Genomic DNA, 54,768 nt, shown 5'->3' with positions numbered 1-54,768 from the left:
CGCGGTCGCGGGCCGGCCGATGGTGCATGACCTGCGCGCGGTGCTGGACGCGGTCGGCTATGTGACCCGGTACGGAATCGAGTGGCGGGCCCTGCCCGTCGACTTCCCGCCGCATGAAGCGGTGTATGCGTTCTTCGTGCGCTGGTCGCGGCGTGGTCTGCCCGAACGGCTGGCCGGCCGGTTGCGCGGCCGGCTGCGTGTTCTGGCCGGACGGGACGAACTGCCGACCGCCGGGTGCATGGACTCCCAGACGGTCCGGGCGGCCGAGACCGTCGGCGCGGCGGCCTGCGGGTATGACGCGGGCAAGAAGGTGAAGGGGCAGAAACGGCACGTCGTGGTGGACACCCTCGGGCTGCTGTTGTGCGTGATGGTCACCGCCGCGTCGGTGCAAGACCGTGACGGCGCGCACCGGGTGCTGGCCCTGCTGCGCGAGAAGTTCTCCACTGTCGCTCTGGTCTGGGCCGACGGCGGCTATGCCGGTCGGCTGGTCACCTGGTCCGGGCAGGTCGTGGCCCTGGCCGTGTCGATCGTGCGGCGGAGCGACGATCTGAGCGGCTTCGTCGTCCTTCCCCGCAGGTGGGTGGTGGAGCGGACGTTCGCCTGGCTGGTCCGCTACCGCCGCCTGGTACGCGTCTATGAACGCAAGCCCGAACATCACGAACTACCACCCGCAGCAAGCCGCTGGAACGACCCGCCGCCGTTGCCGATGTTGTCCAGCCCCGATCGACGCGGCAAGGTGCTGCAACTCCTGGCCGCCCAGCCCTGGCGGGCCTGGAGAGGTCGCGAACTGGCCGCCATCCTCGGCATCGAGAACGTCAACAGCTTCCGCGTCCAGCTGTCCCAATGGTCCCACCAGGGCTACATCAACAAGATCGGACCAGCTCTCTACGGGCCCATGCCCAACGTGACTTAAGCCTTAGTCAGCAGGCTCTCAGACGGTCCGGGCGGCCGAGACCGTCGGCGCGGCGGCCTGCGGGTATGACGCGGGCAAGAAGATCAAGGGGCAGAAGCGGCACGTCGTGGTGGACACTCTCGGGCTGCTGTTGTGCGTGATCGTCACCGCCGCGTCAGTGCAAGACCGCGACGGCGCGCATCCGGTCCTGGCGCTGCTGCGCGAGAAGTTCTCCACCATCGCCCTGGTCTGGGCCGACGGCGGCTACGCGGGACGGCTGCAGGTCTGGGCCCGGCAGGTCCTCGGCCTGGCCGTCACGATCGTCAAGCGCAGCGACGACCTGCGCGGCTTCGTGGTGCTGCCCCGCAGGTGGGTGGTGGAAAGGACGTTTGCCTGGCTGATCCGCTACCGCCGCCTGGTGCGGATCTATGAACGCAAGCCCGACCATCACGAGGCCATGATCTGGTGGGCCACCGTGCACCAGATGACCCGCCGCCTGACACGCGAACTGGCAGGCCCGCCGTCCCCAAGCGGCTGGAGCGACCCGCCACCGCTTCCGGACTTGACCAGCCCCGACCGGCGCGGCAAGGTCCTGCAACTCCTGGCCGCTCAGCCGTGGCGAGCGTGGAGAGGAAGTGAACTGGCCGCCATCCTCGGCATCGAGAACATCAACAGCTTCCGCGTCCAGCTGTCCCAGTGGTCCCACCAGGGCTACATCAACAAGATCGGACCAGCTCTCTACGGGCCCATGCCCGCCAGCACTTAAGCCTTTGTCAGCAGGCTCTGAGCGGAGACCGGATCTTCTTGTCACTCATAGGGCCGAGACCCTACGGCTTGACGCTACGTGAGGGTAAAGCCATTTTCGGCGGCTGAGCAACGGCCGTGAATCCAACGAAGTTGATTCTGACCTGCGGCGATGTGCCGTTTTACTGGGGTCTCGGCGAGCGACGTGGTCGGCGACGGCGTCGACGCCGGGCCGGGCGTATCGCTCCAGGGAGCGGACGGAGGCGTGCCGGGAACGGGCGAGCAGGGCGGGGGTGTTTGTGCCGTCCTCGGCTTCATGGGTGAGGGCGCTGTGTCGGAGCTGGTGCAAAGTCCAGCCGCCGCGCATCGCGAGTTCCGCTGCGTCGGTGATGCCCGGATGGGCGAGTGGTCGGGTGAGCTGCTCGAAGAGCTCGGCGGCGCGGCGGCAGGACAGGTGGGCCCGGCCGGTGGCCGGGCAGATGTCCAGGGACGGGGTTCGGGCGAGTGCCCGGCGGTCGGTCAGGAAGACCGGGCCGCGGGTGCGGCCGGTGATGAGCCGGGGCAAGAGCTGGGCGGTGCCGGATTGCCAGTGCACCCATTCGGTCGCGCCGCCCTTGGCGATGACCCGGGCGCGTTTGTCGGCCAGGATGAGGTCCTCGAGGTTGAGGGTGAGAACCTCTTCGGCGCGTGCGCAGGTCTCGTACAGCAGCCGCCATAGGGTTCTGTCGCGGACGCTGGCCTTGACCATGAACAGCGCGGCGATCTGGGTGCGGGACAGCGCCCGGGTTCGGTCTGGTGGGGCCGGCCGCCGATCGATCCCGGCGATGGGGTTACCGCCCAGCCAGCCGCGGGCCTGCCACCACACGATCGCGGCCTTGAGGATCGACAGCTCCCGGTTGGCGGTGTCGGGGTCGACGAGCGCGGCCCGGGCGGCGAAGGCGTCGGCCAGGAGCAGTGCGACATTGGCTTCATCGAGTGCGGCGAATGGTGAATCGGGTGGCTGGGCGCCGCGGCGGGCTCGGCTGACGGGCGGCTGCTGGCCGCAGGCGAGCCATGCCCAGGTGGTCAGCGAGATCCGGTAGACGCGCTTGGAGGACTCTCCTCACTCCGGCGGAGACGAGGTATGCCTCTATCGCCGCGGTGTAGGTGCTGGGCCGGTCTCCGCGCAACGGTGTCCCCTCGGCCGCTGTCATTTCCATGTCCGCACCCGCTTTCGCCTGTCGCAGTAGATGCATACACCTCACCTCGCGGGCCGGGGCTTCGCCGTGCTGCTCAGGTACGGGTGGCCGAGTCGTCCTTGGCGCGGGGTGCGGCGGCCAGGGCGGCGACCAGGCATATCGCGGCTGCGGCGAGGGCGATGATCACGCCGGTTCGAGTGCCGGATGCGGTGAGCAGGAGCCAGCCGAAGGCGGCGGCGCCGAGCGAGCCACCGAGCTGCCGGGCGAAGGTGAGGGCGCCCATGGTGGAGCCGATCTGGTGGGGCTGGGCGCGTCCCTGGGCGATCAGAGTGTAGGCCTGCATGGACAGGCCCAGGGCACTGCCGGCCAGCGCCATGCCCACGATCGCCAGCGGGATGCTGACCAGGCGCGGCGCGTCGTGGAGGGCCGGGAGGACGGCCAGAGCGGTCATGCCAGCGATGCCCAGGGTGAGCGCGATGCGGCCCCAGCACCACATGGCGGGGTAGCGGCGGGCCAGGATGGAGAACGTGGTGGTGGCCGCTAGCTGGCCTGTGGTCAGCGCCAGCAGAAGCAGCCCCGTCGTCCCGCTTTCGGCGCCGGTCCCCTCCGTGATGGCCAGCGGGATGAAAGCGAACGTGCCGAACAGCGCGATGCCGGCCAGGGCGGTCGAGGCGATGCTGCGGGCCACCGCGCGATCGCGGAACAGGGCGGGCGGGATCAGTGGCTCGGCCGTGCGGCGCTCGGCCTTGACGAAGAGCAGTGCGCAGACGGCCACGACGGCGAGCACCGCCGCCGTGCCCCACAGGCTGCGGGCCAGTGACTGCACAGAGCCGAGCGCGACCACGCTGCCGCCGATGACGGTGATGAGGACGGCACCCCGCGTGTCGAACGAGCTGCGGCTACGGTCCTGTGGCCGGCCGGGCAACCCGCGCAGCGACAGCGCCGCGGCCGCGGCGCACAGCGGGAGATTGACCAGGAAGATCCAGCGCCAGCCGGGCCCGGCGGCCAGCAGACCGCCCAGCGGCGGTCCGGCCAGCGAGGAGAACGCGAAGACGCCGGTGAGATAGCCCTGGCGTCTGACCAGTTCCTCGCGGGTGAACATCTGCGCCAGGGCGCTGATCGCGGTGACCACCAGCCCGCCCCCGCCGATGCCCTGGACAGCCCTCGCAGCGATCAAGACGGGCATGGACTGTGCCAGCGCGCAGGCCAGTGAACCTACGGCGAAGACTACGAGAGTGCCGTTGAAGACGGCTCGCCGGCCCAGCAGGTCTCCCAGCTTTCCGTGGATGGGCGTGGAGACCGTGACGGTGAGCAGGTAGACGGCGGTGATCGCGGCGATGGCCCCGCCGGCTTCCAGGTCGGCCGAGATGGCGGGCAGCGCGGCGACCACGATGTTCGTGTCGAGCTGGGCCATCAGCATGCCCACGAGCAGGGCGGCGAAGGCGAGTTGTGTCGCTCGTGACAGCCCAGCGGTGACGGGGGGATTAGATGTGTGCATATCGCACACGCTAGACTGCTTGCGAAACGCACGCAAATCTGGAGGGCGTCCATGCTTCCCGAGCTCAAGAGACAGCACAGCCACGAGGTGGATGACCCGACGCGGGCCCATCTCGCTGGAGCGGGCCCCGCCCTCTTTCGACTGGTCCGCTTCTGGTCCCGCCGCTGGGTGACGGCCGCGGCCGTCGAACTCACTGGTGACATGGCCAAGGTGCAGGACATCCTCGTCCTGGAGGCGATCGACGCCGCCTCGGCGCGACTAGGAGAGGTCTCGGTCACCGACGTCGCCCACGAACTCGGCCTCGACCGCTCCGGCGCCAGCCGCATGATCAGCGAGGCCGTCAAGCACGGCTACGTCACCCGCGAAGCTTCCGAACAGGACGCCCGCCGCGCGATGCTGATGGTCACTCCCGCCGGAGCGGACATCCTGACCGGCGCGCACGCCTTCCAGGCAGAAGTCTTCGCCCGCCTCACGGCATCATGGCGCCCCGAAGACGCCGCCTGCCTCGCCGAGCACCTTCGCCGACTGGCTGCCGAAGTCGCGCCATAGGGGCCACGACGGCGCAAACCCACAGGGCCACTATCCAGGCCGGGGCACTCGGCCACCGTCATCCTGCGCCAGGAAGCCCAAGCGATACCCCGCCCCCGTGCGGTGTGACACAGAACTTGCATTATCTGTCACATAGACGGCCATCGGGCCGCATCCGCCCAGCTCGGCGTTCGCCGCAGCGACGGCGACTCGGCTCTACATCATGTGTCACATCGCCTGTCCGGAGGTCGCCGTGTCCGTCGTGGCCTTCCCCGCTCACCCGGCCCTCCCCACCGGCCGATCCGGCCGCCGGCCCGGCGACCGGATCGCCGATCGCGGCCGCCGTCGAGCGTTTCCTGGCGTCGGTGCAGGCGGCCACCACCCGCCGGCTACGCCGAGACCCTCGCCCGCTTGACCGCCGTGGCCGGCCTGGACCATCCGGTCGCCGCGCTGACGCCCGAGCAGTACGCCGCGGTGATGGAGCGCTGCATCAGTGGGTCTCGCAGGTAGGCCACCGAGCGGCAGGGCGGCCCTCGCCCTCCTGGGCGTGGTCCTGTTCGCCACCAACCGGCAGGCCACCGCCATCCACCGCAGCGTCCGGGACCGGGTCGCGGTCGCGTTCGGCGTCGGCTCTCACCCGTGCTGACCGCGATCGTGGGGCATTCGGAGAAGTTGGCCAACGACGCGCGCGAGCTCGGCAAGCTCGCCCACGAGCTGGAAAGCGAGGCCGCCAACCAGCCCGCCTGGTGGACGTCACTCCGCTCAGGCGCGCCCCCTGAGCAGCGCATCGCAGCCACCGCAGGCACCGTCGCTGAGGACTACCGCCAGCTCGGCGCCGAGATCCTGCAACTCCTGGCCGCCGCGGAACAGCAGTCATGACCCAGCCCAACATCGACACGCCAGGCAGCCTCGGCAACGTCTTCGGAGCCAGCGCCGCCAGTGGACTCGGCGGTCTCCTGCCCACCCGCCAGCAGCCGGGCAAGGACACCACTGCACCCGCCGCACCCGACTCCACTCCGGCCTCGCCGACGCGCGAGGACGCCAGTGTGGCACCCCATGTGGGCCGGACCCCAGGTTGATCTACCAGTGGGTGAGGTCGACCACGCGTGCGCAGTGCGGATCGTCGCCGGCCGGCCGGGTCCCATAAGGCCCGTCGATGAGCGAGGGCAGAGCGGTCAGCAACGCGGTGAGCGCACCCGACAGGCCCAGGTCCACGGCGGTCGCCCCAGGCCCGACCTTCGGGCTTTCCAGGTAGAGGTGCAGCCGATCCGAGGGCGACGTGGCCGTGCTCGGCTCGAACGAGTACGCCGACTGGGGCGCCCACCTGCTGCCCTGGGAAGACTGCCAGCCGAAACTGGCCGCCTTCTGCGGGGTGTGGGAGGCGGTGCACCTGATCGAAGGGCTGCTGGCCAACGACTCCGACATCCAGCCCTCCACCGTGCACGCCGACACCCAGGGCCAGAACTTCCCGGTCTTCGCCCTGGCCACGTTGTTCGGGTTCGACCTGATGCAGGTGGCGATCTCGATCAGCGAGGGCCGCCTGTCCTCGGCCACGTTGATGCGGCGCCTGCGGTCCGACTCCCGCAAGAACCGTATTTACAAGGCCTTCCGTGAGGTGGGCCGCAGCGTACGGACCGTCGCCCTGCTGCGGTATCTGGCCGACCCGGCGCTGCGGGCGCGCGTCACCGCGGCGACCAACAAGGTCGAGTCCTACAACGGATTTTCCAAGTGGCTCGGCTTCGGCGGGGTGCTGGCCGACAACGACCCCGAAGAGCAGGAGAAACTGATCAAGTTCAACACGCTGCTGGCCAACCTGGTCGTCTTCCACAACGCCCTGGACATCTCCGACATCGTGCGGCAGCTGGTTGCCGAGGGCTGGCAGATCACCGCCGACCAGCTCGGCCAGATCGCGCCCTACCTGCGGGCCCACATCAGCCGCTTCGGCGCGTACACCACCGACGAACTGCGCCATCGGCCGGATCCGTTCGACCCCCTGCTGAAAGAGGTCGACTTCACCGACGTCGAGCTGGCCGCGTGATCTCCGAGGCGCTGGCGGGGCGTCTGCGCGGAGCCGGTTCAGCAGTCCCGGTGGCGTGCGGTCATGATCGAGATGCTGACGCCAACGCCCGATGATGCCTTGGCGATGCTGCTGGCGGCGCTCTCCAGGTTCGGCATGGCCGGGAAGATGTCCGCCGAGCCGCATGCGGTGCGCGAGCTCATCCGGCCTCGTGCTCGTGAGGCCGGATGAGCCGGTGCTATTGAGCGGTCATCGTGATCTCGGCGGGCACATCTCGGCTTCCATTTCCTTGGTGAGGATGTTGATCGGGTTGCCCCAGTCGCCGTTGATGTTGGTGACGACCATGTGCTTGCCGTCTCGGGTGCCCATCGCATAGGTCCAGGAGCCGTGGATCCTGCCACCGTTGCCCCAGATCGTCACGCCGCAGGACAGCTTCTGGGAGAAGACGCCGAGCCCGTAGGCGGTGTTGTCGATCCACTGCACGCCCTTGGTGGAGATGGTGGTGAACATCTCCTTTTGCTGCGCGGGCGGCAGCAAACGGCCACTCAGCACTGCTCGATAGAAGCTGTGCAGGTCGCTCATGGTCGAGACGATGCTGCCGGCTGCCCCGGCCCAGGAGGCGTTCATGTCGGTGAGGTCGTAGGGAGTCGTGGTGTCCTCGCCGACCAGGAACTTGACGTAGTGCCGTGCGTGCGGCCTGCGCAGCTCAGGCTCTTCGCCCGGCAGGTACGTTTTCCTCAGGCCGAGCGGGCGGATGATGCGCTGGGTGATCTCTTCGGCGTAGGACCTGCCAGTGACCTTCTCGATGATCATCCCGGCGAGCGTGTAGTTGGTGTTGGAGTAGCCCCAGCCCTTGCCCGGCGCGAAGAAGGGCGGGTTGGCCATGGCCACCTTCACCAGCTGCTCGGGACGGTAGCTGTCGAAGCGGCCCTTGAGGAAGGCGGTGCTCCACTGTTTGCTCGCCAGGCCCTCATCCGAGGTGTAGGGGAAGATGCCGCTGGTCTGGTTGAGCAGCTGCCTGATAGTGATCTTGCTGCCGTCATGGCCGTTGCCCTTCACCACGCCGGGCAGCCACTTGTCCACGGTGTCGTCCAGGCTGAGCCGGCCCTCGGCCGCCAGCTTCAACACCACGACTGCGACGAACGTCTTGGTGGTACTGCCGGCCCGGAAGTATTCCTGCTGTCGGCGCTTGCGGCCGGTGTCGGTGTCGGCCACGCCTGCCGTACCGAACCACGACCCGCGGCCATCACGGACGTCAGCCATGGCGCCCGGCATGCCGTCAGCCACGGCTTGGTCGAGTACCTGCTGGACTTCGGCGTGGTCGTCGGCCACCGCCGCCGACGCGTTCGCGGTCACGGCGACTGCGGCGACGAGCAGACAGGCGGCGGTGCGGAGGGTCTTGGTCATGGGTAGATCGCCTTCCTTCAAGTGGAGTGTTCGCGCAAGGGGAATACGTGAGTCAGCCGGTGACACGGTGGAGCAGGATGTCGCCCTGGGCGACGTGGGCGTGGAGCTCGACGGTGTTGCCGTCGGACACCTCGGAGTCGTCGCCCAGGTTGTCGTGGACCCTGCCGAGCGCGGTCCTGGCGTCCAGCAGTACGGCGGTGCCGTTCGGGATCCCGACGTTGATCGTCCCGGCGCCGACGTCCAGATCGGCGCGCCCGCGCGCCATCGCGCCGACCTTGACGGCGCCTTGCTCGACGGTCACGCGCAGGCCGTCTTCTGCCCGGTCCACCGTGACGTTCCCGGCGCCGTTGCCGATCACGGTGGCGCCGATGCTCTCGCCGACCTTGATCTGGCCGTGGGCGGTGGTGAGGGCAGCCGGGCCCCCGGACATGGCCACGGTGATGTCGCCGTCGTCGGTGCTCAGGCGCGACTCGCCGGTGCGGGCGAGGTGGATGTGGCCACGGGAGACGTGGGCCCGTACCTCGCCCAGGCGCCCCTGGCCGTTCAGGTGCCCGTCGCGGAGGCTGATGTCGAGCGCCGAGCCGTTGGGCAGTTCGACCGTCACTGCGACGCGTCCGGGAAGGGATCGGATACTCGAGCGGTCCTTGACCGTCAGGCGGCCGCCTGCGAAGGTGACGCGGGCGCGTTCGGCGGCTGCGACGTCGGTGGCGTCGGCCGGATCGGCCGGCCGTACCTCGACGGTGGTGTCGGTGCGCTGGGTCGCGCTGATGCGGATGTCGGACGCGGTGAATGACAAGGCGGCGACGATCGGCTCCGGTGTGTCAAAGGTATCCATTGGTGGTTCACTTTCAGCGCGGGTCGGTGGCGGACGGCGTGCTTACGCACCGATGGAAACGCCGAACTCCGCTTCGATGACTTTGAACATGGGGTCCCAGGACTTCCACTCGGTGTTGGTGTGCACGGCGACGGTGTGCCGGCCATCGGGAGTGCCGACCGCGAAGAAATAGGAGCCCCAGACGCTGCCGCCGACGCCGCGCAGCGTCCGGCCGCCGGTCGCCTGCTCGTCGAACTCGAACATGCCCAGGCCGTAGCGGGCGTACGGCATCCAGTAGCCGCCCTCGGTGGAGACCGTGGCCCACATCTGCCGGTGCTGTGCGGGCGGCAGCAGGCTGCCGGTGGTCATCGCGTTGAAGAAGCGGATCATGTCCGTCGTAGTGGAGACGACGTTGCCGGCCGCGTAGCCCAGGGAGGAGTTGAGCTCGGTGACGTCCAGAGGCGGCAGGCCGGGCTCCTCCATCAGCGATTCCCAGTTCTCCGGGGTGACCGCAGCCGGGTCGGCGCCGTCCTTGAGGAACTGCTGGGAGTAACCTCGCGGGTGCGGACTGGGGTAACCGGTCTCGGTGGTGGGGCGCACGCGGGTGTGGGTCAGGCCGAGCGGCTGGACGACCCGGCGGTCGACCTCGTCGGCGTAGCTGTTGCCGGTGATCTTCTCGATGATCGCGCCGGCGATGTAGAAGCCGCCGTTGGCGTACTCGAAGCGTTCGCCGGGCGCACCGACCGGCGGCCGGGACACCGCCACCCGCAGCAGTTCCTCGGTGCTGAAGGTGTCGAAGCGATGCCGGTCGAACCCGGAGCGGGTGGCATAACGGTGGCTGACCTCCGGGGCCAGGCCGGTGGCGAACAGGCCGCTGGTGTTGCTGAGCAGGTGCCTGATGGTGATCTTGTCGCCGTCGTAGCCGTTGACGTCCAGCACGCCGGGCAGGTGGGCGTTGACCGTGTCGTCGAGGCTGAGGCTGGCCTCGGCCTCCAGGGCCAGAAGCGTCGCGGACGTGAAAGCCTTGCCGCTGCTGCCGGCGTGAAAGTACTCGCCCGGCACGCGCGGGGAGCCGGTTTTGATGTCGGCCACGCCAGCGGTGCCGAACCAGGTGCGGTCGCCGTCCTTGACCTCGGCGACTATGCCGGGAATGCCGACCTCGGCCACCGACCAGTCGAGCACCTGCTGCACGTTCTCGTGGACTGCCATTGCACTGCCTTTCGGACGTTTCTTCCGTACGTCCTCCACGGTGTCCACCGGCGCTTACATGCGTCTTAGAACGCTCTTTTAGCCGGGATGGCGCCACTTTCAAACGGCACGTGCGCGTCTTTGTGCTCATAGCCTTTGTGCATGCGGATGGAGTTGCTGGGACCGGTCCGGGCCTGTGCCGACGATGGCGCGCCGATCGAGGTCGGCGGCGTCATGCTCCGCTACGACGCCCGGGCCGAGACCTACATCGCCAAGGTCACCGAGTTCGGCGACGCGCCGCCGGCGGACGCCCGCCCGCTAATGCTCGGGGCCACCGATTTCGACAACCTCCAGGTGCGTGCGGGTCGCCTCGGCGATGCCGAGATCTTGTACGACAACCCCGAGGTCGACTTCAGCCCGTCCAACTTCTGGGCCGAGGACCGCTCGTGGGTCATCTGCACCGACTACGACCTGTGGGCCACCAAGGTGGCCGGGCCCGCCTCGCTTATCGACGCACTGCTGAAAGACTCCGAGATCGAGGCGGTACGGCTGCCCTGGGCACCTTGACCGGGGGGCCGTTAAGAATCGCCGCACCAGGGTGAGGTAACCGAAAGGTTCGAGGCGGTGGTGTTCCGTTGGGAGATCGCTCACCGGGCACTTTCGCGGGTAGCCGCCGGCGATGTTGCGCCCCAGGTCGGCATGTCCCATAAGACCCGCCCGATGAAGTGCCCGGTGAGCGGGGGGCAAACGCTACAGTGACGCCCATGACTGGCCTCATGATCGGCTACGCCCGGGTGTCCACCGATGAGCAGGACCTCACCGCGCAAGTGGACGCCCTCGCAGAGCTCGGCGTCGGTGGCGACCGGGTCTACGTCGACAAGGGATTGACCGGCACCAATCGCGCCCGGCCAGGGCTGGCGCAGGCCCTGGCGGCGTGCCGAGCCGGTGATGAGCTGGTCGTGACGAAACTGGATCGGTTGGCCCGGTCGGTCGCCGACGCCCATGACATCGCCAGGGAACTGACCGCCCGCGAGGTGAAGCTCAACCTGGGCGGGTCGATCCATGATCCGACCGACCCGATCGGCAAGCTGTTGTTCAGCGTGTTGGCGATGGTCGCGGAGTTCGAGGCGGACCTGGCCCGGATGCGGACCCGCGAGGGCATGAAGATCGCCAAGGCCAAGGGGCGCCTGCGCGGCAAGAAGCCGAAGCTGAAGGCACGGCAGGAGGCGCATCTGGTGGCGCTGCACAAGGCGGGCGAGCACACCAGCGCCGAGCTGGCCGAGCTGTTCGGAGTGGCCCGTTCGACGGTGTATCGGGCAGTTGAGCGGGCGGCGGGGAACAAGGGGGTGGCCGGAATACGGGAGAAGGGAAAGCTATAACAGCTGCCGGAGGCCAGCCGTCGTCCTGAGAATGCGTCGACCCCCGAGGTCTTACCCTCCGGCGCAGACCGCCGGCTGGTAGAAGATGCTCCGTCAGCTGCGTCAGCCGGACGCTGCGGCCTTGTCCGCCCGCTCTGCGGGCACCAACTGCACCGTGACCACGGTGCCGTACACCCGTGCGGCCTCAAACAGGGTATTGACGACGCTGCTGACGTGCTCGGCATGCGAGGCGCTCAACCGTGCGCGCCCTGCCGCTGCGGCTGGATCCCAGTTCATCAGCGGTCTGATCACCGCCGCTTGGCGATCGAACTCCACTGGCTTCAGGTCGCGGTTGGAACAAGCGGCCACGACCACACTGAAGGTGTCCATGACGCTGTTCTACGTCGTCACACACGGCCGGACCACCCAACCAGTGCATCCTGGTCGGTAAGGACGCTCTGTGGCGACCTCTTTGCGCCGTGCTCCGGCTATCCCCACAAGCGGACGTCAGGGGCTGGCTGGGGGCGGTCGTCTGGCCCCGCCCTCGGGTGCGACCTGTTTAGCTCCTTCGCTCGGCCGGCTTTCCTGAGCGGCCAGATGACGAATATGACGGTCGGAGTTGAGCATGCGACCCTTGGACCGTGCACGTCACGCCGCATGTCGAACCACATCCGCCAATGATCAGGCGAATCCGGCCGGGGCACTGGCTGGCGCTGGATCGGCTCGCCGCGATCGGCTACGCCTTCTCGGCCTTCCTGCTGCTGGCCAACGAGGTCCGTGGGGCCGAGAGGTTCACGGTCGTCCCCCTGGGTGTCGTCGTGACGGCGCTGCCGATCGCGCTGCGCCGTCAGCGGCCGGTCGTCGCGTTCGGGATCGCCTTGGCCGGACTGGTCGCGGCGGAGCTGGTCGAGCCCAGGACGATCATCTTGGGGATACTGTCCGTGGCCTACGCCCTGTACGCGGTGGCGGCCCTCTGCCGCCCGCGCACCGCCTTCGTCGCACTCGGGATGGCGCTGACCGCCGCCGCGGCGACCGGGATTCCCGGCTACCCGCGCATAGGTGGTGCCCCGGTGATCTCCGTGCTGCTGTTCACCACCGTCTGGACCGTCGGCTACGCCGTGGGCATGCATCGCCGCCACCTCGGGGAGTTGCTGCGCAATCAGGCCAGGCTGGCCAAGCAGAGCGTGACCGACGAGCGGATGCGCATCGCCCGTGAACTGCACGACGTCGTCGCGCACGGCATGAGCGTGGTCACCGTACAGGCGGGATTCGGCGCCCTGGTGATCGACGACGACCCGCAGGAGGCGCGGGCCGCGCTCACGGCCATCGAGACCACGGGACGCCAGAGCCTGGCCGAGATGCGGCGGCTGCTGGGTGTGCTCCGCGAGGAGGAGCGCAGCGAAGGACCCGAGCTGGCGCCCGCCTCCGGGCTGGCCGATCTCGACCCGCTCGTGGAGCAGACCGCCAGGGCGGGGGTGCGGGTGGAGCTCACCGTCACCGGGGAGCCGCGCGCGCTGCCCCCCGGAATCGACCTGTCGGCGTACCGGATCGTGCAGGAGGCGCTGACCAACGTGGTGAAGCACGCCGCCACCGGCTCCGCCAGGGTGGCCCTGTGCTACGACCCGGACGAGCTGTCCATCGAGGTCGCCGACGACGGCCTCGGCTGCCGGAAGGCCGACGGGCCGTCCCTCGGACACGGCCTGATCGGCATGCGTGAGCGCGCGCACCTGTGCGGCGGCACCTTCCACGCGACGCCCCTGCCCGAAGGCGGTTTCCGTGTCACTGCCACCCTCCCCACCCCCTCCACGGAGCACCCTGCATGAACCTCGCCCAGACCTCCGCCCTCGCCGTACCCGAGCGCGCGGCATGACCGTCCGCGTGGTGGTCGCCGACGACCAGACCCTCGTACGGGCAGGGTTGTGCGGCATCGTGAACACGGCCCGGGACCTGACCGTCGTCGGCGCGGCCGGCACCGGGCTGGAGGCCGTCAAGGTGGTCCGCGCGCAGGCGCCGGATGTCGTGCTCATGGACATCCGGATGCCCGGCATGGACGGCCTGGAGGCCACCCGCCTGATCACCTCGTCCGGTGAAACGAAAGTGCTCATCCTCACCACGTTCGACCTGGACGACTATGTGTACGCGGCGCTGCGCGGCGGGGCCAGCGGGTTCCTGCTCAAGGACACCCCCGCCAGGGACCTGCTGACGGCGATCAGGGTCGTCTCGGCGGGCGACGCGCTGCTCTCCCCCAGCGTGACGCGGCGGTTGATCAGGGAGTTCGCCGGATGGGACCGGCCTGAGCAGTTGGAGGGCATCACCACACGCGAGCGGGAGGTGCTCACGTTGGTCGCCGAGGGCCTGTCCAACGGCGAGATCGCCGAGCGGCTGCACATCGGGCCGGGTACGGCCAAGACCCATGTCAGGCACCTGCTGACCAAGCTGAACGCCCGCGACCGCGTGCACCTGGTGATCATCGCCTACCGCAGCGGGCTGGTCTCCGTCCGCTGAACCCGATATCAGCCGGAAGGTGTAGCCCGAAGGCGCGAAATGAGCCCGGGGGTAGACGATCTCGGCCGGAGCAGGTCATTAGCTTCGGAGCACTCCCACTTCCAAAGATCTGAAGGAGTGCGTTTTGATCTCCCCTCGAGTGGTGTGCACCGCCGCCCTGCTGGCCGTCGCGTCGCTGGCCATACCGACCGCCGTTCAGGCCAAGACCCAGACCAGAACACAGGCTCAGGCACCGGGCCAGGCACAGGCGCCGCGCCAGGCCGCTCCCCCGCCCCAGCTGACCCTGCCGGCGCCGACCGGGCCCTCCCCTCTCGGCACGGTGTCCTTGCATCTGGTCGACCGTGCAAGGAAGGACCCTTTCGCGGGCGCCGGCCGCGACCGCGAGCTGATGATCAGCCTGACCTACCCGGCCAGGAAGGTCGCCGCGTACCCGGTCGCGCCCTGGCTGCCGCCCAAGGCCGCGGCCGAGTACCTGCGCCAGGAGGGCCTGCCTCCGGGGGCCATCCTGCTGCCGAAGACCCACGGGCACGAGGGCGCCCCTGTCGACCGGCGCGGAGGGCGGATGCCCGTGGTGCTGTACTCCCCGGGCAACGACTCCTTCCGCTCGGCCAACACTACGGTGGTCGAGGAACTGGCCAGCCGGGGATACGTGGTGGCCACGATCGACCACACCTATGACGGCCTGGTGGAGTTCCCCGACGGCCGGGTGGTGCCCCCGGCTCAGGACGGCGGCAAGACCGGCAAAGTGATCTACGAGCAGCGCATCACCGACACCCGCTTCGTCCTGGACCAGTTGGCGGTGCTCAACCGCGGCGGCAACCCCGACGCCGAGCACCGCAAGCTCCCCACGGGGCTGCGCGGTCTGCTCGACCTGAACCGGGTTGGCATGTTCGGCTACTCGGCCGGCGGGCCGACGGTCGCGTCGGCCATGTTCGAGGACCGGCGGATCAAGGCGGGGCTCGCCATGGACGGCCCGGTGGCGGGCCCGGTCGTCACCGCCGGGCTGGACCGGCCGTACATGCTGATGACCGCCACCAAGGCCGTCCGCACCCGCATACTCGACCTGGCCACGTTCTGGTCGAACCTGAAGGGCTGGAAGCTCAACATCACGACCGAAGGGGTCGAGCACGTCTCCTACGGCGATCTGGAGATGATCGCCCCGCAGGTGGCGCCACTGCTGAAGTGGACGCCCGCCCAGCTCGCCGAACAGATCGGCACGCTCGCCCCCGCGCGCGGCGAGGCCGTCCAGCGGGCCTACCCGCTGGCCTTCTTCGACCGGCACCTGCGTGGCAGGGGCCACCTGCTGGACGGCCCGTCGCCGAGGTTCCCCGAGGTCGCCTTCATTCCCTAGTCAAGTAGCTCCAGTTCGTCGTCTTCGTCGTCGTGGGCGGCGTTGAGGGCCAGAGCTGCGCGCAGCCAGCCCAGCTCGTCGGGGTAGAGCGCCACGGTGGTCCAGCGCCGGGCCGCGGCTCCCTCGGGCAGGTCGTCGTCGCCCTCGTAGGCGCCAGGCAGTTTCACCGCGATCCAGACCTCCTCACCGAGGAGTTTCGCGGCCTCGCGCAGCCGTACCACGGTGGGGTCGGTGGTGAGGCTGTGGGCGGGGTCGAGGTCGTCGAGGTCGACGCCGTAGTCACTGTCCATGTCCGGGGTTGAGGAACCTGCGGACAGCCATTGGCGGTACCCATCAGTAACTTAACTGGTGGCCTCAGCAGGGTCGTCGTGTGGTCCGGGGATCCTGTTCGGCCTCGTTGTAGTCCTGGGGAAACTGACGGCGGGAGTTCAGCGAGCGCCACGGTGGGTTCGTCGTCGAGGGCGGCGGTGACGGAAGGCCGTTTCCAGGTCGCTTGCGCCGACGACGCCGAGGTGTCCGCGCAGGAGCTCGCTCGGTACTCTGACGACCTGCTCAAGGCCGGCTATCGCGTCGAGCCCGACTCTGACGTTGATGACGTGCTGCTGGTGCGGGAGGCCGGCTGATTCGCATGCGCGCCAGCTGGTGGAGTGGAGGTCAGCGGGGGCGGCGACGCTGGATGGGGTCGGCTTCGGCGGTGATGCGGGCGGAGGTCTCTCCGCCGAGTCGCACGTAGTGGCCGAGGCTGGCCAGGTGCTGGTAGCGGCTCTTGGCTTGCAGCTCGGGCGTGCTGCGCCCTGCCTGGGCGAGATGTTGTAGCGCCGAGTGCCGTTGGTGGGGTCCATGTCGCCGTCCGCCGGCACTTTGGGGCCGGAGGTGGGAGCGCGCCGGTCGGCCAGGAACACCGGCCCGCTCGTGCGGCCGGCCAGCAGTCGGGGCAGCAGCCGGGCCGTGGGGGTGGCCCAGTGCACGTACTCGATCGCGCCGCCCTTGGAGGTGACGCGGGCACGGCGGAACTCGGGGTCGAGGTCTTCGATGTTCAGGGTGAGGATCTCCTCGGCGCGGGCGGCCGTCTCATACAGCAGCCGCCAGAGCACGCGCTTGCGCAGGGCGTGCGGATCGTCGGTGAACAGCGTCTCCAGTCGGGCACGAGGGATGGAGCGGTCGCCGCGGCGGGCGCTCTTGCGGCGCTCCAGCCGCCGGGCCGGGTTGGTGGCGAGGATCTCCTGGCGCTGGGCCCAGGTGGTGAAGGACGTGAGCGCGGAGAGATGCCGGTTCCACGTCGCGGCCGTGGCCGCCGTCCAACGCTCCATCGCCGCGGCGTAGTGCTCGGGCTGGAGGGCGGCGGCCGGGAACTGGACGCCGGTGACGGCGAGCAGGCGCCTGAGAGTCTCGGCGTAGCCGGCGCGGGTCGTGGCCGCGGTGATGGAGTCGAGGAAGCGGTCGACCGCTGTCGCGGTCGTCGGGCCGACCGGGGCTGGGTCGGGCTGGCCGAGAAACGCGACGACGGACAAGCCGGCACCTCCTACACCGACGTACACATAACGTTACCGAGTCGCACCCGGCGCGGCGGATGCCGAGCTGGGCGGACACGATCAGCAACTAGTCTCTGTGACAGATGATTCATATTCTGTGTCACACAGCGATGTCACGCGCCGGGCCGTATCAGGCCGCTCTCGTAGGCCAGGATGACCAACTGGACCCTGTCGCGCACGTTCAGCTTGGCGATGGCCCTGGTGATGTGGGTCTTGGCAGTGAGCGGACTGATGACGAGGCGCTCGGCGATCTCGTTGTTGGAGAGTCCGAGCGCCACAAGCTTGACCGTCTCCAGTTCCCGGGAGGTGAGGGCGGCCAGCCGCTGCCCAGCGCTGGGCGTGAGGTCCTGCCGGTGGGCGAACTGCTCGATGACGCGCCGCGTCACGCCCGGCGATAGGAGCGCATCTCCGCCGGCGACGGCGGCGACCGCCCGGCGAAGTTCGGCGGGTTCGACCTCTTTGGTGAGGAAGCCGCTGGCTCCGGCGCGTAGGGCGGCGAAGACGTGTTCGTCGGTGTCGAACGTGGTGAGGATGATGACGCGACAGCCCAGAGTGGTCGGGTTGGTGACGATGCGGCGTGTGGCGGTGATCCCATCGGTGCCCGGCATGCGGATGTCCATGAGGATCACATCAGGGTGGGTGCTCGCGGCCAGCCGTACGGCTTCGTCGCCGTCCTGGGCTTCGCCGACGACCGCGATGTCCCGGGAGCGGGCCAGCAGGCTGCGGAAGCCGGCTCGTACGAGTGCCTGGTCGTCGGCGAGGAGCACCTTGATCGTCATGCCGTCGAGCCTGCCACAGGGATGTCGGCCCGCACGGCGAAGCCGCCGCCGGGGACAGGTCCTGCGGTGAGCGTGCCCCCGAGTGCGCTCACCCGCTCGCGCATGCCGGCCAGACCATGGCCTTCAGCGACATCGGCGCCGCCTGGGACGCTGCGGCCGTTGTCTGTGATCTCGACGGTGATGGAGCGAGGCTGGTAGACGATCGTCACCTCGGTCTTGCTCGCCCCCGCGTGCTTGAGCGTGTTGGCGAGGGACTCCTGTACGACGCGGTAAATGGCGATGGCGGGAATGGCGGGGACGGCCGCGCGGTCGCCGTGCTCGTCGAGGGTCACCTCGAGTCCGGCCGTGCGGGCGTCGGCGATGAGAGTGTCCAAGGAGGCCAGATCCGCCTGGGGTGCAGTGTCGCCGGGATTGTCACGCAAGATCGTGATGAGGGAGCGGAGGTCGGTCATCGCCCGGTACCTGACGTCCTTCGCCAGGCGTAGCGCGGCGGCGGCCGCTGCCGGGTCCTCCTCCAGAGCGTCGGCGGCGACATTGAGCTGCACGCCGACGACGGCCAGCGTGTGGGCGATGACGTCGTGAACCTCGTGCGAGACGCGCAGCCGTTCTTCGGCAGCGTGCGCACGGCTGTCGGTTTCGCGCAGCCGCTCGCGCCAGCGCATCACGGCGGCGTAGGTGAGGCCCGCGGCGATGAGGATCGCCAGGAGCAGTCCTTCCCCCGCGACGTGGATCAGGTAGAGGGTCGGGTTCCTGTCCAGGATCCAGCGGGCGTCGACCGCGGAGTAGAGCAGTTGGGCCAGGCCGATGGCGGTCACCCAGCGCACGCGTGGTGTGGTGGCGGCGGTGAAGTAGGCGACCGCGGCCAGCCAGATCCAACCGGCGGGAGACCAATGTCCGGTGAGGTGATAGACGAAGATCCCGCCGATCGACAGCAGCAGCACGGTCATCGGCCAGCGGTGTCTGACCAGCAGGAGCGCTCCGAGAAGCAGACCGAGAGGGATCGGGCCCTGCCACGGGTTATGCACCCCGGTGGCGAGGGCTACGGCGACGAAGAAGACCAGAGTGAGGGCAGCGAGCGTAATATCGGTGATCCGGGCAAAGTGTCGGACATGAGCGGGTTCGCGTCGTGGGGACGGCTCGGCCATGCGCAGGCCCTTTCTCGAGGGGCGACGGGTGTAACGCCGGGCCGGGGCGTACCGGACGGCGTCGCCCAGGTGGTCACATGGGCGAGGCCGTCGGCATGTTCGGCTTCCGTAGTCGCGTGGACCGGCGGGCTCAAGGACTGCGGAAGCTCTGGATCTGTTTACCAGCCCGGGTGGGCAGGTTCGGATCAGACGTGGGTGACCAGAAGGGTCACGCCTGCCTCGCCGCCACAGTCGACGAGAACAGGACCGACGCCGTTGCCGATCTTGGGCGCGAGGGCCGCCTTGGCCACGAATCCCTTCGGGTTGTCCTCAACGATGCGGATGTTCTGTAGCACCGGGTGCTCCCTGTCGAGCCCGGCAAGCACGGCCTTGAGCCCTTTGCCGCCGCCGCAGTGACCGGTGATCGTCACCTCCTGGCCTCGCTTGGTGGTGGGATTGGGGCTGACCTGAACCACCGCCCTGGCGCCCTTCGGCGGCTTCGGCGCGGCCATCGCAGCGGTGGCCTCGCTGGCCGTGCCGGCCTGGGCACCAGCTGGCGCGCCGGCCAATCCCAGCAAACCGGCCGTCAGGCTCAGCCCGGCGATCGCAGTGGTCACTTTCTTGCTCATGGCGATTCCTCCAGTTGTCATCCGGCTATCTCGACGAGAAACGCTAGGCCGGGGCGCAGCGGGAGCGCGTCGTCCGTTGAACGTCACTTGACCTTGCACCGTTCGCTGTACGCATTACACCGAAGGGAGTAGGCATCAGGCCTCTACCAACTGCATGAGGCCGAGACTGTCAGGGCTTCATGACCGAGGATCCGCTCGCGGTCCAGCGCCAGCCCAATATCCTGATCGGCATCGACGACGGGCGCGTGTCCTCGCACTCGGGAATTGGCCCTCCTGTCTCGGCGGGTCACGTCACCGTCACATCCGCGGTCGCCGGGCGCAGCGGTCTCCAGCCACCGCCGTCCAGCTTGGCCAGCTCCGCCTCCACGTCCACGGTGATCACGCCGAAGAAGTTGACGTTCTCGCTGTGCGCCGGGGAGATGTGGGCCAGCACTCGGTGATGAGGTCTTCGTTCCGGCGGGTGCTCAGCAGGGGGCCGGCGTGCGGGTAGCGCTTGACCGTGTCCGTGGGCGTCTCGTCCCGGATCAGGGTGATCTTGCCGAGGTCGCGGATGCGCGGGGAGAGCAGCTTGCCCACCAGGTCGAACAGGGCAAAGTTGATTAAGGTGACACCGTGGGTATCGGTCGCGTGTTCGAACAGCGGTAGGTCGGTGGCATTGCCCAGGAAGTCGTCCAGCACGAAGTGTGCCTCGCGGGCGTTCGGCACGATGATTTTCGTGCCGAAGGTGGAGTGCTGGTCGGACACGTGCGTGTAGGAAGACAGCACCTGGCCGCTCCGGAGGCCAAACCGCAGAGCCTCGCGCCGTTGCGCGCGGCGCGACTGCGTGGCCATTGCAGAATTGAGGTCGGTACTCAGGTGGAAGCCGCAGTGAAGTGTCCTGACATGTCGCGCGCTGCACGTCTTACCGCCCATAGTGCCGTCTCCACATCCCTGGCCTTATGCAGTGACCGCGCCCTGAGCGAACTCGTGGACACGGCTGTGCCGCTCGGATCCGGCATCGGCGGGAAGTCGGCACTGCTGGAGATCGCCCGAACGCCGGTCTTCGTGAAGCGGTTGCCTCTCACCGATCTGGAGAGGCAACCGGAGCATGTCCGGTCCACGGCGAATCTGTTCGATCTGCCTGCCTTCTGTCATTACGGCGTCGGCGCCATCGGCGGGCCGGGCTGGGGGTCTGGAGGGAGCTCGCCGTGCACACCATGACGACGAACTGGGTGCTCGCGGCCGAACATGAGGGCTTCCCCCTGATGTACCACTGGCGGGTGCTGCCGGACTCGACGCCCCTGCCCGAAGAACTGGCCGACATCGACCGGGCAGTCGCCTACTGGGGCGGCGGATCGCAGATACGCCGCCGGATCCAGGCTTTTCAGCAGTCCTCGGCGAGCGTCGCGCTCTTCCTGGAGTACATCCCGCAGAACCTGCACCAGTGGCTGAGCGCCGAGGTCGAAGCAGGCGACCAAGCCACCAACCGAGCCTGCGCCATGGTGGAGAGGGAACTGGCAGCCAGCATCTCGTTCATGAACAACCGCGGGCTCCTGCACTTCGACGCGCACTTCGAGAACATCCTGACCGATGGCCAGCGCCTCTACTTCGCCGACTACGGCCTGGCGATCTCCTCCAGGTTCAAGCTGTCGCAGGACGAGGCCAACTTCTTCGGCCGGCATCAGACCTACGACCGCTGCTATTCGGCCAAGTATCGGGTGGACTGGCTGGTCACCGCTCTGTACGGACTGCAGCGAGGGGACGCGGAGGGCCGCTACAAGCGGATACGTGCCTATGCGGAGGGCGAGCGCCCCACAGGAATCCCGGAGGAGGCCGCGGCGATCATTGCCCGCCACGCGCCGATCGCCGCTGTGATGTCCGACTTCTACCGCACGTTCCAGCGCCAAAGCAGGCAGGCCCCATACCCGCTGGAAAAGATTCGCCAACTTGGCGGGTGATTGACGCGTTACAAGTGAGGATCTTTCATCCGTAAGCGCGCCTTGATCCTTCTCAGCGCCAACGGCTGTCCGCCGGTTCCTCGACCCCCATGTCGTGGGCGCACACCAGTCCGGCGGTGCACACCACCGCCAGCGCCGGGCGCTGCTGAGCCGGGGTGCGGGTGCCCTCCAGCAGGTTGGCGTAGGCCTCGAACGCGGTTTGGGGGTGCATGGCCAGCACTTCGCCCAGGGCCCACCAGTCCAGCCCGGCGGCCAGCGCGTCACACACGACACTGTGTTGCAGGTGGCCGCCCTCAGCGCGTAGGCGGGCGGCTGCGGTGGCGGCCCGGGTGAAGTCGCCGGCCCTGGCCGCTGCCACAGCGGCGGCCAGGGCGCCGGTGAAGGAGGTGCCGTGCTGCTCGCGGAACGCTTCGGTGTAGACGCCGGTGTGGGGGCGGGTCATCGTGGCTGTCCCTCGTCGGTCGTGGTGGGCGGACGTTCGGGGTCATCATCGCTGCCTACGGCCGGTGGCGTGCTCGCGCCGAGCGCCAGCCGGTTGTTCATGTTCAACCGCACCTCACCGTAGGGGGCGATGTTGCTCCAAAACGGCCGTCTTCTAGACGGCCAGCATGGAGCGCGGTGAGGACGATGGCGCGTGCGACCACTTCAACGCGCTGACCGACGCTGAATGGGCCGGACTCCAGTCATCAGCGAACCGGACGGCAGTCCACAACCGGGACCCGGTGTACGTATGCGAACTGGAGCCCCAGCATCCAGGCCCGCACATGGCCCTGGCACAGGTCTGGGCCGGCGGCGACGACGTCTGGCTCTGCTGGGACCGCGCCCTGCGCAAGCTGGTCACCCTGCCGCACTGCCCCGCCGAGACCGGCCCCGTTGACGAGCCGGACGAATGCCTGCTGTTCGCTGACCACCCCGGAGCGCACACCTTCGAGCGAGCCGTCGCCATCGAGGGAATCCGTCGGGAGGCATCTCCCGAGATCCTGGCCAGGATGGAGGCCCTGCTGCAGGGCGCCGAGACGCCGTGACTCCGGCTGGACGCGCGCGGCGATCTTCCTCGTCCGCGGTCGGATTTGTGGAACCCCCTGCCTGAGCGGGTCTAGGGCATGTCTCAAAGTCCGCCTCCGGGAGGGCATGGCGGGAGTCTCTAGTGTGACTGTGCATGGGAATCAGCGTGATGGTGTGGACCTTCTCCGGCGACGTGGAGGGCCAATCGCTGCACCCGGCGATCAACGCGCTTTGTGACCGCGCCTTGGGCCTGGGGCTACCGATGCTCGGCTACGTCGATCCCTACGACGACACCATTTTCAACCGGTCGCAGATGCGGAAAGTAGTGCCTGAGCTGCAACAGCTTGTGGGTCCAGCGCCTGAGGATGAACGGCAGGCGGCCGAAGAGATCATTGATCTCTGTCAGTTGATCGAACGCAAGCCTCATAGATATCTACTCTTCAACGGAGACTAACCACCCGACTTCGAGACACGTCCTAGGCCCTAGAGACCTGGTCAATGCGCATTTTCGGCTCCAAGGCAGCCTCTAGATCTAGAGGGGCCGGCCTCTAGATCTAGAACTTCAGCCTGGAGTGCCGCATCGCGCCGGTGCCGCCCGTGTCGCAGGACGCCCCCGGCTGACGCACTGGCTCCGCGGTCCCCATGGCCTCGCATGGGGCCTGGCTGGAGTCAGACGGTGCTGGCCAGCCAGCCGATGGTCTCGCGGGCGTGGAGTCCGTCGCTCTTGACGGCGCCGGCGAGCACCTCGTTGAGGCGGATCCGGAAACCTTGCGGGGTCACGTCGGCGATCCTGAGGCCGGGGGTCTCTGGGCCGTTGAAGGTTTGCACGAACGGGATGACGATCACGCGTGACCCGGCGGGGAACGGGGTCGGGAACGTCACGTGGGTGAAGGTGGAGGTGTCGCCGCCGGTCGTGGCCACGGGGTGGGTCGACTCCAGGTCGAGGATGCCGGTCTGGATCATGCTCATGCAGAGGCTCCTTCTCGGGGTGAGAGATGAGGCGGCGGGTTGCGCGCCATGTGATCAAATCCCGACGCCTGCCACTGAACGTACACAACCAAGTACACGCAGTGATATAGCGTGGTAGTGAGTGCTGCCTGCCACCGCTATCTGCCGCGCCTTCCAGGGTCGTGCGGAGCGTTCATCTAACGACCGTTTGCCGAACGCGCGCCGGAAGCCCCGCCGGACGGGGGTCGTCGGGCGCCGTGTCCGGTTCAGGCGTTCATTTTGCCGTTCATTTTCCGCCGGAACCTGTTACTTTTCAGATTCTTCGCGCACGACGTTTGATGAACGGAAGGCGGCCCCCATGGCGCTCATCGGCCTGGTCCGAGTCAGCACCGACAAGCAGAAGACCCAACGCCAGCACGACGCCCTCGACCCGATCTGCCTGAAGGTGTTCGAGGAGAAGATCAGCGGCAAGCTCGCCACCGACGACCGGCCCGCACTGCTGGAGGCGCTCTCCTACCTGCGCGACGGGGACATGCTGACCGTCCAGGAGGTCGACCGGCTCGGCCGCAACCTCCTGGAAGGGCTCATCGTCCTCAACGACTTGTTCCAGCGCGGCGTCGCGGTCAAGGTGCTGGAGGGCATCGCGGCCGGCGAGCACACCGAGCGCTCCCTGATCCTCGACCTGGCCCTGGCCCTGTCGGAGGACCGGCGCCGCGACATCGTCCGCAAGACCAAGAACGGCCTGGAGGCGGCCCGCCGCCGCGGCCGGGTCGGCGGCCGCCCCCGGGTGGTCGACGACGACAAGCGCGCCGCGATTCTCGCCCGCCGCGAGCGCGGGGAGTCCATCCGTGCCATCGCCGCCGGCGTGAAGGTCTCCGTCGGCGTCGTCCACAAGACCCTCACGGACGCCAAGGACGCGTAGGCCGCTCCGGGGCGGCATGGGCCTGACCAGCCGGACACCCCACGAGACGCCAGGCCGAGGAAGGGCCTCGGCCCGCGGACAGCAGAGGAGGCCCGCAGGTGGACAGTGAGAGAACATGGATCGCGTCGCCGTGGCGCTGCTGCGCAAGCTCAAGCCCGAGATCCAGACCGAGTTCCTGAACAGCGACGAGTTCCAGCAGCTTCCGGACGTGGACCGTCAGTGCCTGTACGAGCTCGACGCCGCGCTGTCGGAAGCCGAACGCCAGCGGTCCCGTCAGCGCTGACCAACCCCCGCCGCGGCGCTGCGGGGCGAGCCGCTGATGGCCCCGCTCGACCAGCCGGGCGTCGGCCCCCACCTGGCGCCGTGTGGCCCGCTGCTCCTGGACGGCCGTCAGATCCCGCCGTCGCCCGCCCCCGAGCTGGGCGAGCACACCGACGAGGTGCTGGCTGACCTGCTGTCCCTGTCGCCGCCGGAGCTGGCGTCCCTGCGCGGACGGCGTCGTCGCCTGACCACGACTCTTCGGGAAGGCACTCAACCTCCGGGCGGGCTCGCGCGTTGGGGAGGGCGAAAGGGGACCTTCACTGATGACAGATGACGACGAGGCTGCCTTCGACGACTTCCTCGCCACGAGAAGCACCTCGTTGCTGCGTACCGCGATCCTGGTGTGCGGGGCGACGCGGCGCGACGCCGAGGACCTGGTCCAGCACGCGCTGGAGAAGGTCTACCGGAACTGGCCTCGGATCAGGCAGGACAACCCCGAGGCGTACGCGAGGAAGGTCGTCGTGAACGCGGCGATCAGCAGGGCGAGGCGGCGCAGGGTCGTCCAGGAGATCATGTTCGCCCGGCCGCCCGAGACCGCCGCCGACTCTCCCGACCTCGACCTGCGCGACACGCTCATCGGCGAGCTGCGCAGGCTGCCGCCCAGGATGCGCGCCGTGCTCGTCCTGCGCTACTGGGAGGACCAGTCCGAGCAGGCCACCGCGGCCCTGCTCGGCTGCTCGGTCGGAACGGTCAAGAGCCAGGCCGCGCGTGGGCTCGCCAGGATCCGCCAGAACATGGATGTCGCAAGGGAAGTGACGAGATGACGATCGAGGACGACCTCGCCGACGCCATGGCGGCGCACGTCGCCGAGGTTCAGGCCGGGCCCGGCCTGGGCAGCGCCGTACGCCGGGGGCACCGCGCCCGCGTGACGAGGCTCCGCGTGGCGGGGGCGGCGATCGTCACGGCGGCCGTGGCCGTGACCGTGCCGGTGATGCTGATTCCCGGCGAACCCGCCGGCATCGGCCAGAACCGCGTCGTGATGCGCAACGACGTGACCGTGCCCGACGTGACGGGCCGGCGTGCCACCGAGGCGGCGCAGGCGCTCCACGACGCCGGGCTGAAGGCCGCGCTCGACGGGATGCGGAGCGACAACGGCCTGGTGGGCACGCAGGAGCCGGCCGCCGGCAAGGTCGTCGCGTGGGGCAGTACGGTCACGCTCCACGTCCAGTTGCCGCCCGCGCCGACGCCGCAGGCCCTGGGGGACCTCGGCGACGGGCGGGAGTTCGGCGGCATCCGGCTCACTTATCTGCCGGACGGGCTCGAATGGGGCGAATGGTCGAAGGACGATGTGGTCGGTCCCGGCAAGAGCTACACCACCGGCTACCGGAAGCCGGGCCTCCAGCAGGGCGACTACGCAGTCCAGGTGATCGTGGCCCATGGCGCGTCCGCGGACGCGCTGTACGACTTCCGGCCGGAGCCGCAGGCCGAGACGGTGGACCTCGGCGGCAGGTCGGCGCGGCTGTCCAAGGACGGCGACTCGGGGGCCGCCGGCGGCCCGGTCACGCCCTCGGTCACCTGGAAGGTCCGCAAGGACTTGGCCGTCAAGGTGTTCATCGGCCCCGAGTACGCCAAGGAGATCGACGCCATGAGTGAGCTGAGGAAGATCGCGAAAGGCGTCCGCCTGGTCCGGTGACGCGCGGCGGCCGATCCTGGCCGCCCTGGTGATCGACGACGTCGAGTCGACCGCGTCTTCACGTAGGGCGGCTCACCTGTATCGGACCGCCGGATGGCGATAGGTCTGCTGGCGTCGGCCCGCTACCGCCACTGGCCGATTGGTTGCTGCTCAGGGGCCTTCACCTGCGAGGCAACAGTATGACGGCGGCGCACATCACGCCCGCGGCGGTGAAGAGCGACGTGCGCGTGTCGGTCCAGGTCGCCATGAGGCCACCGAGGAGGATGAACAGGGGCTGGATGACCGTCGTGGCGAACGCCCACAATGTGGCCACGCGAGCCATGAGACGATCAGGGGTCTGCAACTGCCGATAGCCGGCCATGGTGGAGTTCGCCGCACCGGCGAACAGCAGGACCATGCCGAACCCGAAGCCGCACATCAGCAGTCCGAGCGTGCCGGGGAACGCCGCTGGAATAAGGAAGTACCAGGGGCCGCGCAGCAGGCTGGCCCACCACAGCGCGCGCACGGCTCCCAGCCGGGCCACCAATTTCGGCGCGAGTCTGGCGCCGAAGAACCCGCCCAGCGATGGCACTCCCATCAGCAGCCCGTACTGCCAGGCGTCGAAGTGCAGGTCGCGCAGATAGAACACGGCACTCACCGAGGCTGCCATCGAACTGGCGCCGGCGAAGGCCACCCAGCTGATCAGAATCGGCCGGAGTGTCGGATGCCCCCAGGCGAATCGCCATCCGGCAAACAGCTCCGCACGCCACGACGAGTGCTCGTCACGCACGGGCGGAGCCGGCTCCGGAGTGCGCAGGGTCCTGACCGTTAAGGCGCTGACCAGGAAAGACAGGGCGTCGATGACCAGGGAGCCGACTGCGGTAAGAAAGCCGATGAGAGCGCCGCCCAGCGACGGACCGGCCGAGATGCCGAGCCAGCGCGTCGACTCCAGTCGGCTGTTGGCTTCGATCAGCTGTTGCGCTGAGACTAGCGCCTTGAGGTGGGCCTGTGCGGCGGCGGCGAACGCGATCTGGCACGCGGCGTTGACCACGGCGATCACACCCAGCTGCGCGAAGGTCAACAGGCCCAGGAACGCCGCGATCGGAACACTCGCCAGGCAGGCGAACCTGATGAGGTCAGCCGTGATCATGATCGGGCGTTTGCGCCTGAACTCGACGTGACCGCCAAGAGGGAACGCCAGCAGCGCGGTGGTGATCGCGGTCAGCGCCGATAGCAGCGCGACCTGGAACGTTGAGGCCCCGACAACGGTGACGGCGATAACGGGCAGGGCCACCATGCCGACGGCCGATCCGAGTTGGCTGATGGCCAGACCTGTCCAGAGCCGCCGGAAGTCCGTATGTCCTCGGACGCTGATTTGGGGGGAAGTCACTTTGCCTCATTATGCCGCGACGATCTGCTCTAACCTCAGAGCGCCTGCGGCACGGCACGGGGGTTCCTTCGCTACACCGAGGGGCCGGTACGGCGTCAAGCTGCAGGCGCCACGAAAACGCCAGTCGCCCCGCGGTCCCGGCCCCCCGCAGCGTGCTGTGAGCACCGGTCAACGTACCTTACGTGCCCGACAAGATCACATCGCTCTGACCTGCGAGAAGGCACCAATAACCCAAGATAACCATCGCTGCCCGAGGACGAGCGCCTGGTCCTCGACGGCCTGCGGGCGCTCGCGGCCGAAGGCGCGCCGCTGGCGGTCCGCATGGCCACGCCGGACCCGGAGGTGGTCGAGGCGCGGGCGCACGCCGCAGACAAGGGCGTTCGCCCGCAGTGGGACAGGTGGGCGTCGGCGCAGGCCGCTGTCGACGGCTACGTACTGCGCGAGACCCCGTACGGGCCGAACCGCTCCGGCTACACCCCGACCAGCCGGGCCCCCGGGTGCCGGTGCCGGTGCGCGCGGCCGACGGCACCGTGACCATGGTGGCCATGCCCGAGTGGGCGCGGCTGCACACCGACGGCCGGTGGATCTGGGCGCACACCGGCTGGCCCGTGGAGGCGCCCGGGGCGAGCGCGATCGTGAACTGCCGAACTGCGGCCAGGCCGACATCGACGCCTGGTATGCCGGCGCCTACACCGCCCGCCGGCGCACGCACGCCTTCTTGAGATGGGCCATGCGCGCCAAGCTCATGTCCCGGATGCCCCTTCCGCACCAGTCCACCACCAACCCCGCGCCCATCAGCCAGCACCAGCGCCTGGCCGTGCTCCGCCGCCTCCTCACCGACGAGGAGATCCCCCTGCTCACCCGGGTCGCGGCCACCTTGGTGCTGCTCTACTCCCAGCCACTGACCCGGATCTTGCGCCTGACCATTGACGACGTCCGCCATCACAACGGCCAGGTCAGCCTTTGCCTCGGCGATCCACCGACGCCACTGCCAGAGCCGTTCGCCGAGTTGCTACTTCGCCATCTTGACCAGCGTCTCAACCTGACCACGGCCACCAACCAGAACTCTCGCTGGCTCTTCCCCGGCCGCCGCGGCGGACAGCCCATGACGCCCGACGCCATCGAACGACGCCTTCGCGATCACCAGATCCCCATACTCAGCGGCAGGACCGCCGCGCTTCGCCAACTCGTCCTCCAGGCGCCGGCTGCGGTGATCGCCCGGATGCTCGGCTACAGCGACGAACAGACCAGCCGCGTCGCGACCGAAGCCGGAAGTCCCTGGAGCCGATACGCCCCAGTCGACGAACACCCCCACGCCTGACCACAGCGACATGGAATGAGCATCATGACGACCCTTCCCGGGCCACGCTCGGCGGCCGAGATTCGCACCTACCTCAAGACCATCTCAACCAGGCGCTTCGCCGGCCCGGCATGTTCGGCGGCGAGACAGCCCTGCGCCTCCTGTTCGATCACCTGGCCTACGCCGAACACCAGGAGACGGAGTGGGCGCAGGCATTGCAGTCCCTGGAAGTGCGGGGCGCCTTCAACTCCCTCGGCGTGACCGGAGCGCTCGCCACCGTCCTGCCTCATCCCTGCGACGACGGCGTCGCCTCGATCTACGCCGAGCTCGCCTACGATGCCGGGTGGCTACAGGCCGACAGAACCCTGACAAGCGAAGATCATGCGTCCCTGCGCCGCAAACTCACCGCTTGGGCTGCCCACGACCGCACCCTCACCGACGTGCAAGAGGAGTTCGGCCAACCTTTCATTCTTCTCGGCGGCACCAACCCCTGCTTCGGCAAGACACTCGCCTACCTGACCGAACAGGTGACGGAACCGATCATCTTCTTTCACCTCTGGAACGGGGGCCCCCGACGAAACCGAGATGATTTGGCGCTCCATCTATGACGAACCCGTCCTCTTGGCCGTCCCCTTCGGCAGGGAAGCGTTCAAGGACACCTTCACCTTCACACCGGAAGGAAGCAGACGCCGTCCGGCCTGACGTCCCGTGGCCTCGCTCATCCGCTGGCTACTACACCCTGTGACCATTGCAGGTTCGGAGGGCGCGAACACGCGACACTTGATTACGCGAGGTCGCCAGTTTGACACCTCTTTTGGAATCATCGACACCGACCGGCGATGATCTCGACGAGAATGAGTCACCATGACCGACCCCCTACGCGACGGCGACCCGGTCCACATCGGCTCCTACCGGCTGCACGCAAGGCTCGGTGGGGGCGGGATGGGAGAGGTGTTCCTGGGCCGCTCTCCGGGCGGGCGCCTGGTCGCCGTCAAAGTGGTGCGCCCGGAGCTGGCCGGCAACAGCGACTTCCGGCGCCGCTTCGCTTCCGAGGTGGACGCCGCCCGCAAGGTCGGCGGGTTCTACACCGCCCAGGTCGTGGACGCCGACACCGACGCCGTCCGGCCGTGGCTGGCCACCGCCTACATCCCCGGTCCCTCCCTGCACCAAGCCGTCGACGAGCACGGGCCGCTCCCTGTGGAGTCGGCCGCGGTGCTCGGCGCCGGGCTGGCCGAAGGACTCGCCGCCGTGCACGCCTGCGGGATGGTGCACCGCGACCTCAAACCCGGCAACGTCATCCTTGCTGAGGACGGGCCTCGCCTGATCGACTTCGGCATCGCCCGCGCCCTGGACGCCACCAGCCACACCCAGACCTCCACCGTGCTGGGCACCGCCGCGTTCATGTCCCCCGAACAGGCCATGGGCCGGGAGGTCGGGCCGCCCTCGGACGTGTTCTCGCTCGGCTGCATGCTCGCCTTCACCGTGACCGGCCGCAGCCCCTTCGGGACGGGGCCCGTCCACGCGGTCGTCTTCCGCGTGGTGCACGCCGAGCCCGATCTTCAGGGAGTGCCCGCCCCCCTGGCCGCTCTGGTGGCGGCCTGCCTGGCCAAGGACCCCGCCGCCCGGCCCAGCCTGGAGCAGGTGCTGACCCGGCTCACCATGCTCGCTTCGCCCGACCAGGGGCGGTGGCTGCCTGAGGCGCTCACCCAGGTCATCGCCGACCGCCGGACCCTGGCGCTGACAGCTCTTCACGACCCGGCCACCGCGACCGACGGTGGCGGCCCCCAAACGATGGCACCACCACCGTCCGGCCACGCGAATCCGCCGGGGGCACCCCAGCCCTTGCTGGTCAACGAACGCCGCCATATGCGCGGCCGTGAGCCCCTGCACTCCGCCACCGGCTACCAGATCGCCGCCATTGTGCTGCTTGCCCTCCTCACCCTGATCTCCGTGAGCACAGTGGTGTACCAGCTCGATTTTGCCGACGACGCGAGACGGTGGCACCCGGTGGAGAGCAACGACGAAATTGAGATGGTCGGCAAAATCATGTTGGCGGCCCAGGTCGTCTCCGGCGTGGGATTGACCACGTGCTGGCTGCTCTGGTTCTTCCGGGTACGAGTCGTCGCCGAACGGCTCGCGCCCGGCCGGCTGCGCTACCGCCCCTCCATGGCCGTATTCGGCTGGTTCATCCCGATCGCCAACCTGTGGCTGCCCAAGCAGATCGCCGACGACATCTGGCACGCCTCCAGCCCCCCTGGACGCAGCGGCACGACAGCCCCGGCCGGTCTGCTGCACACATGGTGGGCCCTGTGGCTGGTCACTTTCCTGACCTGGCCCCTCTTCTGGATCGAGTGGACGACACTCCTCACCAAGGACTACGACTCCGAGACGTACGAGGACACCCTTGGCCTGAGGTACGAATTCACGTGGGCGACCTGGGCCAGCGTGGCCGTGCACATGCTGGTCGTACCGACGGCGATCGTCACCGCCCTGTTCGTGCGGCGGCTGGGCGCCATGCAAGCGGCCAGACTCGACAGCAGCTGACGACCGAGCCCCGGCACGTCGGCTGTCGAGCGTCCCGAATCGAAGGCTCTAGGGGGCGAGGCTCTCTCCGTGCGCGGCTCCCCCGCCAGGACCGGGGGTTCCCGGACTTTCCCGACAGGTCCACGCGCGCGGCGCGGGGAGGAGTTTGGTCGCTCGCCGGCAGCTGCCGGCCGCCGTGGCGTAAGTCGTCCAGGGCGACCGACGCTCTCGGAGCCCGGTGTGAGCCGTGTATGAGTCACATCTACGCAGCTCATACCCACAGACACAGCGTTCCCGCCCTTTGGACGCGGGGACACCGGGTTTCCCGGACTTTCCGGCCCGGTCTACGCGCGTGCGCGCACGTAGGTTCGGGTGCTTCCGGCAGCGGCCTTCCCTGCTTCCGGAAGCACCCCCGCTAGCACCCCAAAACATGCCCTGAACAGGCCGGTAGCAGGTAGCAGCACCAGACGGAGGGCAACCCGGAACCCGGCTCGGTGTCAACGGCCAAGTGCGTGTGGGTCTGGCCCACTTGCCGTGATCCACCAGGGTTTCGAGATCACGATCATGTTGAGCCGGATGCGAGCCGGTGCCGGTGTCGGGACGCTGCTCTGTGTCGATCATGGAGCTGTTGGCGGTCGTGTTCCCGCATCTTGCCGCCGTTCGTATCGAGCGGGTGCACCGGACCGGAGCGACCCTACGGGTGCAGGCAGCAACAACCGAGCCGAAAGCCGAATGTCCCGCCTGCGCATGCCCGTCGGTGCGGATCCATAGCCGCTATGAGCGGTACCTGTCGGATCTGCCGATGGCCGGGCAGGAGGTGCTGCTCCAGGTGCGGGTGCGCCGCTTCTTCTGCGACAACCCCGCCTGTGCCAAGAAGACCTTCGCCGAGCAGGTTCCCGGTCTGACCAGCAGGCACAGCCGGCGCGCAGCAGGGCTGCTGTCGATGCTGCGGACGGTGGCGCTGGCCTTGGGCGGCCGGCCCGGTGCCCGTCATACCTCCCGCCTGGCCTGTGCGGTGGGCCGCTCTACGCTGCTGCGGCTGTTGCGGAGCCTGCCGGACCCGCAGCTGGCGACCCCGCGGGTGCTGGGGGTCGATGAGTTCGCCTGGCACAAGGGCCACACCTACGGAACGGTGCTGGTCGATGTGGAGGGCGGTCATGTGGTCGATCTGCTGCCCGATCGGTCGGCGGACTCGTTTGCGGCCTGGCTGCAAACGCACCCCGGCGTCGAGGTGATCTGCCGGGACCGGGCCGGTTGCTATGCCGAAGGCGCACAACGTGGTGCCCCGCTGGCCGTGCAGATCGCCGACCGCTGGCACCTGCTCCATAACCTGTCTGGCGTGGTCCAGCGGGCCGTGTCCCGGCACCGTGCGCACCTACGCGAACCGGCCATGCCCGAGTTCGCCGAACCTTCCCTCACGCTGGAGTCGGCTCACGAGGAAGGAGCCTCGGCAGCCCGGATCAGGGCACGGCACGCCGACATCCACCAGGCCCTCGCCCAGGGGATGACTACCACCCAGATCAGCCGAGCACTGCGGCTTGATCGCAAGACCGTGCGCCGCTACTCCGCCGCCGTCAGCGCCGGCGACCTCATCAGCGACGAGCGCGCACCACGCCGGACCATCCTCGATGCCTATTTGCCCCATCTGCAAGAACGCTGGGAACAAGGCTGCCGCAGCACCGATCAACTCCTGGCCGAACTACGCGAACGCGGCTACTTGGGCAGCGCCCGCACCCTTCCCTCCCTGTCAAAATGGACAGAGGTAGCAAACATGTACAAAACTCTGTGCTGAGGGTGGGGAAGGAGACATCCCTTCGTGGGAGCAAGCGAACAGGATCCCGAGATCCCTGACCCACAGGTGCGCGAGCGGGTTACGGCCCGCCGCTACACCGCCGCCTACAAGGCCCGGATCCTGGAGGAGTACGACCGGCTCGACAAGGCCGGCAAGGGCGCGCTGCTGCGCCGGGAGGGCCTGTACTCCTCGTTGATCTCCAGTTGGCGGACCGCGCGGGACCACGGCGCCGCCCAAGCGCTGGCCCGCCCGGTCGGCCGCCCGAAGGCCGACCCGCGGGACAAGAAGATCGACGCGCTGCAGGCGGAGGTCGAGCGGCTGCGTGCCGAACTCGGCAAGACCCGCCAGGTGATCGAGGTGCAGGGAAAGCTCTTCGCGCTGCTGGATCAACTCGCCACCAGCAGCGAGACACCGCCGGATCGGGGGGAGCGGTGACCGAGGTCATCCAGGCCGCGCAAGCCGAGGCGATCCACCGAACTGGCCCCGCTGCTCGGGCGCCGCAACGCGTGCACCGCCTCCGGGGTATCGCAGGCCACCTGGTACCGCAAGAACCGCCAGAGCCCGGCACCCACCCGCCCGGTCACGCCCCGCAAGCCGCACCCATCCGCGCTGACCAAGGCCGAGCGCGACCACGTCCGCGCGGTGCTGAACGAGCGCTTCGCCGACGCCTCCCCGGCCACGGCCTACTACAGCCTGCTGGATGAGGGCACCTACCTGGCATCGCAATCGACGATGTATCGGATCCTGCGCCGGCACGGCGAGGTCGGCCGGGATCGACGCCGGCAGGCCACCCACCCGGCCAAGACCATCCCCGAACTGTTCGCCGACGCCCCCAACCGCGTGTGGGCCTGGGACATCACCAAGCTGCGCGGCCCGGACAAGGGCCTCTGGTACTCGCTCTACACGATCATCGACATCTACAGCCGCTACGTCGTCGGCTGGATGATCGCCTCCCGCGAATCCGCCGACCTGGCCAAACAGCTGATCGAGCAGACCGCCCGCAAGCACGACATCGATGAGGGCACTCTCACTCTGCACGCCGATCGCGGCAGCTCGATGAAATCCAAGACCGTCGCCGAACTGCTCATCGACCTGGGCGTGGCCAAGTCCCACTCCCGGCCCAAGACCTCCAACGACAACCCGCACGTCGAGGCCAGCTTCAAGACTCTCAAGTACTGCCCGGACTTCCCCGGCCGGTTCGGCTCGATCGAAGACGCCCGCGCCTTCTGCCAGGACTTCTACACCTGGTACAACCACAACCACTACCACTCCGGGATCGGCTACCACCACCCGGTCGACGTGCACTACGGGCGCGCCGCCGCCGTCCGCGACAAGCGCGCCGCCGCCCAAGCCACGCACCCCAGGCGCTTCGCCAGCGCGGGTACCCCCACCCCACCTGCCCTGCCCGGCCCCGCCTGGATCAACAAGCCCAAGACCGAGGAGGACACCGCAAAGAAGCCGACACAGAATTAGCCCAGCTCAACTGGGGCTGTCTTCCCGCAGCCCAGCGAACCCGGCAGGAGGCAGCACTGTCGGCTCTGGCTCTCGGAACACCGCAGGTAGCAGGGCCTGCGGTGATGTCCGCACCCATCCTCCCCGAAAGCCGAACAGGCTCTCCGCCCACGATGCACGCCATGCCCGGCCTCAAGGCGTTGGCGCATCCGCCGGGAGACATCGGAACGAGAAGTCACGTCAAGCAGCTCAGTGGCCTCGGCTCAGCATGACGTCTCGTTCCGATGTTCGTCAGGCCTCGAATCGACGCCTCGTCTCGCCAGATCGGCTGCGATGCCATCCAGCACACCGGCAAGACCTGAGGCGAACAGGGCGTCGAGGTCCCAGGGGGTGGCGCCTGCGCGCATGGCGCGGGCGAGCCGGGGATACGCTCCGGGTGCGAAAAGCGGATTCTCTGCCTCGTTCGAGGCTTTCGTCCCCGGAGTTGGGACGATTCCCGACTGCCGTTCCGCCTCCACATCGCTGACGTAGGTCAGCGCCACGCCTTGCACGTACGAGGCGAACATGAACATGTACCGGAAAGCCTCGGCAGGTTCGAGGTCGAGGTCGTCGAAGGCGGAGAGGGCGCTTTCACTGTCCGCCGCGAGAGCCGGGCTGAAGTGCGCGCGGGTTGTCACCATGACCCTCGGCAGGATCCACGGATGGCGGTGGTAAAGGTCCCAGTCACGGTATGCGGCGCGTTCGAGGCCGTGACGCCAGTCCCGCGGCGCCGAGTCGGGCAGGGGCACGTCGGTCATCGCGGCCTCCACCATCAGGGTCACCAGGTCGTCCTTGGACGCCACATGCCGGTACAAGGACATGGCGCCGGTGCCGAGGTCCATGGCGACCCGCCGCATCGACAGCGCGTCGAGCCCCTCCGCGTCCGCGATGGCGATCCCGGCTCGTACGATGCGCTCCACGGTGAGATGCGATGCGCCGTCATTGTCCTCCGGGACGTCGGCTGGCGCTTCCGCTCTGCGCGCCCGGTACGCCCTTGCCTGGCACGCGCGCGAGCAGTAGAGCCTCGGCCGTCCCCGGTCGGTGGGCTCCAGCGACTGTCCGCATGACGCGCATGCCGGTCGCACCGACATCACCACACTCCTTTTCGTCACACCGTCAGGGTTGTGTCGAAATCCTAGCCTATTGAGGATGTAGATGCATGGCGCGAGCGAACAGGCAGTTCAAAATGGTGTTGTATGGAGTCGGCGTGCATGCGTATTCTGTACGCTCCATTGCGTACAAAGTACGCGTCGAGGCATTCCGCCCCGACGCGGTCAACACGATTCAGGAACCGAGGACATGACTGAAGAAGACAGAACGGCCGGAGTCAGGCAGTGGGTCGGGCTCGCGGTCCTGGTGCTGCCCTGCGTACTGGCGTCCATGGATATGTCCGTCATGTTCGTTGCGCTCCCGTCCCTGATGGCCGACCTCAAGCCGGGCAGCTCCGAACTGTTGTGGATCATGGACGCCTACGGCTTCCTCCTCGCCGGCCTGCTCATCACGATGGGCACACTCGGTGACCGGATCGGACGACGGCGGGTGCTGCTCGCAGGCGCCGCAGCCTTCGGCGCCGCCTCCATCCTGGCGGCCTACTCGACCAGCTCCGGGACGCTCATCGCGGCCCGCGCGCTCCTGGGCATCGCCGGATCCACGCTGGCGCCGTCCACGCTTTCCCTGATCCGCAACATGTTTCACGACGCCAAACAGCGGGCCACGGCGGTCGGCGTCTGGACGGCGGGCTTCGCGGGCGGCGCCGTACTGGGCCCGATCATCGGCGGTCTGCTGCTGGAGCGCTTCTGGTGGGGATCGGTCTTTCTGATCAACGTGCCGGTGATGGTCCTGCTCCTGGTCCTCGGCCCGCTGCTGCTCCCCGAATACCGTGACCCCAGACCGGGCCGTTTCGACCTGCTCGGCGCCGCCCTGTCCATCCTGGCCGTGCTCGGCGTCATCTACGGCGTCAAACGGCTGGCGGAGCACGGCTTCGAGTGGGGCTCCCTGGCATGCTGCGCCGCCGGACTCGCCGTGGGGGCCGCGTTCCTCCATCGTCAACGCGTGGCCGCGAACCCGATGATCGACCTTGCGCTGTTCCGCACACGCCGGTTCAACGTGCCCTTGCTCATCGACGCGCTGGCGACGTTCGGACTGGTCGGCTTCAGCCTGTTCAACTGGCAGTTCATGCAACTCGTCCTGGGCATGGGACCGTTGGAGTCGGCCCTGTGGTCCTTGCCCACCTTTCTCGTGATGCCGCTGGGCATCGGGCTGGCCACCGCGATCGCACCCCGCATCGGCAAACCCAACGTGATCGCCGCCGGGCTGCTCGTGGCAGCCGCCGGCTACGCCATGCTGACGCTGATCCAGGCCGATTCGGGGGTCGTCTACCTCGTCAGCGGCCTGACGGTCGTCGCGACCGGTATCGGCGGGGTCGCTGCCGTGGTCACCGACGTGATTCTGTCCGCCGCGCCACCACAGCGGGCCGGGACGGCCTCCGCCTTGGCCGAGACCTCGGCCGAGTTCGGCGGGGCGCTGGGCATCGCGATCCTGGGCAGCATCGGCACTGCCGTCTACCGTTCGGAGCTGGCCGCCAAGGCTCCTGACGTCCTCACGTCCACGGAGTTGGAGGCAGCGCGGGACACCCTCGGCGGCGCCCTCGACACCGCCGCGGCCCTCCCGGCGGGCACCGCCGAAACCTTGCGAGATGTGGCATTCGACGCCTTTGCCCGAGAGATGCGAATCGCCTCGGTGGTCAGTGTCGTCCTGATGGCGGGCGCGGCCATCCTCATCGTCACCCTGCTCCGCACGTCACACACCCGGCCCGGACCCGAAGCCCCGGAATCCACAGCAGAACACAACGGCCGGGACCAAGCGAGCGACCTGGACCCCACGGCAACCTCATCATGAACAGAGATCTCGCGGGCCGTACCGGCGCCCTCGCTGGATGCCGCAGGGCTCCCCTGGCCCTGGTGCCGGCGCCGGTGCCCAACGCGCCTTCTCGCCGTACCCCTTCAGGTCCGCGGGCTGCGGGCCGAGCTGCTCGGCGACGTAGTCGACCACCGCAGCAGGAACGTCCTCGGGATCGCCCAGAAGGCAATTCAGGAACCGTGTCGTGCCCAGTTGCAAGGAGGTTACGCGCGCCGTTGGCGGCCATCGGATCCAGCCGAGGTACGGTCAGAACAGGCCATGAGTCGATCTTGAATCTGTGCGCGGGCCGTCGTTGACCTGCCGTGCTGGAGAGCACCGTGGGTGAGGGGAGGTCATCCAGGGCACGAAGGTTGTGCCCCGATGGCGTCGATCGACAAGACCGCCTATCCGAGAGCAGCGGGCCGGTCTCGGAGCTGCGGTTGAGGTGCTGGTCAAGGCGGTGCGGATGCAGGCCGCCGGGGTGGGGTCGGTGCGCCAGGTGGTCGAGCGGGCCGGTGGAGCGGCCGCGCAGCTGGCCGACATCGAGGAGGTGACGGCCTACCAGCACGACAACCACGAGCTGCTCATCCAGCAGTTCTTCAAGGCCGACCGCTCCACCGTGCTCGCTCTGTCCGCGGTGCTGAGGTTCAAGGCGACATCGGCCGACCGCAGCGTGCTGGACGCGCTGCAGCACGCTCTCACCTACTGGAGCAAGACCCGCGACTTCATCCCCGGCTGGGACGCCGATGGCCGTCGCCTGGATCTGGGGTTTGCCTCGGCCAACTGACAGCGTGCCATCTCTGACCGCAAGCAGCCGGGCATGCTGGTCAAACGGCACTTCGAGGCGATGGTGTTCGCCTACCTGGCCGAGGAGCTGCGCACCGGCGATATCGCGGTGGACGGGGCCGCGGAGTACGGCGACTGGAGCTCGCACCTGCTGAGCTTCGATGAGTGCCGGCCCCTGCTGGCGGCCTACTGCGCCGAGGCGGGGCTGCCGGAGAGCGCGGCCGAGTTCGTGGCGGAGCTGAAGCAGCGCCACCGCCAGGCCGCCGAGCATCTGGATGCCGGCTACGCCGACAACGAGGACTTGACGTTTGCCAAGGACGGCACCCCGACGCTCAAGCGGCTGGGCGGGCTCGGTACCAGCGTGGCCGCGACCAAGCTAGGGGCGGAGATCAAAGCGCGGATGCCCGAGCGCACGCTGATCGAGATCGTCTCGCGCACCGCGTACTGGCTGGGCTGGCATCGGCACTTCGGGCCTGCTTCCGGCCACGACAACAAGCTGAAGAAGCCGCAGGAACGCTACGTGCTGACCACGTTCGCGTGCGGGTCGAACATGGGCCCGGCCGAGGCGGCCCGGCACATCGAGGGGATCACCGCGCACGAGATCTCGCTGGCCAAGAACCGGCACATCACCCTGGCCAAGCTGAACAAGGCGATCACCGATGTGGTCAACGCCTTCGCTCAGCTGGACGTGGTCAAGGCTTGGGGCGATGGCAGCAGCGTGGGCACCGACGGCACCCAGGTCGACACTTACATCGACAACCTGCTCGCCGAGACCTCGATCCGGTACGGAGGGTTCGGCGGGATTGCTTACCACTACGTATCGGACAACTACATTGCGTTGTTTTCCAGATTTGTGCCGTGCGGGGCGTGGGAGGCGATCTACATCATCGACGGGCTGCTGGCCAACGCCTCGGAGGTTCAGCCCAAGACCGTGCATGCCGACACGCAAGGTCAGTCGTTCCCTGTCTTCACGTTGGCGCACTTATTCGGGTTCGATCTGATGCCGCGTATCCGCAACTGGAAGGGCCTGACCTTCTTTCAGCACACCGACCAGGTCGCCTACCACCACATCGACTCCCTGTTTCGCGGGGAGGGCGGGAACCGCAACATCATCGACTGGGACCTGGTGAAGAAGATGTGGCCCGACCTCATGCGGGTGGCGATCTCCATCCGCGAGGGCAGGCTCAACTCCGTCACCCTGCTGCGCCGGTTGGGCTCCCACTCCCGCAAGAACGAGATCTACCGGGCCTTTCGCGAGGTCGGGCGTAGCGTGCGCACCGTGGCGCTGCTTCGTTTCCTGGCCGATCCCGCGCTGCGGCGGCGCATCACCGCGGTCACCAACAAGGTCGAGGGGTTCAACGGTTTCTCCGGCTGGCTGCGCTTCGGCAACGACGGCGTCATCGCCGACAACGATCCAGCCGAGCAGGAGAAGATGATCAAATTCAACTCGTTGCTGGCCAACTGCGTGATCTTCCACACGGCGCTGGACATGACCGATGTGCTGCGTCAGCTGCTGGCCGAGGGCTGGCAGCCCGAGCAGGACAAGGAGATCACCGCCGCCGACATCGCGCAGCTGTCGCCCTATCTGACCGCGCACATCAGCCGGTTCGGGCTGTATGCCACCGACGTACTGCGCCTGCGCCCCGACGACTTCGACCCCGACCTACCCGCGATCGACTTCACCGCCTTGGCCGAGGCGGCGTGACGGCAAGCAGGCCAGAGGCAAGCGCTGGGGATCGTGGTGAGGCGTTTCGGGCGGCAGGGGCAAGGCTGAACATAGGCACGGCGCTCTCGCCGATCTTGGCGCCGGCTGGTGGGCCGCTTTTTCACGGTGCGGCCGTTCCTGTCGCTGCTGACCCAGGTCGTCGACTTCGGCGCGAGCCCGGAAGGGGCACCGGTGCTGAAGGCCTTCAAGGCGCTGCTGGAGCTGATGCGCCGGAAGAAGGTCACCGGGAGGAAGGAGATAGCCGACGACCCCGGCCGTTGTCTGGCGGCACACGGCCGCCGGACAAGGTCGCTCACCGCCGAAATCAGACGTCTTCGCGCAGGTACAGGTCGCGCAGCAGGCCGATTTCGCCGCCGTGATGTGTGACCTCTTTCAGAGCGTGCAGCGCGAGCTTCAGATAGGTCTCATCGGCCCAACCGCCGGGGCCTATACCTATCGGCGCCAGCAGGCGCTTGTCGCCGAGGGCTGCGATACGGGAGATGAAGTGCTCCCAGTCCTCGGCGAGCGCCTGGACGCCCTCTTTCGCGGTGCCCGGCCACTCGTGGCGGTCGCCGAGCTCGGGGACGTCCTCGAAGCAGTAGATCACGTAGCCGCGCAGGCAGAGGTTGCCGATGTGCCAGATGCGCCAGGCGATTGTCGTGACGGGGTCCGGTTCCTCCGGACCCGATTCCGGAAATAGCGTGGCGACGCGGAAGACACCGTCGTCGCCGGGGCGGATGCTGATGCAGTCGCTGACCGGCTCCCAGTGATACTCGGTGTCGGTCAGGCCCTCCAAGCGCCCGAACAGCCGGGATCGCACGCCTTCAAAGGTCGCGAGAACGTCGCGGGTGACGGGGTCGGTCACGATCATGTCAGCCATGCCAGCTCCAGGGCTCGGTGGTTTCGGGTCGGTCGGGATGATCAGGATCGACGGGTCGGCCGACTCGGTCACGTGCCGCCGCCTCGGCGTGTGTCGCCGGGTGCGAGCAGGCTGGTGAGTTCGGCGATGGCGTCCGGCGACGGCTTGAAGTAGCGGCGGACGTTCTCCGCCTTCTTGTGCCGCGACTTGGCCATCAACATCAGCAGGCTCGCCCCCTGCTCCCCGAGGTGGGTCAGCCCGGAGTGCCGGAACTCGTGCAGATCCCAGCCTGTGCCCGCCCCGTGCAGCGCGGTGTGCTCGTCCAGCAGGGCGCGGGCCTGGCCGTACGACAGCCGGGCCAGCCCGGAATCCGGGCACACGTCCCGCGACGAGACGACCTTGCCCGGCCCGGGGCGGCGGTGAGTGACGAACACCGGGCCGCGGGTACGGTTCTTCAGCAGCCGCGGCAGCAGCCGGGCGGTGCCGGCGTCCCAGTACACGGGCTCCAGCACGAAATCCTCGCGGACCTGGCCGCGGCGGCGGGCCTTGGACTGCGCGCCTTTGGCCTTCACCAGCGCGCGGCGGCCAGCGAAGTCCAGGTCCTCGATGTTCAGCGGCAGGATCTCCTCCGCCCGCGCCACGGTCTCGTACAGCATCCGGTAGAAGCACTTCTCTCGCAGGTGCACCTCGCGGCGGGCGATCAGCCGGTCGATCGCCATCTTCGAGCGCGCCGGCGTCTCGGAGTCCGGCGGGGTCAAGCGCTTGGCCCAGGCCGGCACCTCCGGGCCGTCGAAGCCGCGCTCGGCGCACCAGGCGAGCCAGGACAGCACCGCCGCCCGGCGGGCATTCCAGGTGTTCACCGCCGTCGAGCCCCACAGCGCTTCGAGGGCCTCGCCGATCTCGTCGTCCGCGACCTGCCCGAGCGGCCGGCCCTCGCCGACCCGTTCGGCGGTCTTGCCGACCCCGATCGCGTAGTTCCGCACCGTGTTCGGGTTGCCGAGCGCGTCGAGGAAGGCGTCCGCGGCGTCGCGGACGGTGAGCGCCTTCCCGGCGGGCAACTGCGCGACGGTGGCCACCGCTTCCCCCTTGCCACAGATAACAGGACCGCTTCGCGTAGCAGCCTGGAACCGTCGCCGCAGGTCGCGATCAACGATGCCCCAGATAATAGGGCATTATCCGTGGCAGCATTCGACTTCAACCAGCGTGAACGCTTGCCACTCTCCGCTTCAAGATCATCACAATGTGGGTTTTGGGCTCATGTGGGCTGGCCCCCCTCCAGGGCCGGCGAACACACCGCTCTCTACCGCGACGGCGTGCTCGTCGGCGAGGCGCCGTCCCTGATCGCAGGCTTCTCCGTGCCTGCCGGGCGGGCGGCGTACCGGCTGGTCGCCGAGGCGGAGCGGGGAGCTCCGGCGACGCTGTCCACGCGCGTGTCCGCGGCTTGGACGTTCCGCTCCGACACCACAGACGCCCTCACCCGGTTGCCCGTGTCCGTGGTGCGCTTCGCTCCCGAGCTCGACGCGCGGAACACCGCACCGGCCGGTCGTGCCTTCACCGTCCCGGTCAGCGTGCATGCGTTGCCCGGCAGCGCGGCGGGCCGCACACGGGACCTGTCCGTGGAGGTCTCCTACGATGACGGGGCCACCTGGACGAAGGCGCAGGTCCGGCACTCGGAGGTGGTGCTGCGCCACCCGGATGGTGACAGGTTCGTGTCGTTGCGAGCCAAGTCGATCGACGTGTCCGGCAACGTCGTCGAGCAGACCGTGATCCGCGCGTACCGGATCGCCTCGGCGACCAGCTGACGGCGCGCCTGGCCGGCTCTCTTGTGTTCTGGACGGCGGCGTCCGAGCTCAGCCGGCCGCCGCCGTCCACGGTGCCGCGGTGGACGGCCGGCCACGCACTTCGTCCAGCTCGGCAGAAGGTATCCTTCCGCCTCGTTCTGACTGAATTTCCAGTCAGAACATCATTGTATTGGACTGAATTTTCAGTCAGGATGCGTTCGTGGTCCGGACGAATCCCGCGTTGTCGCGGGCTCGTGGCAAGGAGGCTGTCATGACCGAGGCGGCGCAGGACGCGCAGGAGTCCGTACCGGCCGGCGAAGGAGCGGGCCGGCATCGCCGGGCCATCGAGCGGCACTCGATCGACTGGGTCCCCCTGACCGAACGGCACGGCAGAACCTCCAGCGTGGGCGCCATCTGGTTCGTCGGCAGCCTCAACCTCACCGGCTTCGCCACCGGCGTCGTCACGCTGTCCATGGGCGCCTCGCTCGTGTGGACCGTGGTCGCGACCGTCCTGGGTTCCCTGTTCGGCACCTTCTTCATGGCCTTCCACTCCGCGCAGGGCCCGCAGCTCGGCCTGCCTCAGCTCGTCCAGTCCAGGCCCCAGTTCGGCTACATCGGCGCCGCCGTGACGGTGTGGGTGTTCGCCCTGGTCAACTACATCGGCTACAACACCTCCGACGCCCTGCTGTCGGGCGACGCGATGAACGCCCTCTTCGCCATCCCCAACGGCCTCGGCTACGCGCTGTCGGCCGCCGTCGCCACCGTGATCGCGCTGTTCGGCTACCGCTGGATCCACGCCGTCAACAAGTGGCTGACCTGGCCCTTCGTCGTCATCATGGCGCTCGTCAGCGGCGCCGCCCTCTTCGGCGGCGGGCTCCCGGACGGAGCCTGGACCCCGGGCCCCCTCGACCTGACGGCCTTCATGCTCGTCTTCGTCTTCGTCGCCGGATTCCAGCTCGGCTGGGCGCCCTACGTATCCGACTACTCCCGCTACCTGCGCCCCGACATCCCCGTCCGCAGCACCTTCTGGTGGACCTACCTGCCCAGCGCCATCTCCGGCATCTGGGTGTTCGTCCTGGGCGCCGTGGTCTCGGCCGCCGCGCCGCCCGGCGCCACGCCGGTCGCCGCGCTGAAGCTGGCCGCCGACCGCCTGGTGCCCGGCTTCGGGGTGCTGGCGGTCGCCGCCCTGCTGGTCGGCCTGCTGTCCATCATGGCCATCAACCAGTACGGCGGCAGCCTCACGATGATCTCGATCGTCGACTCCTTCCGCCCGGTGCGCCCCACGCGGACCATCAGGGCCATGACCATCGCCGTCATGTTGATCGCGGTGGGCTCGATCGCCAACTTGGTGGGCGTCGAGCAGTTCAACTGGTTCTACGCCAACGTCGTGGTCATCCTGACCTACCTGTTCATCCCGTGGACCGCGATCAACCTGGTCGACTACTTCTTCGTCCGCCGTGGCCAGTACGTGGTCCGCGAGATCTTCAACCCTCGCGGCATCTACGGCCGGTGGGGATGGCGCGGCAACCTGGCCTACCTGATCGGGCTGGCCGCGATGGCCCCCTTCATGGTGATCGTCGGCCTGTACACCGGCCCGATCGCCGCCGCGGCCGGTGGCGTCGACTGTTCCCTCCTGGTGGGCCTGCCGGTCTCCGGCGGCCTCTATCTCATCTTCGCTCGCAGCCTGGACCTGGCCACGGAACGCCGCCTGGTCCAGGAAGAAGGCCTGCTAACCCCCCACAGAGAGGAAGCACGACCGTGAACATGAGCCGAAGGACCTTGCTGACCACCACCGGTCTGGCCGCCGCCGGACTGACCGCGGCCCACGTGCTCGGAGACGCCGCCGCGGCCCAGGCCGCCACCTGGCGCGTGCCCGGCGAGGAACACCCGCACAATCGCACCTGGATGACCTGGCCGCACAGCACGACGATCTGGGGCAACCTGCTCTCCAAGATCCAGGCGGACATCGCCAGGCTGGCCAAGGAGATCGCCAAGTACGAGCCGGTGACCATGTGCGCCAACGGCTCCACCAACGCCTCCAAGGCACGCTCGATGTGCGGCTCCACGGTCACCGTGATCAGCTCGGTGCCGGTCTCCGACTGCTGGATCCGCGACACGGGCCCGATGATCCGCCTGGACGGGACAGGCGGCCGTGACGCGTTCGGCCTGAACTTCAACGCCTGGGGCGAGAACGCGACCAGCTTCTACGGCATCCCCGCCTCGGCCTACAACAACGACCGCGTGATCGCCCAGAACCTGTCCGCCCACCTCGGCCTGCCGTTCGCCAAGGCCGGGGTGGTGGGAGAGGGCGGCGGCATCGAGTACGACGGCGACGGCACGCTGATCGCCACCGAGAGCTGCTGGGTCAACAGCAACCGCAATCCCGGCAAGTCCCGGGCGCAGATCGAGGCCGAACTGCTGGCCAGGTTCGGCGCCGGCAAGATGATCTGGGTGCCTGGGGTCACCGGCCAGGACGTGACCGACGGGCACATCGACGGCACGGCCCGCTACGTCGCTCCGGGCGTCGTGATGGTGCAGCTGGCGGGAGCCGTGCGGCCTGACGTCTGGACCCGGAACGCGCTGGCCATCCGCGACGTCCTCGTCAACGCGACCGACGCGAAGGGGCGCAGGCTCCAGGTGCTCACCATCGAGGGCCCGGACACGCTGCCCCGCATCCCCTCCGGTCAGCGCAAGGACTTCCTCAGCTCCTACATGAACTGGACGGTGACGAACCAGGCCGTCATCACCGTGCAGTTCGGCGACACCGCGAAGGACGCCGCGGCCAAGACGGCGATCGCGAACGCGTTCGGCCGTCCGGTGGTCCAGCTCAACCTCGACAACCTCTACGGCAACGGCGGCGGCGGCGCGCACTGCGTGACGCTGCAGGAGCCGCAGCCCTGACCCTCGCTAGGGGCGGTCGAACTCGACGTCGATCGCCCCGGCCAGCAACTGCTGCGCCCGTTCCAGCGTGATGGTGCCGCTCAACCACCGCTCGCTCAGCCCCTCGACCAGTGAGGTGAGCCGTTCGGCCGCGTCGAGCGGCACCACCTCGGCCGAGACCAGCCCGGCGGCGTGAGCTTCGCCGATCAGGGCGACCAGGTCGTCGACCCATTCGCGGGTGGCGGCCTGCAGCGGCTCGCGCAGGTCGGGCTCGAACGTGGCGGTGGCCCGCAGCTCGCCCCAGGCGGAGCTGTTCTCCCGGACGGCAGGGCTGTCTTGCAGCTCCAGCGACAACAGCAGCTCGATCCTGGCCCGTGCGTCCCCGCCCAGCTCCAGCGCCTGGCTGGTGTAGCGACCCGCTCGCTGGCTGACGAACTCCAGGGTGCGTCGCATCAGGCCGGCGCGGCTCTCGAAGTGGTAGTAGATCAGCGAGGTCGACACTTTGGCCTCGGTGGCCAGTTTCTCCACCCGCAGGCCGCGCACGCCGTCGCGGGCGATGACCCGCAGGGCCGCTTCGAGGATCAGCTGCTGACGGTCCGACATGGCACCCCACATTACCTTGATCACCCATAGGCTATTGACTGAAAATTCAGTCAGGTCGATTATAGCGGGACCCCACTGACGACTTCCAGGAGGATTCGTGTCCATGCGCATGCCGGCCGAATGGGCCGAGCACGAGGGTTGTTTGATGGCCTGGCCGACCAGGGAGGAGCTGTGGCAGGGCGTCCTGGACGCGGCCCGGGCGGAGTACGCCGCGGTGGCCAGGGCCGTCGCGGCGTTCGAGCCGGTGACGATGGTCGCGCTCCCCGGCCAGGCGGTCCAGGCTCGTGAGCTGTGTGGCCCCGGCGTCGAGGTGGTCGAGCTGCCCATCGACGATTCGTGGCTGCGGGATTCCGGGCCGATCTTCGTCCTGGGCCCGGACGGCTCCCGCGCGGGCGTCGACTTCCGGTTCAACTCCTGGGGCGGCAAGCACCACCCGTGGGACCACGACGACCGCGTGAGCGCGTTGCTGCTGGAACGCCTCGGCGTCGCCCGAATCGAGTCCGCGATGATCCTCGAAGGCGGCGCGATCACCGTCGACGGCGAGGGCACGCTGATCACCACCGAGCAGTGCCTGCTGCACCCCAACCGCAATCCCGGCCTGACCAGGGCTGAGATCGAGGACGAGCTCAAGGCCCGCCTGGGCGTCAGCAAGGTCATCTGGCTGCCGTACGGCGGCTTCGACGACCGCGAGACCGACGGCCATGTCGACGGCGTCGCCGCGTTCACCGCTCCCGCCACCGTGCTCGTCCAGCTCCCCGACGATCCCACGCACCCCGACTATGCCCGGATGCGCGCCAACAAGGCCGTGCTGGAGTCCTCCACCGACACCGCCGGCCGCCCGTTCGAGCTGATCGAGCTGCCGCAGAGCGCGTTCGTCGAGGTCGCGGGCCGGGTGGTCGAGGTCGGCTACCTGAACTTCTACGTGGCCAACGGCGGCGTCGTGGTCCCCGTCGCCGGGGTCGAGGCCGACGAGAAGGCGCTGGCCGTCATCGCCGAAGCCTTCCCCGGCCGCACCGTGACCGGTGTGAAGACCCCGGTCATCGCTTACGGCGGCGGCGGCGTCCACTGCGTCACCCAGCAGATCCCGGCAGCGAGGAGCACGCGGTGAACCACGTCGAACTGACCTCGTTCGGATCCCCGCTCGGCTCACCCGCCAGGGCCGAGGACCGGCCCGGCACCCTCCTGCGTGTCGGCCTGGTCCAGATGCGCTGGCAGCCCGACGACCGCGCCCACGACGACGCTCTGCGAGTCGGCGTACGGCGAGCCGCACGGCTCGGCGCGGAGGTGGTCTGCCTGCCGGAGCTGACCAGGAGCCCCTACTTCGCCATCGACAAACGCCAGGCCGAAGGCGCCGCCCGCTACATGGAGGACCTCCCGGACGGTCCCACCACGCGGCTCGCCACCGAGCTGGCCGCCGATCTGGGCATCACGGTGCACGCCTCCCTGTACGAACGGGCCACCGACGGCGGTCTCGGCTACAACACCGCGATCTGCGTCTCCCCGGACGGCACCCTGCTGGCCCGTACCCGCAAGCTGCACATCCCGCGCTTCCCCGGCTACCACGAGGACCTGTGCTTCCGCCCCGGCGACACCGGCTTCCCCGTGGTCGAGATCAGCGGCGCCAGGTTCGGCTTCCCCACCTGCTGGGACGAGTGGTTCCCCGAACTGGCCAGGACCTACGCGCTGGAGGGCGCGCAGGTGCTGGTCCACCCGACCGCGATCGGCTCAGAGCCCGAGCTGCCCGCGTTCGACACCCGGCCGATCTGGGAACACGCCATCTCCGCCAACGGCCTGACCAACGCCCTGTTCATGGTCGTGCCCAACCGGGTCGGTACCGAAGGGCCCATCACCTTCTACGGCTCGTCGTTCATCTCCGACCCCTACGGCCGGGTCATGCTGCGCGCCCCTCGCGACCGCCCCGCCGTACTCGTCGCCGATCTCGACCTGGACCAGCGGCGCGACTGGCTGGAGTTCGGCCTGATCAGCACCAGGCGGCCGGAGCTGTACGGCGCGCTGACCCGCACGGTCTGAACCGGTCTGAACCGGTCCGACCCGGACTGACAAGGAGAAGCCCATGCGGATCGCAGCGCTCACGGCCGTCGTGTTCCTCGCGGCGGCCTGCGGCGGGACCGCCGCCACACCCCCCACGCCCGGCTCGCTCTTCACGCTGTCGGCCTCGACCCCGCCCGCCAAGGGCGACATCGACGCCTTCACCTGGTCGATCTACGCCGAGCCGCCGACGCTGGACTACGTCTACGCCTTCGACTACCCGCAGAACATGATCCTCTCCAACGTCTGCGAGAGTCTCATGCGCTGGACCCCGCAGCTCGGCCTGGAACCCGGTCTGGCCGAAGAGGTGAAGCAGCCGGACGACAAGACCTTCGTCTACCGCATCCGACCCGGCGTGACCTACCACGGCGGCGGCGAGGTCACCGCGGACGACGTCGTCTTCAGCCTGCGCCGCCACCTGGATCCGGCCGTGGGCTCGTACTGGGCCAAGTCCTTCGACCGGGTCACCTCGATCGACAAGAGCGGTCCGATGAAGGTGACCGTACGGCTGAAGCGCCCCGACTCCCAGTTCAACCAGTGGATGGCCACCTCGGCGGGCACGATCGTCAACCCGCGCGCGGTCCGGGCCAAGGGCTCCGGCTACGGCAACCCGGACGGCGGCGTCGACTGCACCGGACCGTACCGGCTCGGCCCGTGGCGCAAGGGAGAGTCGATCGAGCTCGACCGCTTCCCCGGCTACTGGGGCAAGAAGGCCAAGGCGGGCAAGGTGCTCTTCCGGTTCATCACCGACCCGGCCGCCAGGACCAACGCCATGCTGACCGGCGAAGTCGACGGCGGCTACCTCATCGCCCCCGACAGCTACGCCAGGCTCCGGACGGGAGGCAAGGGCACGCTCTACTTCGGCAAGAGCCTGACCACTGTCAACCTCTCCTTCACCAATCTGAAGGGCACCCTCGGCGACGTGCGCGTACGGCGGGCGCTGTCGCTGGCCCTGGACCGCGAGGGCTTCATCAGGACCGGGCTGCAGGGCGTCGGCTCGATCGCCGCGGTCCCGGCGCCCCGTGACGCCTGGCCGCAACAGGCCGCCCAACCACCGGCCGCCGAGCGCGACGTGGCCGCGGCCAAGGAACTCATCCGGCAGGCGGGCGCCACCGGCAAGAAGATCACCGTCGCGACCAGCCCCATCGGCACCGACGTGTCCCTGCTGGCCACCGCCGTACAGGCCGCGGGCACGGAGATCGGGCTGGACGTCGAGCTGAAGACCATCGCGCCGGACGCCTACACCGCGCTGTTCTCCGACCCGAAAGCGCGGGCCTCGGTGGACCTGTTCCCCTGCACCTATTACCTGTCGATCATCGATCCACTGGCCAGCTACTCGATCTTCAGGACGGGTGACTTCGAGAACTACGCGGGCTACACGGATCCGGCCTACGACAAGCTGGTCGACCAGGCGACCGCCGAATACGACCCGGCCAGGCGGGCCGCGCTGACCGCCCGCCTGCGCGACACGGAGGCCGGACAGGTGCTGTGGATCCCGGTCGCCGAGTGGCCCACATCGCTTTACCTCGGCAAGCGCATCACCGGCGCGCCGACCTCCATCGCCTACATGTACTACCCGTGGGCCGCCGACGTGGGCGCCGCCGGATGATCGCCCGCTTCCTGCTGCGCCGCCTGCTGGAGGCGGCGCTGACCCTGACGGCCGCATCGGTCCTGGTGTTCGGCGCGGTGCACCTGGCCCCGGGCCGCCCGGAGACGTTCCTGCTCGGCGGCCGCGCGGCCGGCCCGCAGGCCCTGGCCGCGATCAGGGCCCAGTACCACCTGGACGACCCTTTCCTTCTTCAGTACCTCAAGTGGGCCGGCGGCTTCCTGACCGGCGACCTGGGCCGGTCGATCCAGTATCGCGGCCCGGTGCTCGACCTGATCGAGGCCAGGCTGCCGAGCACGCTGCTGCTCATCACGATGGCCGCCCTGCTGGTGGTGGCGCTCGGCGTCGGGCTGGGCAGGTTGGCGGCCGTGCGCGGCGGGGCCACCGACTCGGCCGTGCTCGGCACGCCGTCGTTCGTCGCCGCCATCGGCCTGCTGTGGGTCTTGTCCGTCCAGCTCGGCTGGTTCCCGACCATCGGCAGCGGCGACGGGCTGCCCGACATGATCTACCACCTCACGCTCCCGTCGCTGGCACTGGCCCTGTACTGGACCGGCTGGCTCGCCCGAGTCACCCGCAGCGCCATGCGCGACCAGCTCGCCCTCGACCACGTCACCGTCGCCCGCGGCCGTGGCCTGCCCGAACGCCTGGTGATCCGCCGCCACGTGCTGCGCAACGCCCTCGGCCCCATCGTCACCGTCAGCGGCCTGACCATATCCGGCCTGGTCATCAGCACCGTGCTGGTCGAGGCGGCCTTCGGCCTGGGCGGGCTCGGCGCGCTGCTGGAAAGCTCGGTGCAGGTCAAGGACTTCCCCGTCGTCCAGGCCATCACGCTCCTGGTGGTCGCGCTCTTCACGGTGACCAACCTGATCGTGGACCTCTGCTACCCGCTGGTCGACCCCCGGGTCCGCCTCGGCGCCAGGAACGATGCCGGATGAGCGCCGTCAGCGGAGTCCTGCGCGGCCTGCGTGCCCCCCGGCCCGGTCTCCACCTGATCTGTCTCGCCTTCGTCGTGCTGATGCTCATCGTCGCGGTCGCCGCCCCCCTGCTCGCGCCGCACGACCCCAACGCCACCGACCTCGGCGCCGCCCTGGCCGGCCCGACGCCCGAGCACCTCCTCGGCGCCGACACCGCCGGCCGTGACACCCTGTCGCGGCTCATCGCCGGCACCAGCACGTCGTTGCTGGGCCCGGTCGCCGTCGTCGTCTTCTCCACCGTCGCCGGCGTGGCGGTCGGCGTCGCCTCCGGCTGGCTCGGCGGCTGGCCCGACACGCTGCTGTCACGGGCCGCCGAACTCCTGCTCGCCTTCCCGGCCCTGCTCGTGGCGATCCTTTTCGTCGCGCTGTACGGCGAAGGCGTCACGGCCCCCGTCATCGCCCTGTCCCTGGCCTACCTGCCCTACGTGAGCCGGGTGGCCCGCAATCTCACGCTGTCCGAGCGGCAACGCCCCTACCTGGCCGCCTACCGAGTGCAGGGGTTCTCCGGCCTGACCATCTGCCTGCGTCACCTGCTGCCCAACATCGCCCCGGTGGTGCTGGCCCAGTCGTCGGTCAACTTCGGCTACGCCCTGCTCGACCTGTCCGCCCTGTCCTACCTGGGGCTGGGCGTGCCCCCGCTGACTCCGACCTGGGGATCGATGATCAACGACGGCCAGTCGGCCCTGCTGCAGGGCCATCCGCTCTCGGCCATCCTGCCCTGCGCCGCGATCGTGCTCACGGTGGTCGCCTTCAACGTCGTGGCCGAGCACTGGGCCGACCGAGTGTCCCGGAGGCCGTCATGAGCGTGCTGCGCATCGACGGGCTGCGCATGCGGCTGCCGGAGACGGCGCGGCCGCTGCTGGACGGGGTCGAGCTGAGCGTGGCCGAGGGCGAGAGCGTGGCGCTGGTGGGCGAGTCGGGGTCGGGCAAGAGCCTGACCTCGCGGCTCGCGCTCGGGCTGCTGCCGTCCGGGGCGGTCGTCGAGGGCACCGTGGCGGTGGCGGGTGAGGACGTGCTCGCGGCGTCGCCCGCCCGGTTGCGCGAGCTGCGCAGCCGTACCGTGGCCATGATCTTCCAGGACCCGCGCGCGGGCATCAACCCGCTGCGCAGGGTCGGCGACTTCCTGGTCGAGGGCCGCAAGGGGGCGCGTGCGCGCGCCCGCGAACTCGTCGAGGCGGTCGGGCTGGAGCAGCGGGTGCTGCGGCAGTATCCGCACGAGCTGTCCGGCGGCATGCTGCAACGGGTCATGATCGCCGGAGCGCTCATGGGCGACCCGAAGCTGCTGCTGTGCGACGAGCCCACGACCGCCCTGGACGTCACCACCCAGGCCGAGATCGTGGCCCTGCTCCAGTCGCTGCGCCGGCGGTACGGGACCGGGCTGCTGTTCGTCACGCACGACCTCGACCTGGCCGCTGACGTCGCCGACCGCGTCTACGTCATGTACGCGGGCCGGATCGCCGAGACCGGACCGGCGGACACGCTGTTCTCCCGGCCGCGTCACCCCTACACCGCCGCGCTGCTCGCCGCCCGGCCGAGGGTCGGCAAGGAGGCGGAACGGCTGGCCACGATCCCCGGGCAGCCGCCCGACCTGCGGACCGCGCTCACCGGCTGCGCCTTCGCAGTGCGATGCCCGCTGGCGACGGCCGAATGCCACACCGATGCGCCCGAACTGATCGACCAGGTCGCTTGTCACCACAGCCGCACCGGAGCCGAGCATGCTTGAAGTCGAGGGGCTGTCCAAGTCCTATGGGAACGTGCAGGCGGTCAGGGACGTCGCCTTCACCCTGGCCGAAGGCGGCTCGCTCGGCGTCGTGGGCGAGTCGGGTTCCGGCAAGACCACGACGGCCCGGATCATCCTCGGTCTGGAGCGTCCCGACATGGGGCGGGTCATGGTGGGCGGTCACGACCGTTCGGCGCGGCGCCGGGGCCGGGCCGAACGGTTGCGGCGGGCCCGTGAGGTGCAGCTCGTCTTCCAGGACCCGTTCCTGTCGCTGGATCCGCGGCTCAGCGCCAGGACGGTCCTGCGTGAGAGCCTGAGGCTGCACTTCCCGGACATCGACCACGCCCGGCGGATCGCCGAGCTCCTCGACCAGGTCGGTCTGGGCGAGCGGGAGGCAGATGCGCTGCCCCGCCGGCTGTCGGGCGGGCAGCGCCAGCGGGTCGCGCTCGCCCGTGCGCTCGCCCTTGAGCCCTCGGTGCTGGTGCTGGACGAGGCGGTCGCCGCGCTCGACGTGTGCGTTCAGGCGCAGATCCTCAACCTGCTCGCAGACCTGCGCGAGCAGACCGGTACGGCGTTCCTGTTCATCACCCACGACCTCGGCGTGGTCAGTCAGGTCACCGACGACCTGGTCGTCATGCGGAACGGCGAGATCGTGGAACGAGGCCCGACCTCGCGCGTTCTGGACGAACCCCAACACCCCTACACCAGGCTTCTGCTGTCCTCGATTCCCGGATCCGGCAGGTAAGCTCCGTCCTGACGGAATTTTCAGTCAGGGGGATGGTTGTGCGGATATCACGACGTCAGACACTACAAGCCGCGATCTTGGCGGCCTTCGGAGGCGCGCTGAGCGCCTGCGGGCCATCCTCGACAGGCTCCGGGGTGACGACCTCCCCGGCGCGGAGCGCGAAGGCCGCGTCCGCCGTGGAGGCCACGAAGGCCGGGTGGCTGATGCCCGAAGAGACCCATCCGCACGAGCGGACGTTCATGTCGTGGCCCACCCAGCTGATCTGGAAGTCCGACACCGCGGACGTGCGCGACGACATCGCCGGCATCGCCCGCGCCATCGCCGGCTTCGAACCGGTCGTGCTGCTCGCCAACCCCGGTGACGTCAAGGCCGCGCAGCGCGCCTGCGGCTCCCAGGTCGAGGTGGTCCCGATCCCGGTCGACGACCTGTGGATGCGCGACATCGGCCCCACCTTCGTGCTGGACGGCAAGAAGATCGCCGGAGTCGACCTCAACTTCAACGGCTGGGGCGGCAAACAGGCGCACTCCCGTGACTCCGGCGTCGCCCGCGAGATCCTGGCCATGGAGAAGGTCACCCGGATCCAGGCGCCCATCGTCGGCGAGGGCGGCTCGATCGAGGTCGACGGCGTGGGCACGCTCATGGCCACCGAGAGCTCGCTGATCAACGACAACCGCAACCCGGGCAAGACCAAGGCCGACATCGAGGCCGCCCTGACCGAGACCGTCGGCGCGACCACCTTCATCTGGGTGAAGGGCGTCAGGGGCAAGGACATCACCGACTACCACATCGACGCGCTGGCCCGCTTCTCCAAGCCCGGCGTCGTGGTGGTCAGCACTCCGCCGGAGGACGCCCCCGACGACGTCTGGACCGCAGCCTACGACCAGGCGCACGCGGTCCTGAAGACGGCCGTCGACGCCCGCGGGAAGCGGCTCGAACTGGTCGAACTGCCGGAACCGGTCGACATCGGCCGCCGCGGCGAGGGCTTCCTGGCCACCTACGTCAACTACTACGTGGTCAACGGCGGCGTCATCCTTCCCCGCTTCGGCGACAAGAAGGCCGACAAAGACGCGGTCGCCATCGTCGAAGACCTCTACCCCGGCCGCGAGGTCGTCCAGGTGCCCGTCGACACCCTCGGCGAAGGCGGCGGCGGCATCCACTGCGCCACCCAGCAGATGCCCAAGCGGAACTGAACATCCCACACCCCCGCCGAATCGGCCTCCACGGGGAGGAGGCCGCACGCCAAGTGCTCACCTGCCGGCCCGGGGCCTGATCGCCTCAAGCCGACCGGCTGGCGGGCCTGGCGGACGAGCCGCGGCCGGGTCGGCGCAAGGCGGAGCTGGTCCTGTCCGAGGCCGAGCGTGCGCAGTTGACGCGCTG

The 54,768-nt window shown here is 68.9% G+C and carries 59 protein-coding genes and 1 pseudogene (1 of these 60 only partly in view); 40 read left to right on the top strand and 20 right to left on the bottom strand.

Going from position 1 to position 54,768, the window contains the following annotated elements; translation table 11 throughout:
• On the top strand, window positions 1-913 hold the 3' portion of the coding sequence (locus ACIHAD_RS46190; RefSeq protein WP_397361215.1) for an IS5 family transposase. The gene continues 131 nt to the left of window position 1, outside the view; the window shows 913 of its 1,044 coding nt (coding positions 132-1,044); its start codon lies off the left edge, out of view; the stop codon is at window positions 911-913.
• 28 nt (window positions 914-941) lie between these two features.
• Window positions 942-1,658: pseudogene (locus ACIHAD_RS46185) on the top strand (transposase); the annotation flags it as partial.
• Between the two features lie 45 nt (window positions 1,659-1,703).
• On the opposite strand, the gene ACIHAD_RS46180 reads toward ACIHAD_RS46185, so the two are convergent.
• Both ACIHAD_RS46180 and ACIHAD_RS46175 read right to left on the bottom strand, forming a co-directional pair.
• The gene (locus ACIHAD_RS46180) at window positions 1,704-2,501 is read right to left on the bottom strand and encodes a tyrosine-type recombinase/integrase (protein WP_397361210.1); all 798 of its coding nucleotides are present in this window, start codon (window positions 2,499-2,501) and stop codon (window positions 1,704-1,706) included.
• 407 nt (window positions 2,502-2,908) lie between these two features.
• Window positions 2,909-4,312 (bottom strand): MFS transporter, encoded by a 1,404-nt coding sequence (locus ACIHAD_RS46175; protein ID WP_397361209.1) that lies wholly within the window; start codon window positions 4,310-4,312, stop codon window positions 2,909-2,911.
• A 51-nt stretch (window positions 4,313-4,363) separates the two neighbouring features.
• Between ACIHAD_RS46175 and ACIHAD_RS46170 the strand changes: the two genes are divergently transcribed.
• The 5 genes from ACIHAD_RS46170 to ACIHAD_RS46150 all read left to right on the top strand — a co-directional run bounded on the left by ACIHAD_RS46170 (window position 4,364) and on the right by ACIHAD_RS46150 (window position 7,088).
• Window positions 4,364-4,861, top strand: coding sequence for a MarR family winged helix-turn-helix transcriptional regulator (locus tag ACIHAD_RS46170; RefSeq protein ID WP_397361208.1), 498 nt, complete (start codon window positions 4,364-4,366; stop codon window positions 4,859-4,861).
• A 472-nt stretch (window positions 4,862-5,333) separates the two neighbouring features.
• Window positions 5,334-5,486, top strand: coding sequence for a hypothetical protein (locus tag ACIHAD_RS46165; protein WP_397361207.1), 153 nt, complete (start codon window positions 5,334-5,336; stop codon window positions 5,484-5,486).
• Entirely contained in the window at window positions 5,480-5,719 is a 240-nt protein-coding gene (locus ACIHAD_RS46160; protein WP_397361206.1) for a hypothetical protein, read from the top strand. Before ACIHAD_RS46165 ends, ACIHAD_RS46160 begins: the two co-directional genes overlap by 7 nt.
• Window positions 5,720-6,125: 406 nt before the next feature.
• Window positions 6,126-6,878 carry a Tn3 family transposase gene (locus tag ACIHAD_RS46155; RefSeq protein WP_397361205.1) on the top strand — a complete coding sequence of 251 codons (753 nt, stop codon included), beginning with the start codon at window positions 6,126-6,128 and terminating at the stop codon, window positions 6,876-6,878.
• Window positions 6,879-6,941: 63 nt separating this feature from the next.
• Window positions 6,942-7,088, top strand: coding sequence for a hypothetical protein (locus ACIHAD_RS46150; protein ID WP_397361204.1), 147 nt, complete (start codon window positions 6,942-6,944; stop codon window positions 7,086-7,088).
• 18 nt (window positions 7,089-7,106) lie between these two features.
• Here the strand turns inward: ACIHAD_RS46150 and ACIHAD_RS46145 are convergent, their stop codons facing one another.
• The 3 genes from ACIHAD_RS46145 to ACIHAD_RS46135 all read right to left on the bottom strand — a co-directional run bounded on the left by ACIHAD_RS46145 (window position 7,107) and on the right by ACIHAD_RS46135 (window position 10,287).
• Window positions 7,107-8,264 (bottom strand): serine hydrolase domain-containing protein, encoded by a 1,158-nt coding sequence (locus ACIHAD_RS46145; RefSeq protein ID WP_397361203.1) that lies wholly within the window; start codon window positions 8,262-8,264, stop codon window positions 7,107-7,109.
• Between the two features lie 52 nt (window positions 8,265-8,316).
• A complete protein-coding gene (locus tag ACIHAD_RS46140; RefSeq protein WP_397361202.1) occupies window positions 8,317-9,060 on the bottom strand; it encodes a DUF4097 family beta strand repeat-containing protein in 744 nt (247 codons plus the stop codon).
• A gap of 81 nt (window positions 9,061-9,141) precedes the next feature.
• Entirely contained in the window at window positions 9,142-10,287 is a 1,146-nt protein-coding gene (locus tag ACIHAD_RS46135) for a serine hydrolase domain-containing protein (protein ID WP_397361201.1), read from the bottom strand.
• Window positions 10,288-10,428: 141 nt separating this feature from the next.
• On the opposite strand from ACIHAD_RS46135, the gene ACIHAD_RS46130 reads away from it, so the two are divergent.
• Window positions 10,429-10,833 (top strand): hypothetical protein, encoded by a 405-nt coding sequence (locus ACIHAD_RS46130; protein ID WP_397361200.1) that lies wholly within the window; start codon window positions 10,429-10,431, stop codon window positions 10,831-10,833.
• A gap of 197 nt (window positions 10,834-11,030) precedes the next feature.
• Window positions 11,031-11,645, top strand: a complete 615-nt coding sequence (locus ACIHAD_RS46125; RefSeq protein WP_397361199.1) for a recombinase family protein — start codon at window positions 11,031-11,033, stop codon at window positions 11,643-11,645.
• A gap of 102 nt (window positions 11,646-11,747) precedes the next feature.
• Here the strand turns inward: ACIHAD_RS46125 and ACIHAD_RS46120 are convergent, their stop codons facing one another.
• Window positions 11,748-12,014: a hypothetical protein gene (locus ACIHAD_RS46120; RefSeq protein ID WP_397361198.1), complete on the bottom strand. Its 267-nt coding sequence runs from the start codon at window positions 12,012-12,014 to the stop codon at window positions 11,748-11,750.
• A gap of 287 nt (window positions 12,015-12,301) precedes the next feature.
• Here ACIHAD_RS46120 and ACIHAD_RS46115 point away from each other — a divergent pair, with 287 nt between their 5' ends.
• The 3 genes from ACIHAD_RS46115 (at window position 12,302) to ACIHAD_RS46105 (ending at window position 15,480) form a co-directional block, all read left to right on the top strand.
• On the top strand, window positions 12,302-13,447 hold the full coding sequence (locus ACIHAD_RS46115) for a sensor histidine kinase (RefSeq protein ID WP_397361197.1): 1,146 nt from the start codon (window positions 12,302-12,304) through the stop codon (window positions 13,445-13,447).
• Between the two features lie 43 nt (window positions 13,448-13,490).
• Window positions 13,491-14,129, top strand: coding sequence for a response regulator (locus ACIHAD_RS46110; RefSeq protein ID WP_397361196.1), 639 nt, complete (start codon window positions 13,491-13,493; stop codon window positions 14,127-14,129).
• A 124-nt stretch (window positions 14,130-14,253) separates the two neighbouring features.
• Complete coding sequence (locus tag ACIHAD_RS46105) at window positions 14,254-15,480, top strand: alpha/beta hydrolase family protein (RefSeq protein WP_397361195.1); 1,227 nt, start codon at window positions 14,254-14,256, stop codon at window positions 15,478-15,480.
• Here the strand turns inward: ACIHAD_RS46105 and ACIHAD_RS46100 are convergent.
• The 6 genes from ACIHAD_RS46100 to ACIHAD_RS46075 form a co-directional block, all read right to left on the bottom strand.
• Window positions 15,477-15,770, bottom strand: coding sequence for a hypothetical protein (locus ACIHAD_RS46100; protein WP_397361194.1), 294 nt, complete (start codon window positions 15,768-15,770; stop codon window positions 15,477-15,479). The two genes, ACIHAD_RS46105 and ACIHAD_RS46100, sit on opposite strands and share 4 nt — an antisense overlap.
• Before the next feature lie 138 nt (window positions 15,771-15,908).
• A complete protein-coding gene (locus ACIHAD_RS46095; RefSeq protein WP_397361193.1) occupies window positions 15,909-16,991 on the bottom strand; it encodes a tyrosine-type recombinase/integrase in 1,083 nt (360 codons plus the stop codon).
• A 134-nt stretch (window positions 16,992-17,125) separates the two neighbouring features.
• Window positions 17,126-17,791, bottom strand: coding sequence for a response regulator (locus ACIHAD_RS46090; protein WP_397361192.1), 666 nt, complete (start codon window positions 17,789-17,791; stop codon window positions 17,126-17,128).
• Entirely contained in the window at window positions 17,788-18,936 is a 1,149-nt protein-coding gene (locus ACIHAD_RS46085; protein WP_397361191.1) for a sensor histidine kinase, read from the bottom strand. Before ACIHAD_RS46085 ends, ACIHAD_RS46090 begins: the two co-directional genes overlap by 4 nt.
• A gap of 185 nt (window positions 18,937-19,121) precedes the next feature.
• On the bottom strand, window positions 19,122-19,544 hold the full coding sequence (locus ACIHAD_RS46080; RefSeq protein ID WP_397361190.1) for a hypothetical protein: 423 nt from the start codon (window positions 19,542-19,544) through the stop codon (window positions 19,122-19,124).
• 378 nt (window positions 19,545-19,922) lie between these two features.
• A complete protein-coding gene (locus tag ACIHAD_RS46075) occupies window positions 19,923-20,375 on the bottom strand; it encodes a Tn3 family transposase (RefSeq protein ID WP_397361189.1) in 453 nt (150 codons plus the stop codon).
• A 356-nt stretch (window positions 20,376-20,731) separates the two neighbouring features.
• On the opposite strand from ACIHAD_RS46075, the gene ACIHAD_RS46070 reads away from it, so the two are divergent.
• Window positions 20,732-21,481: a hypothetical protein gene (locus ACIHAD_RS46070; protein WP_397361188.1), complete on the top strand. Its 750-nt coding sequence runs from the start codon at window positions 20,732-20,734 to the stop codon at window positions 21,479-21,481.
• 52 nt (window positions 21,482-21,533) lie between these two features.
• Here ACIHAD_RS46070 and ACIHAD_RS46065 read toward each other — a convergent pair whose 3' ends face one another.
• On the bottom strand, window positions 21,534-21,923 hold the full coding sequence (locus ACIHAD_RS46065) for a hypothetical protein (RefSeq protein WP_397361187.1): 390 nt from the start codon (window positions 21,921-21,923) through the stop codon (window positions 21,534-21,536).
• A gap of 166 nt (window positions 21,924-22,089) precedes the next feature.
• On the opposite strand from ACIHAD_RS46065, the gene ACIHAD_RS46060 reads away from it, so the two are divergent.
• Both ACIHAD_RS46060 and ACIHAD_RS46055 read left to right on the top strand, forming a co-directional pair.
• Entirely contained in the window at window positions 22,090-22,506 is a 417-nt protein-coding gene (locus tag ACIHAD_RS46060) for a hypothetical protein (RefSeq protein ID WP_397361186.1), read from the top strand.
• 134 nt (window positions 22,507-22,640) lie between these two features.
• Window positions 22,641-22,940 (top strand): hypothetical protein, encoded by a 300-nt coding sequence (locus ACIHAD_RS46055; protein ID WP_397361185.1) that lies wholly within the window; start codon window positions 22,641-22,643, stop codon window positions 22,938-22,940.
• Between the two features lie 215 nt (window positions 22,941-23,155).
• Here the strand turns inward: ACIHAD_RS46055 and ACIHAD_RS46050 are convergent, their stop codons facing one another.
• Window positions 23,156-23,455 (bottom strand): hypothetical protein, encoded by a 300-nt coding sequence (locus tag ACIHAD_RS46050; protein WP_397361184.1) that lies wholly within the window; start codon window positions 23,453-23,455, stop codon window positions 23,156-23,158.
• 337 nt (window positions 23,456-23,792) lie between these two features.
• Here ACIHAD_RS46050 and ACIHAD_RS46045 point away from each other — a divergent pair, with 337 nt between their 5' ends.
• From ACIHAD_RS46045 to ACIHAD_RS46025, 5 genes are all read left to right on the top strand, one after another.
• The gene (locus ACIHAD_RS46045; protein ID WP_397361183.1) at window positions 23,793-24,356 is read left to right on the top strand and encodes a recombinase family protein; all 564 of its coding nucleotides are present in this window, start codon (window positions 23,793-23,795) and stop codon (window positions 24,354-24,356) included.
• A gap of 115 nt (window positions 24,357-24,471) precedes the next feature.
• Entirely contained in the window at window positions 24,472-24,639 is a 168-nt protein-coding gene (locus tag ACIHAD_RS46040; RefSeq protein WP_397361182.1) for a hypothetical protein, read from the top strand.
• Window positions 24,640-24,675: 36 nt separating this feature from the next.
• Complete coding sequence (locus ACIHAD_RS46035) at window positions 24,676-24,951, top strand: hypothetical protein (RefSeq protein WP_397361181.1); 276 nt, start codon at window positions 24,676-24,678, stop codon at window positions 24,949-24,951.
• Entirely contained in the window at window positions 24,941-25,441 is a 501-nt protein-coding gene (locus ACIHAD_RS46030; RefSeq protein ID WP_397361180.1) for a SigE family RNA polymerase sigma factor, read from the top strand. The genes ACIHAD_RS46035 and ACIHAD_RS46030 overlap by 11 nt, the downstream gene beginning before the upstream one ends.
• A complete protein-coding gene (locus tag ACIHAD_RS46025) occupies window positions 25,438-26,310 on the top strand; it encodes a PASTA domain-containing protein (protein ID WP_397361179.1) in 873 nt (290 codons plus the stop codon). The genes ACIHAD_RS46030 and ACIHAD_RS46025 overlap by 4 nt, the downstream gene beginning before the upstream one ends.
• Window positions 26,311-26,470: 160 nt before the next feature.
• On the opposite strand, the gene ACIHAD_RS46020 is transcribed toward ACIHAD_RS46025, so the two are convergent.
• Entirely contained in the window at window positions 26,471-27,679 is a 1,209-nt protein-coding gene (locus tag ACIHAD_RS46020; RefSeq protein WP_397361178.1) for an MFS transporter, read from the bottom strand.
• A gap of 580 nt (window positions 27,680-28,259) precedes the next feature.
• Between ACIHAD_RS46020 and ACIHAD_RS46015 the strand changes: the two genes are divergently transcribed.
• The 6 genes from ACIHAD_RS46015 (at window position 28,260) to ACIHAD_RS45990 (ending at window position 34,767) form a co-directional block, all read left to right on the top strand.
• Window positions 28,260-29,000, top strand: coding sequence for a hypothetical protein (locus tag ACIHAD_RS46015; protein WP_397361177.1), 741 nt, complete (start codon window positions 28,260-28,262; stop codon window positions 28,998-29,000).
• Window positions 29,001-29,110: 110 nt separating this feature from the next.
• Window positions 29,111-29,587 carry a hypothetical protein gene (locus ACIHAD_RS46010; protein ID WP_397361176.1) on the top strand — a complete coding sequence of 159 codons (477 nt, stop codon included), beginning with the start codon at window positions 29,111-29,113 and terminating at the stop codon, window positions 29,585-29,587.
• Between the two features lie 256 nt (window positions 29,588-29,843).
• Window positions 29,844-31,523, top strand: a complete 1,680-nt coding sequence (locus ACIHAD_RS46005; RefSeq protein WP_397361175.1) for a protein kinase — start codon at window positions 29,844-29,846, stop codon at window positions 31,521-31,523.
• A 598-nt stretch (window positions 31,524-32,121) separates the two neighbouring features.
• Entirely contained in the window at window positions 32,122-33,294 is a 1,173-nt protein-coding gene (locus ACIHAD_RS46000) for an ISL3 family transposase (protein WP_397361214.1), read from the top strand.
• A gap of 24 nt (window positions 33,295-33,318) precedes the next feature.
• Window positions 33,319-33,729, top strand: coding sequence for a hypothetical protein (locus tag ACIHAD_RS45995; protein WP_397361174.1), 411 nt, complete (start codon window positions 33,319-33,321; stop codon window positions 33,727-33,729).
• A 42-nt stretch (window positions 33,730-33,771) separates the two neighbouring features.
• Window positions 33,772-34,767, top strand: a complete 996-nt coding sequence (locus ACIHAD_RS45990; RefSeq protein WP_397361213.1) for an IS3 family transposase — start codon at window positions 33,772-33,774, stop codon at window positions 34,765-34,767.
• Between the two features lie 242 nt (window positions 34,768-35,009).
• Here ACIHAD_RS45990 and ACIHAD_RS45985 read toward each other — a convergent pair whose 3' ends face one another.
• Window positions 35,010-35,705: a TetR/AcrR family transcriptional regulator C-terminal domain-containing protein gene (locus tag ACIHAD_RS45985; protein ID WP_397361173.1), complete on the bottom strand. Its 696-nt coding sequence runs from the start codon at window positions 35,703-35,705 to the stop codon at window positions 35,010-35,012.
• Window positions 35,706-36,084: 379 nt separating this feature from the next.
• Here ACIHAD_RS45985 and ACIHAD_RS45980 point away from each other — a divergent pair, with 379 nt between their 5' ends.
• Window positions 36,085-37,683 (top strand): MFS transporter, encoded by a 1,599-nt coding sequence (locus ACIHAD_RS45980; RefSeq protein ID WP_397361212.1) that lies wholly within the window; start codon window positions 36,085-36,087, stop codon window positions 37,681-37,683.
• On the opposite strand, the gene ACIHAD_RS45975 is transcribed toward ACIHAD_RS45980, so the two are convergent.
• Window positions 37,678-37,902: a DUF4158 domain-containing protein gene (locus tag ACIHAD_RS45975; RefSeq protein WP_397361172.1), complete on the bottom strand. Its 225-nt coding sequence runs from the start codon at window positions 37,900-37,902 to the stop codon at window positions 37,678-37,680. The genes ACIHAD_RS45980 and ACIHAD_RS45975 overlap by 6 nt on opposite strands.
• Window positions 37,903-38,128: 226 nt before the next feature.
• On the opposite strand from ACIHAD_RS45975, the gene ACIHAD_RS45970 reads away from it, so the two are divergent.
• Window positions 38,129-38,470: a hypothetical protein gene (locus tag ACIHAD_RS45970; protein ID WP_397361171.1), complete on the top strand. Its 342-nt coding sequence runs from the start codon at window positions 38,129-38,131 to the stop codon at window positions 38,468-38,470.
• A gap of 33 nt (window positions 38,471-38,503) precedes the next feature.
• Window positions 38,504-40,174, top strand: a complete 1,671-nt coding sequence (locus ACIHAD_RS45965; protein ID WP_397361170.1) for a transposase — start codon at window positions 38,504-38,506, stop codon at window positions 40,172-40,174.
• A 325-nt stretch (window positions 40,175-40,499) separates the two neighbouring features.
• Here the strand turns inward: ACIHAD_RS45965 and ACIHAD_RS45960 are convergent, their stop codons facing one another.
• Both ACIHAD_RS45960 and ACIHAD_RS45955 read right to left on the bottom strand, forming a co-directional pair.
• A complete protein-coding gene (locus ACIHAD_RS45960; RefSeq protein ID WP_397361169.1) occupies window positions 40,500-41,054 on the bottom strand; it encodes a DinB family protein in 555 nt (184 codons plus the stop codon).
• A gap of 68 nt (window positions 41,055-41,122) precedes the next feature.
• The gene (locus tag ACIHAD_RS45955; RefSeq protein ID WP_397361168.1) at window positions 41,123-42,109 is read right to left on the bottom strand and encodes a tyrosine-type recombinase/integrase; all 987 of its coding nucleotides are present in this window, start codon (window positions 42,107-42,109) and stop codon (window positions 41,123-41,125) included.
• A 183-nt stretch (window positions 42,110-42,292) separates the two neighbouring features.
• On the opposite strand from ACIHAD_RS45955, the gene ACIHAD_RS45950 reads away from it, so the two are divergent.
• The 3 genes from ACIHAD_RS45950 (at window position 42,293) to ACIHAD_RS45940 (ending at window position 45,715) form a co-directional block, all read left to right on the top strand.
• A complete protein-coding gene (locus tag ACIHAD_RS45950) occupies window positions 42,293-42,835 on the top strand; it encodes a hypothetical protein (protein ID WP_397361167.1) in 543 nt (180 codons plus the stop codon).
• 250 nt (window positions 42,836-43,085) lie between these two features.
• Entirely contained in the window at window positions 43,086-44,576 is a 1,491-nt protein-coding gene (locus tag ACIHAD_RS45945) for a purine-cytosine permease family protein (protein WP_397361166.1), read from the top strand.
• A gap of 2 nt (window positions 44,577-44,578) precedes the next feature.
• Window positions 44,579-45,715, top strand: a complete 1,137-nt coding sequence (locus ACIHAD_RS45940) for an agmatine/peptidylarginine deiminase (protein ID WP_397361165.1) — start codon at window positions 44,579-44,581, stop codon at window positions 45,713-45,715.
• A gap of 6 nt (window positions 45,716-45,721) precedes the next feature.
• On the opposite strand, the gene ACIHAD_RS45935 is transcribed toward ACIHAD_RS45940, so the two are convergent.
• Complete coding sequence (locus tag ACIHAD_RS45935) at window positions 45,722-46,297, bottom strand: TetR/AcrR family transcriptional regulator (RefSeq protein WP_397361164.1); 576 nt, start codon at window positions 46,295-46,297, stop codon at window positions 45,722-45,724.
• Between the two features lie 103 nt (window positions 46,298-46,400).
• Between ACIHAD_RS45935 and ACIHAD_RS45930 the strand changes: the two genes are divergently transcribed.
• The 8 genes from ACIHAD_RS45930 to ACIHAD_RS45895 all read left to right on the top strand — a co-directional run bounded on the left by ACIHAD_RS45930 (window position 46,401) and on the right by ACIHAD_RS45895 (window position 54,581).
• Window positions 46,401-47,405, top strand: coding sequence for an agmatine/peptidylarginine deiminase (locus ACIHAD_RS45930; protein ID WP_397361211.1), 1,005 nt, complete (start codon window positions 46,401-46,403; stop codon window positions 47,403-47,405).
• Window positions 47,402-48,328, top strand: coding sequence for a nitrilase-related carbon-nitrogen hydrolase (locus tag ACIHAD_RS45925; RefSeq protein WP_397361163.1), 927 nt, complete (start codon window positions 47,402-47,404; stop codon window positions 48,326-48,328). Before ACIHAD_RS45930 ends, ACIHAD_RS45925 begins: the two co-directional genes overlap by 4 nt.
• Window positions 48,329-48,371: 43 nt before the next feature.
• Window positions 48,372-49,955 (top strand): ABC transporter substrate-binding protein, encoded by a 1,584-nt coding sequence (locus ACIHAD_RS45920; RefSeq protein ID WP_397361162.1) that lies wholly within the window; start codon window positions 48,372-48,374, stop codon window positions 49,953-49,955.
• Window positions 49,952-50,887: an ABC transporter permease gene (locus tag ACIHAD_RS45915; RefSeq protein WP_397361161.1), complete on the top strand. Its 936-nt coding sequence runs from the start codon at window positions 49,952-49,954 to the stop codon at window positions 50,885-50,887. The genes ACIHAD_RS45920 and ACIHAD_RS45915 overlap by 4 nt, the downstream gene beginning before the upstream one ends.
• Window positions 50,884-51,729: an ABC transporter permease gene (locus ACIHAD_RS45910; RefSeq protein WP_397361160.1), complete on the top strand. Its 846-nt coding sequence runs from the start codon at window positions 50,884-50,886 to the stop codon at window positions 51,727-51,729. The genes ACIHAD_RS45915 and ACIHAD_RS45910 overlap by 4 nt, the downstream gene beginning before the upstream one ends.
• The gene (locus tag ACIHAD_RS45905) at window positions 51,726-52,649 is read left to right on the top strand and encodes an ABC transporter ATP-binding protein (RefSeq protein WP_397361159.1); all 924 of its coding nucleotides are present in this window, start codon (window positions 51,726-51,728) and stop codon (window positions 52,647-52,649) included. The genes ACIHAD_RS45910 and ACIHAD_RS45905 overlap by 4 nt, the downstream gene beginning before the upstream one ends.
• The gene (locus ACIHAD_RS45900; RefSeq protein WP_397361158.1) at window positions 52,642-53,391 is read left to right on the top strand and encodes an ABC transporter ATP-binding protein; all 750 of its coding nucleotides are present in this window, start codon (window positions 52,642-52,644) and stop codon (window positions 53,389-53,391) included. The genes ACIHAD_RS45905 and ACIHAD_RS45900 overlap by 8 nt, the downstream gene beginning before the upstream one ends.
• A 134-nt stretch (window positions 53,392-53,525) precedes the next feature.
• Window positions 53,526-54,581: an agmatine deiminase family protein gene (locus ACIHAD_RS45895; protein WP_397361157.1), complete on the top strand. Its 1,056-nt coding sequence runs from the start codon at window positions 53,526-53,528 to the stop codon at window positions 54,579-54,581.
• Window positions 54,582-54,768: the final 187 nt, after the last annotated feature.

The organism is Nonomuraea sp. NPDC052265 (assembly GCF_044547985.1).
Lineage (GTDB): Bacteria > Actinomycetota > Actinomycetes > Streptosporangiales > Streptosporangiaceae > Nonomuraea.
The sequence above is the reverse complement of the archived record's forward strand: the minus strand, read 5'-3'. Positions and strand labels throughout refer to the sequence as shown.

Excerpts from the sequence above, each read along its gene's own strand:
- ACIHAD_RS46035 (WP_397361181.1), top strand. The coding sequence starts at position 24,676 with ATGGCCCCGCTCGACCAGCCGGGCGTCGGCCCCCACCTGGCGCCGTGT.
- ACIHAD_RS45930 (WP_397361211.1), top strand. The coding sequence starts at position 46,401 with ATGCGCATGCCGGCCGAATGGGCCGAGCACGAGGGTTGTTTGATGGCC.
- ACIHAD_RS46040 (WP_397361182.1), top strand. The coding sequence starts at position 24,472 with ATGGATCGCGTCGCCGTGGCGCTGCTGCGCAAGCTCAAGCCCGAGATC.
- ACIHAD_RS46055 (WP_397361185.1), top strand. The coding sequence starts at position 22,641 with ATGGGAATCAGCGTGATGGTGTGGACCTTCTCCGGCGACGTGGAGGGC.
- ACIHAD_RS45905 (WP_397361159.1), top strand. The coding sequence starts at position 51,726 with ATGAGCGTGCTGCGCATCGACGGGCTGCGCATGCGGCTGCCGGAGACG.
- ACIHAD_RS45940 (WP_397361165.1), top strand. The coding sequence starts at position 44,579 with ATGAGCCGAAGGACCTTGCTGACCACCACCGGTCTGGCCGCCGCCGGA.
- ACIHAD_RS46115 (WP_397361197.1), top strand. The coding sequence starts at position 12,302 with ATGATCAGGCGAATCCGGCCGGGGCACTGGCTGGCGCTGGATCGGCTC.
- ACIHAD_RS46010 (WP_397361176.1), top strand. The coding sequence starts at position 29,111 with ATGTTCGGCGGCGAGACAGCCCTGCGCCTCCTGTTCGATCACCTGGCC.
- ACIHAD_RS46050 (WP_397361184.1), bottom strand. The coding sequence starts at position 23,455 with ATGAGCATGATCCAGACCGGCATCCTCGACCTGGAGTCGACCCACCCC.
- ACIHAD_RS46090 (WP_397361192.1), bottom strand. The coding sequence starts at position 17,791 with ATGACGATCAAGGTGCTCCTCGCCGACGACCAGGCACTCGTACGAGCC.
- ACIHAD_RS46100 (WP_397361194.1), bottom strand. The coding sequence starts at position 15,770 with ATGGACAGTGACTACGGCGTCGACCTCGACGACCTCGACCCCGCCCAC.
- ACIHAD_RS45980 (WP_397361212.1), top strand. The coding sequence starts at position 36,085 with ATGACTGAAGAAGACAGAACGGCCGGAGTCAGGCAGTGGGTCGGGCTC.
- ACIHAD_RS46025 (WP_397361179.1), top strand. The coding sequence starts at position 25,438 with ATGACGATCGAGGACGACCTCGCCGACGCCATGGCGGCGCACGTCGCC.
- ACIHAD_RS46000 (WP_397361214.1), top strand. The coding sequence starts at position 32,122 with ATGGAGCTGTTGGCGGTCGTGTTCCCGCATCTTGCCGCCGTTCGTATC.
- ACIHAD_RS46005 (WP_397361175.1), top strand. The coding sequence starts at position 29,844 with ATGACCGACCCCCTACGCGACGGCGACCCGGTCCACATCGGCTCCTAC.
- ACIHAD_RS46170 (WP_397361208.1), top strand. The coding sequence starts at position 4,364 with ATGCTTCCCGAGCTCAAGAGACAGCACAGCCACGAGGTGGATGACCCG.
- ACIHAD_RS46145 (WP_397361203.1), bottom strand. The coding sequence starts at position 8,264 with ATGACCAAGACCCTCCGCACCGCCGCCTGTCTGCTCGTCGCCGCAGTC.
- ACIHAD_RS46110 (WP_397361196.1), top strand. The coding sequence starts at position 13,491 with ATGACCGTCCGCGTGGTGGTCGCCGACGACCAGACCCTCGTACGGGCA.
- ACIHAD_RS45965 (WP_397361170.1), top strand. The coding sequence starts at position 38,504 with ATGCTGGTCAAACGGCACTTCGAGGCGATGGTGTTCGCCTACCTGGCC.
- ACIHAD_RS46150 (WP_397361204.1), top strand. The coding sequence starts at position 6,942 with ATGATCGAGATGCTGACGCCAACGCCCGATGATGCCTTGGCGATGCTG.
- ACIHAD_RS46030 (WP_397361180.1), top strand. The coding sequence starts at position 24,941 with ATGACAGATGACGACGAGGCTGCCTTCGACGACTTCCTCGCCACGAGA.
- ACIHAD_RS45900 (WP_397361158.1), top strand. The coding sequence starts at position 52,642 with ATGCTTGAAGTCGAGGGGCTGTCCAAGTCCTATGGGAACGTGCAGGCG.
- ACIHAD_RS46060 (WP_397361186.1), top strand. The coding sequence starts at position 22,090 with ATGGAGCGCGGTGAGGACGATGGCGCGTGCGACCACTTCAACGCGCTG.
- ACIHAD_RS45960 (WP_397361169.1), bottom strand. The coding sequence starts at position 41,054 with ATGGCTGACATGATCGTGACCGACCCCGTCACCCGCGACGTTCTCGCG.
- ACIHAD_RS46065 (WP_397361187.1), bottom strand. The coding sequence starts at position 21,923 with ATGACCCGCCCCCACACCGGCGTCTACACCGAAGCGTTCCGCGAGCAG.
- ACIHAD_RS45945 (WP_397361166.1), top strand. The coding sequence starts at position 43,086 with ATGACCGAGGCGGCGCAGGACGCGCAGGAGTCCGTACCGGCCGGCGAA.
- ACIHAD_RS45935 (WP_397361164.1), bottom strand. The coding sequence starts at position 46,297 with ATGTCGGACCGTCAGCAGCTGATCCTCGAAGCGGCCCTGCGGGTCATC.
- ACIHAD_RS46135 (WP_397361201.1), bottom strand. The coding sequence starts at position 10,287 with ATGGCAGTCCACGAGAACGTGCAGCAGGTGCTCGACTGGTCGGTGGCC.
- ACIHAD_RS46085 (WP_397361191.1), bottom strand. The coding sequence starts at position 18,936 with ATGGCCGAGCCGTCCCCACGACGCGAACCCGCTCATGTCCGACACTTT.
- ACIHAD_RS46130 (WP_397361200.1), top strand. The coding sequence starts at position 10,429 with ATGCGGATGGAGTTGCTGGGACCGGTCCGGGCCTGTGCCGACGATGGC.
- ACIHAD_RS46045 (WP_397361183.1), top strand. The coding sequence starts at position 23,793 with ATGGCGCTCATCGGCCTGGTCCGAGTCAGCACCGACAAGCAGAAGACC.
- ACIHAD_RS45910 (WP_397361160.1), top strand. The coding sequence starts at position 50,884 with ATGAGCGCCGTCAGCGGAGTCCTGCGCGGCCTGCGTGCCCCCCGGCCC.
- ACIHAD_RS45915 (WP_397361161.1), top strand. The coding sequence starts at position 49,952 with ATGATCGCCCGCTTCCTGCTGCGCCGCCTGCTGGAGGCGGCGCTGACC.
- ACIHAD_RS46075 (WP_397361189.1), bottom strand. The coding sequence starts at position 20,375 with ATGGCCACGCAGTCGCGCCGCGCGCAACGGCGCGAGGCTCTGCGGTTT.
- ACIHAD_RS46125 (WP_397361199.1), top strand. The coding sequence starts at position 11,031 with ATGACTGGCCTCATGATCGGCTACGCCCGGGTGTCCACCGATGAGCAG.
- ACIHAD_RS46175 (WP_397361209.1), bottom strand. The coding sequence starts at position 4,312 with ATGCACACATCTAATCCCCCCGTCACCGCTGGGCTGTCACGAGCGACA.
- ACIHAD_RS45920 (WP_397361162.1), top strand. The coding sequence starts at position 48,372 with ATGCGGATCGCAGCGCTCACGGCCGTCGTGTTCCTCGCGGCGGCCTGC.
- ACIHAD_RS46080 (WP_397361190.1), bottom strand. The coding sequence starts at position 19,544 with ATGAGCAAGAAAGTGACCACTGCGATCGCCGGGCTGAGCCTGACGGCC.
- ACIHAD_RS46120 (WP_397361198.1), bottom strand. The coding sequence starts at position 12,014 with ATGGACACCTTCAGTGTGGTCGTGGCCGCTTGTTCCAACCGCGACCTG.